This window comes from Microbispora rosea (assembly GCF_900156315.1).
Classification (GTDB): Bacteria; Actinomycetota; Actinomycetes; order Streptosporangiales; family Streptosporangiaceae; genus Microbispora; species Microbispora rosea.
Genome location: NZ_FTNI01000015.1, coordinates 1 through 54,687 on the forward strand (window position 1 = coordinate 1; position 54,687 = coordinate 54,687).

A 54,687-nucleotide genomic window follows, 5' to 3' on the forward strand; every position below is an offset into this window, starting at 1 on the left:
GCCGTCGGCACGCCCACGAGAGTCGTCAGCGTCAACCAGGCGTGCCCGGCCACGCCGTTCATCCCGGCCTACCAAGGCGTGAAGGTCGAGTGCGGCAAGCCCGGCGAGGACTACGCGGCCGGACGTACCGTGCCGGTCCGCGGAAACGCCCGAGCGGTCGTCCCGCCGGACGCCGTCACCGCGAGCGGCAGCGGCCTCGACCCGCACATCTCCGTCGCCTACGCCGAACTGCAGGCCCCCCGAGTCGCCAGGGAACGAGGGCTGGACGTACACAGGGTGCGGGCCCTGATCGCGGAGCACACCACCGGCAGGGCGCTCGGGTTCATGGGCGAGCCCGGCGTGAACGTGCTGGAGCTCAACCTGGCCCTCGACAGGAAGAGGTGAGCGGCCATGCCACGCGGGCGGCTGCGGATCTACCTCGGCGCGGCACCCGGGGTCGGCAAGACGTACGCCATGCTGTGCGAGGGGCACCGCCGCGGGGAACGCGGTACGGACGTCGTGGTCGGCCTAGTGGAGACCCACGGCCGCGCACGCACGGCGCAACTGCTGGAGGGGCTGGAGATCGTCCCCCGCCGAACCCTGACCTACCGGGGTGCGGCTTTCACCGAGATGGACGTCGACGCCGTCATCGCCCGGCGCCCGCGCGTCGCCCTGGTCGACGAGCTGGCGCACACCAACGTGCCCGGCTCACGCAACGCCAAGCGCTGGCAGGACATCGACGAACTCCTCGACGCCGGGATCGACGTGATCTCCACGGTCAACATCCAGCACCTGGAGTCGGTCAACGACGTCGTCCAGCACATCACCGGCATCCCCCAGCGGGAGACCGTGCCCGACGAGGTCGTACGGCGGGCCGACCAGGTCGAGCTGGTCGACATGACTCCGGAGGCGCTGAGGCGGCGGCTCGCGCACGGCAACGTGTACATGCCGGAGAAGGTGGACGCCGCGCTCGCCAACTACTTCCGGGTCGGCAACCTCACCGCGCTGCGCGAGCTGGCCCTGCTGTGGCTCGCCGACGAGGTGGACGAGCAGCTCGACCGCTACCGCGCCGAGCACGGCATCGCCGACACGTGGGAGGCGCGCGAGCGGGTCGTCGTCGCCCTGACCGGGGGACCGGAGGGCGACACCCTGGTCCGGCGGGCGGCCCGCATCGCCGCCCGCACCAAGGGCGCCGACCTGCTCGCCGTGCACGTCACCCGGGCCGACGGGCTCGCCGGAGGCGACCCGGCACTGCTGGCCCGCCAGCGTGCCCTCGTCGAGAGCATGGGCGGCACCTACCACCAGGTGGTGGGCGACGACGTGCCGCGGGCGCTCCTGGAGTTCGCCCGCGGCGTCAACGCCACCCAGCTCGTGCTCGGCGCCTCCCGGCGCGGCCGGTTCGCCCAGATCTTCAGCAGGGGGGTGGGCGTCGAGACGACCGCCAGGTCCGGCTCGATCGACGTCCACATGATCACGCATGAGCAGGCGAAGAAGGGGCGGGAGCGCCCGCAGCGGTCGCGGGCGGCGCTCACCCGGCAGCGCAGGCTGACGGGGTGGGCCGTCGCGCTCACCGGCCTGCCGCTGCTCACCGCCGTCCTGCTTCCCTTCCGGGGCACGCTGGCGCTGCCGAGCTTCATCCTGCTGTTCCTGACCACCGTCGTGGGCGTGGCGCTGATCGGCGGCATGTGGCCGGCGATCACGGCGGCGGTCGCCGGCTCCCTGCTGCTGAACTTCTTCTTCACCCCGCCGACGCACACCCTGACGATCGCCAATCCGGAGAACTTCTTCGCCCTGGTCGTCTTCGTGTTCGTCGCGGCGGCGGTCAGCATGATCGTGGACGTGGCGGCCCGCCGTACGAGGGAGGCGGCCCGCGCCGGGGCGGACGCGGAGATCCTGTCCGCGCTGGCCGGGCACGTGCTGCGCGGCGAGGCCGCCGTGCCCTCCCTGCTCGCGCGTACGCGGGAGACGTTCGGCCTGGTCTCGGTCACCCTGCTGGAACGGCGGCCCGAGGCGGGGCAGGGACCGGACGACCGGTCCGACCCCTCCTCCTGGCGGATCGTCGCCACCTCGGGGGGAGAGCCGTGCACCTGCCCGGACGCCGCCGGCATCGACGTGGACATCGACGGCGATCTCGTGCTCGCCGCGCGCGGCAGGCTGCTCGACGCGTCCGAGCGCCGCGTGATCGAGGCGTTCGCCGCGCAGGTCGCGGTGGCCCTGCGGCAGGAACGGCTGGAGGAGGAGGCCGGGCAGGCCAGGCCGCTCGCGGAGGCCGACAGGATGCGCACCGCGCTGCTCGCGGCGGTCAGCCACGATCTGCGCACCCCGCTGGCCGCCGCGAAGGCCGCAGTGGAGAGCCTGCGCGCCACCGACGTCGAGTGGTCCGCGGAGGACCGCGCCGAGCTGCTGGAGACCGCGGACGAGTCGCTGGCCAGGCTCGACCGCCTGGTGGCGAACCTTCTCGACATGAGCCGCCTGCAGGCCGGGGTACTCGGCGTGGCCGCCCAGCCGGTCGCCGTCGAGGAGGTCGTGCCCCGGGCGGTCGACGACATCGAGCCGCTCACCGCCGAGGTGAAGATCGACATCCCGCACGACCTCCCCGAGGTCGTCGCCGATCCGGCGCTGCTGGAGCGGGTGCTCGCCAACCTCGTCGCCAACGCCGTCCGCTACACCCCCGCCGGGGAGAGCGTGCTCGTCACCGCCAGCAGATACGGCAACCGGGCCGAGGTCCGGATAATCGACCGCGGGCCCGGTGTGCCGCGCGACGCCTACGACCGGATCTTCCTGCCCTTCCAGCGGCTGGGGGACCGGGACAACCACAGCGGGGTCGGACTGGGCCTGGCCCTGGCACGCGGACTGACCGAGGCGATGGGAGGAGAGTTGACGCCCGACGAGACGCCCGGGGGAGGGCTCACCATGATCCTGACCCTGCCCGTCGCCGTACACCTCCACGACCTGCGTGAGAGCCCGGCGGAACACGGCGGTTCCCGGGGGCTCGACGGTTCTCCGGATCTCGACGGTTCTCCGGATCTCGACGGTTCTCCGGATCTCGACGGTTCTCCGGATCTCGGCGGTGGAGCGCCGTGAGCCGGATCCTCGTCGTCGACGACGAGCCGCAGATCCTGCGCGCGCTGCGGATCAACCTGGCCGCGCGCGGATATGAGGTCGTCGTCGCGGTGGACGGCGGCTCCGCGCTGCGCGAGGCCGCGGACCGGCGTCCCGACCTGATCGTGCTGGACCTCGGGCTGCCCGACATGGACGGGGTCGAGGTCATCCACGGCGTACGCGGCTGGAGCAGCGTGCCGATCATCGTGCTGTCGGGGCGCACCGGCAACCAGGACAAGATCGACGCGCTGGACGCCGGCGCGGACGACTACGTCACCAAGCCCTTCGGGGTGGACGAGCTGCTGGCTCGCGTGCGCGCGGTGACCCGGCGCACCGGCTCCCGGGAGAGCGAGCCCGCCCGCGTACGGGTCGGGGAGCACGTGATCGACCTCGCCGAGAAGACCGTCTCCGGCGACGTACGGCTGACGCCGACCGAGTGGCACATCCTCGAACTCCTCGTGCGCAATCCCGGCAAGCTGATCAGCCAGCGGCAGCTGCTGAGCGAGGTGTGGGGTGCGCAGTACGTCAAGGAGACGCACTACCTGCGGCAGTACATGGCCCAGCTCCGGCGCAAGCTGGAGAAGGAGCCCGCCCACCCCACCCACCTGATCACCGAGCCGGGCATGGGCTACCGCTTCACTCCCTGACGGCCGCACTCCGACGTCGTGCCGCGGCGGCCCTTCGACCGCTCCGGCACGGCGCTCCGATACGACGCTTCGGGACGGCGCTTCGGAGGAGGACGCTCTGGGACGCGTCGGGACGGGCTGGGACGGCTCGGGACGGGTTCGGGGAAGGGAGCGTCGGGACGCCTCGCGGGGGCGGAACTGTCGGTCGGGTGCGGAAGAATCGCCTTCATCATGACCACCACCACCGCGCCGACGAATCCCGCGCCGACCATCCCCGCGCAGGCGGACGTGCCCGCACGTTCCCTGCCGGTCGAGCTCGTCGACGGCCCGGGGGGCGGGCTCTACCTGCTCCCCTTCGCGCCGCTCACCCCGGACGACTGCGAGGCCCTGTCCGTGCTCCTCGCCGCCCGTGCCGCCGCCGTACGCCGGAGGGAATCCGCATGATCGTCTGGTTGAACGGGACGTTCGGCGCGGGGAAGACCACCACGTCGGCGGAGCTCGTGCGGTTGATCCCGGAGGCTCATTTCTTCGACCCCGAGCAGGTGGGCATCATGCTCAGGCATGCCACGGGCCTGCCCAAGGTCGAGGACTTCCAGGACTGGGCGCTCTGGCGGACGCTCGTCGTGGAGACCGTCACGCGTCTGGCCGGGCAGCTCGGCGGCGTCCTCGTCCTGGCCCAGACCGTCCTGGTCGAGGACTACTGGCAGGAGATCCGCGCGGGCCTGGAGACGGCGGGCATCCCGCTGCACCACTTCGTGCTCCACGCCGACCGGGCCACGCTCGTCCGCAGGATCGAGGGGGACCCGCAGCTGCCCCCGTCATGGCGGCTGGACCATCTGACGGCCTACCAGGACGCACTCCCCTGGCTCAGCCGGGAGGCACGGATCGTCGACACGACGCACCTCCCCCCGACCGGGGTCGCGGCGCACATCGCCGCCGCCGTCACACCCGATCGGACCTGACCCGCCTGATTTTCAGCTCGATGAGATGAGCCCCTAGCGCCTGACGTAAGTGAGCCATGGTCAGTGTGGCGCGGATCACATCGGGCGCATGTCACGAACGGGCGGGCCGCTTCCATCTGCTGGTCGTCAACGGTCAGACGAGGAGGCGGAACGATGAGCGCACAGCACGAAGCCGGTATGGCGACCACCCACCGAGTGGTGATCCTGGGTGCGGGATACGCGGGCCTGTCCACGGTGATCCAGCTCGCGTCGAGGGTCGGGCCGGGCGAGAACATGCGGGTCACCCTGGTGAACGCGCAGGAGCGGTTCACCGAGCGGCTGCGGCTGCACATGACGGCGAGCGGGCAGCGGCTCGCCGAGCTGAGCATCCCCGAACTGCTGGAGGGCACGGGCGCGCACTTCGAGCGCGGGTGGGTGACGGCGGTGGACGTGAACGCGAAGACCGTGCGGATCGACGACGAACGCGTCCTGCCCTACGACACGCTGGTGTACGCGCTGGGCGGCGTGACCGACACGGCGGCGGTCCCGGGGGTCGAGGACCACGCGTACACCCTGAACAGCGCCCAGGACGCCGAGGTGCTGGCCGACCGGCTGTCGCGGCTCGGCAGGGGCACGGTGGTGGTCGTCGGCAGTGGGCTGACCGGCGTCGAATCGGCCGCGGAGATCGCCGAGCGGCACCCGGAGCTGAACGTCGTGCTGCTGGGCCGCGGCGAGCCAGGGGCGGCCATGAACCCGAAGGCCAGGGCATACGTCCGGGCCGCGCTCGACCGCCTGAAGGTGGAGGTGCGCAGCGGGGCCGAAGTGGTGAAGGTGCTGCCCGGCACGGTCGAGCTGGCCGGCGGGGAGAGCGTGGCGGCCGACGCGGTCCTGTGGACGAGCGGCACGCGGGTGTCGCCGCTGGCGTCCGCCGCCGGGCTGACCGTCGACGAGCACGGCCGGATCGTCACCGACGCCGCGCTGCGGTCGGTGTCCCACGCCGAGGTGTACGCCGTGGGTGACGCGGCGGCGATCCGCCAGGGGTACGGCGTCATGCACGGCACCTGCCAGAGCGGCATGCCGACCGGTGTGCACGCCGCGCTGTCGATCCTCCGGGAGCTGAAGGGCAAGCGGCCCAAGCCGTTCCGCTTCGGCTACTACCACACGCCGGTCAGTCTGGGCAGGCACGACGCGGTCGTGCAGTTCACCCACCCCGACGACAGCCCCCGGCGGCTGTACCTGACAGGCCGCGTCGCCGTCCGATACAAGGAGACGGTGACTGCCGCACCGTGGCCCACGTGGGGCCGCATGAAGAAGATGCCCGCCTCGGGCGTGTTCTGGCCCCGCGGGGGCCGCTTCACCCGCGTCCGGGAGGCGTGATGACCCAGCCCCCCGAGATGACCCGGCCCCCGTACCTGACCGAGACCGCCGACCTCGACCAGCAGGTGTTCGTCCAGCACCGGAACCTGCTGTTCTCGGTGGCCTACCGCTTCCTCGGAAGCGCGGCCGACGCCGAGGACGCGGTCCAGGACGCCTGGCTCAACTGGTCGGCGGCCGACCGTTCGCAGGTGGCCGACCCGAAGGCGTACCTGACGCGGATCGTGTCGAACGTGGCGCTGGAACGGCTGCGCTCCATGCAGCGCAAGCGTGAGGCCTATGTGGGGCCGTGGCTTCCGGAGCCCATCCTGACCAGCGGAGACACCGCCGAGACCGTCGCGGACGCCGAGTCGGTGTCGATGGCGATGCTCGTCGTGCTGGAGACGCTGAGCCCGCTCGAGCGTGCGGTGTTCGTGCTGAAGGAGGTCTTCGACTTCAGCCACGCCGAGATCGCGGAGGCGGTCGAGCGGTCCGAGGCCGCCGTGCGGCAGGCCGCGCACCGCGCCCGCGAGCACGTGCGGGCCCGGCGGCCGCGCTTCGCGACGGACCGGTCGCGGCAGCGTCAGGTCACCGAGCGGTTCTTCGCCGCCGCCACCGGCGGTGACGTGAACGCCCTGATGGAGCTGCTGTCCCCGGACGTCACCCTGTGGACCGACGGCGGCGGCAAGGTCCGCCAGGCCCTGCGCCCGGTCGTGGGCGCGGCGACGGTGGCCGCCTGGTTCGCGGCCGTCGGCACGGTCAGCTACCAGGGCGTCGAGCCCGCCGACATGAACGCCGAGCTCGTCGAGATCAACGGCGGTCCCGGCATCGTCTTCAGCGCTCCGGGTCGCGTGGTCGCCACCGTCACCTTCGATTTCGACACCGACGGCCGGATCACCACCATCCACAACGTGGCCAACCCGGACAAACTCCGAGCGGTCGCCGATGGCACCACCCGCAGCCTCGGGACGCGCTGAGCACCGGCCTCCGGCAGGCGCGGCGGCGACGGCCGCCGCGCCCGGCGACGAGGCCGTCAACGAACGCGGCTCAGCACACGCAGCAGGTGGAGCAGGGCTCGGCGTCCGGCAGCGTGATCCACAGGCAGCACGTGCGGCGGCGATATCCGTCGCCGTCGGGCGCGAGCAGTCCGGCCACCGGCGGCCCGATCTCGTCCAGCAGGCGGGCCGCCTCGGCGTACGACCCGAGCGTGAGCAGCGGGTGGGCGAACGCCTCCGCGGTGGAGCCCCACAGGGTGCGCTCGCCCACCTTGGTCAGGGTGCTGAGCGTCCTGACGAACGGATACTGGCTCTCCAGGAGCGCCTCCCCGATGGCCGCCGCGAGGCCGGGGACGACGACGGTGCCCTCGGCCCCGGCCAGCGGGTCGCCGGGGAGCACGGCCACGGTCACCCGCGACGCCGCGACCGTCACTCCGGCGGCGGACGGCCTGACCAGCGTGTCCTCCAGGCGCATCAGCGGCACCCGGCGGCCGAGCCCCCAGCCCAGGGCCATCGGCATCGTGTGCCAGTAGCCGTAGGTCTTCCACAGCAGCGCCGCCGCCACGTGACGCGGCGCGCTCCAGCGTCCGGCCGTCTCGTCCACCAGCGCGAGCAGACCCTCGTACGGCTCCCGCACCAGGTCGGCGGCGGGGACCCAGCCGGGGGAGTCGTCGGCGACCAGCCTGGGCAGGACCCCCAGCACGCCGCCCCGCTCCGCCGCGAGGCCTTCCAAGTGGCTGGAAAGGGCGTCGAGCAGCACTCCGCACTCCTTGATGTCAGTGGTGGTCTCTGGCGAGGAAGAGCAGCCGGGCCCGGTCGAGGGCCGTGACCCGTCCCTGGGCGAAGGCCAGTTCGTACGGATCGCCCGCGCGTGGATGGGGGGTGCCCCAGGCGTCCCGATACAGCCTGCTCACGACGCCGCTCCCGGCGGAGTCCGCATCATCGCGTAACCGGTTCCGTACGGCGGCGGGCGGCGGGAACGACCAGCGGAGTGCCGGTCTCCGGGTCGTCGATCACCCGGCAGGGCAGCCGGAAGACCTCCTCCACCAGGCCGGCCGTCATGACCTCTCCGGGCGGCCCGGCGGCCACGACCCGGCCGTCGCGCATCGCGATCAGATGGGTGGCGTAGCGGGCGGCGTGGTTGAGGTCGTGGAGCACCGCCACGAGCGTGCGTCCGCGCTCCTCGTGCAGCCGGGCGCACAGGTCGAGGACCTCGATCTGGTGGGCGATGTCCAGATAGGTCGTCGGTTCGTCCAGGAGCAGCAGCGGCGTCTCCTGCGCCAGTGCCATCGCGATCCACACGCGCTGGCGCTGGCCCCCGGACAGCTCGTCGACCAGGCGTCCGGCCAGGTCGGCGACCCCGGTGGCCTCCATGGACTCGCGCACCACCCGCTCGTCGTCGGCCGACCACTGGCGCAGCAGCCGCTGGTGGGGATAGCGCCCGCGGCCGACCAGCTCGGCGACCGTGATGCCGTCCGGTGCGACGGACGTCTGGGGCAGCAGGCCGAGGGTCCTGGCGACCTTCCTCGCGGGCAGGGAGGTGATGTCCCGCCCGTCGAGCAGCACGGTTCCGGCGGCCGGCCGGAGCGTGCGCGCCAGCGCCCGCAGCAGCGTGGACTTGCCGCAGGCGTTGGGCCCGATGATCACGGTGAAGGACCGGTCGGGGATGGCGACGTCGAGGCCCTCGGCGACGACCCTCTTGTCGTAGGAGAGGGTCAGCGCGCTGCCGCTGAGGCGCGGCCCGTCGTCGTGCGTTCCTGCCATGGCGTTCCTGTCCACGATCGTGTCGGTCAAATCCGTCCCGCCTTCCGCTGGGCGGCGAGCAGCCAGACGAGGTAGCCGCCGCCGAGCACTCCCGTCACCACTCCGACGGGCAGCTGGTGACCCGCGAACAGCCGCTGCGCGGCCAGGTCGGCGCCGGTCAGCAGCGCCGCGCCCGTGCACGTCGCGGCGAGCAGGTTCGGCCCGGGCGCCCCGGTCATCCGCCTGGCCAGGTGCGGGGCGGTGAGCGCGACGAACGACACGGGCCCGGCGGCCGCCGCCGCCAGGGACGTGAGCAGCACGGCGGCCCCCAGCAACACCAGGCGCATGCCCTGCACCCTCACCCCGAGGCCGCGCGCCAGGTCGTCGCCCATCTCCGTGATGGCCAGCGGGCGCGCGCAGCCGAGCAGCACCACCGGCGCCAGCACCGCCATCGCGGCGAGCAGCGGGAGGACGTCCTCCCAACCGCGCCCGTCCAGGCTCCCGGTGAGCCACAGCATGGCCCGTGCCGCCTCCATCAGCCGCCCCCGGGTCAGCAGGTAGCCGTTGACGCCGGTGAGGATGGCGGTGGCGCCGATGCCCACCAGCACGAGGCGGTGGCTGTGCAGGCCGCCGCGCCAGGCCAGCGCGTAGATGACCACTCCGGTGACGATCCCGCCGAGCACCGCGCCGCCCGCGAGCGCCGCGCTGCCGCCTCCCGTGACGACCACGAGGAGCGCCCCCGCCGACGAGCCCTGGGTGAACCCGAGCAGGTCGGGGCTGCCCAGCGGGTTGCGTACGAGCGACTGGAAGACCGCGCCGGCCAGTGCGAGGGCGGCGCCCACGAGCAGCGCGGTGACCACGCGGGGCAGCCGGAGCTCGTGCACGACGAAGTCCTCGGCCGGGCTGCCGCCGCCCAGGACGGTGCGGACGACGTCCGAGGGGCTCATCGGATAGTCGCCGCCGCCCACCGCGAGCACGCCGAAGACGAGCGCGAGCAGCAGGCAGCCGGCTCCGACGGCGACGGCCCTGAAGCGCAGGGGCATTCCGCCGGCGATCCTTCGGACGGGCATGGATCTCACGGCGGTCATGCGCGGACCTTCCTTCGCAGGAAGTACAGGAACAGCGGGCCGCCGAGCACCGCCGTGACGATGCCCGCCTGCAGCTCGCCCGGCCTGGCCACCAGCCGCCCGAGCACGTCGGCGCCGAGCAGCAGCACGGGTGCGAGCAGCGCGCAGCAGGGGAGCATCCAGCGCTGGCCGGGGCCGGTCAGCGCACGGACGAGGTGCGGCACCATGAGCCCGACGAAGACGATGGGCCCGCAGGCCGCCGTCGCCGCCCCGCACAGCAGCGTCACCGCCACGATGGCGCCCGCGCGGACCCGGGCGGGATGCGCGCCGAGCGAGCGCGCCGAGTCGTCGCCGAGCGCGAGCGCGTTGAGCGGCCTGGCCAGGGCCAGCGCCAGCAGCAGGCCCGCCGCGATGAACGGCGCCATCATGGCCGCGGTCGCGCCCTGCGCGCTCGCCAGCGAGCCGACCGTCCAGAAGCGCATGGTCTCCAGCGAGGCCGCGTCGAGCAGCATCGTCCCGTTCACGTACGAGTAGAGCGCGGCGTTGACGGCGGCTCCCGCGAGCGCCAGCCGGGCCGGGGTCGCCGCGCGCCCGCCGCCCACGGCGTACACCAGCACGGACACGGCCGCCGCGCCGGCCAGGGCGAACCAGACGTAGCCCTGGAACGTCGCCACCCCGAAGATCCCGGCGGCCGTGGCCACCGCCGCCGAGGCGCCCGCGTTGATCCCCAGCAGGCCGGGGTCGGCCAGGGGGTTGCGGGTCAGCGCCTGCATGACGCCGCCCGCGACTCCCAGCGCGACTCCGGCGAGCAGCCCGAGCAGGGTGCGCGGCAGCCGCATCTGGTGGACGACCGTGTAGGCGGCCGAGCCGGCGTCAACGAGCCCGTGCCAGACCTCGGCCGGGGAGAGCTGCCGGGCGCCGAGACCGAGGCTGAGCACGAGGACGGCGCCCAGGGCGATCGCCGAGCCCAGCAGCGCCGCGACGCGCCGGCCGTTTTCCGCGCGTTTTCGCGGCGGCCCCGCAGGCTCGCTGATCTGCGCGGACTCCATGACGACCACGACCGGCTCCGGTGGGGGGCGGGGGGCGATTTCCATCACCCCTCTGGACAAGAACTTAGGTAAGGGTAACCTAACTAACGATCAGCCCCCAAGACTCTGGGGCATGCGAGAGAAAGACGAACCGTGCGAAACCTGAACTCCCCCACGTCCCGTCGCGGCTTCTTCGCGGCGGGCGGAGCGGCCGTACTCACCCTGGCGCTGGCCGCCTGCGGGTCGAGCGATCCTGTGCCCTCCTCCGCAGGTCAGAGCGCGAAATCGTGGTCCTTCACGGACGACAGGAAGGAGGCGGTCACGGCCGCGGCCGTCCCGTCGCGGGTCGTGGCGTTCACCGGGACGGCGGCGGTGCTCGCCGACTACGGCCTGCAGCAGAAGGTCGCGGGCGTCTTCGGTGAGACCAAGCGCGCCGACGGCTCGCCCGACCCGCAGGCCGGCGACCTGGACGTGAACAAGGTCACGATCCTCGGCAACGTCTGGGGCGAGTTCAACATCGAGAAGTACGCCGCACTGCGTCCCGACCTTCTCGTCACGCACATGTACGACCCCGGGGCCCTGTGGTACGTCCCGGACGAGAGCAAGGACAAGATCGTCAAGCTGGCCCCGACCGTGGCCGTCAGCGTGGCCCGTGTGCCGATGACCGAGCCGATCGAGCGGTATGCCGCCCTCGCCGAGTCGCTCGGCGCGGACCTCGGCGCTCCGAAGGTCGCCGAGGCCAAGGCCAGGTTCGAGGCCGCCGCCGAGAGCGTGCGCAAGGCGGTCGCCGGCAACCCCGGCATCAAGGTCCTGGCCGCCTCGGGCAGCCCCGACGTGCTGTACGTCTCCAACCCGGAGGTCAACACCGACCTCATGTACTTCACCCAGCTGGGGGTCGACGTCGTCACGCCGGAAAAGCCCGGCGACGGCGGCTACTACGAGAACCTGAGCTGGGAGAACGCCGACAAGTACGACGCCGACCTGATCCTGCTCGACAACCGAAGCACCGCGCTGCAGCCCGAGGACCTGACGTCCAAGCCGTCCTGGGGCACGCTGCCCGCCGTCAAGGCCGACCAGGTCATCGGCTGGGATCCCGTGCCGCGCTTCTCGTACGCCGGAGCCGCGCCGATCCTGGAGAACCTTGCCTCGGCGATCCGGAACGCCAAGAAGCTCGGCTGACCCCACGTCGGAGAAATCACCCGGGGACACGTGTCGTGGCCGACACGACCTCGCCGTACTCCTTCCTGAGCTACCTGAAGGAGACCGGCAGGCTCTATCCCTTCTACATCCGCGAGAGCTTCTACCAGCTCCGCGCCGAATACGACGCGTACTGCCGGTGGGCCGCCGCGCGGCTGCGCGGCGTCCGCTTCGGCCACCGGGTGACCTCCGGTGACGTACGACGAGGCCGACGGACACTACGTCGTACGCGCGGTGACGGAGAACGGTGAGGAGACCGAGCACCGGGCCCCGCACCTCGTGCTCGGCACCGGCATCCCGCCGTACGTGCCGGAGGCCTGCCGCGACCTCGGCGGCGATCTCGTGCATAACACCGGCTATCTCGACGCCAAGGCCGCGGTTCTGGCTGGATCTCTACCGCAGGGTCGCTCGTGCCAACGGCGGCACCCCTGACGCCGACCGCCGCCTGCACGCCTGGGCGAGGGAGGCGGGCTGAGCGACATCCCTTGGCATCACCGTCACATCACTGTCACGGGGGGCGAATCAGCCGAGGCTGGGTCTTGTCGCCTTCGAGGGCCGCCCGCATGCTTGGGAAGCCCTCACCCCCCGACGGAAGGACGTGGCGTGCTCACGCTCAGAGGCAAGTTCGGTGTGGAGGACAGCGCCTACGCCAAGGCGTGGAAGACGTTCCAGCCCATCTCGAACACCGACGCGATCATCGCCGACAGGCTGACCACTCTGGACCTGGTCACGGAGGACGCGGGACGCCAGGGAGAGACCTACCTGATCATCGACGGGCGGGACATCGACCATACGGTCCCGAGCGTGGTGCTGGTCGACGGCGTCTGGGACGCGAAGGTCGTCGTCCGCATTCGCCTGCACGGCGGCCTCAAGTACCCGGAGATCCTGGAGAGCCTTGCGCACGAATGGGGCATCCACGCGGAGAAGGGCTGGACGTTCGCGTCCTACATCCGCAAGACCACGAAGCTCGAGGCCATGCGCAAGTACTACACCGAGCTCTTCCCTCCCGCGAAGAGCGCGGTCGACCTGCCGGACCACCGCCTGCTGGCCGAGGGCGTCCACGAACGGCATCGTGAGCTGATGTTCGCCCTGCGGAAGCTGGAGCCGAAGCTCGCGGACGCCCTGCTGGCGGCGTGGCAGGACGACATCGACAACTACGCCGAGAGCGCGAGGACGGGCAGGAAGGCCACCGCGTCCTGGAACGTGCCACAGGCCTCGACCGAGACCACGACCACTCAGACGACCGCTCAGGACACCGGGGACGACGACGCTCCGCTGACGGACGAGAACGACCGGAAGGCGTTCGACGACTGGCTCGGCGAGGGCGAGGGTGAGAGCGGGGGCGACGACACCGGCCGGCAGGACGGGGACGACGACGACAACACCTGAGTGGTGCCGAAGCCGGCCCCGTCACTGCCGGGAGGTTGTCAGCGGTCGGCCACGTTGGCGGCGACGATCTTCGGGGTGAACTCGAAGAGGTTGGGGTCACGCGGGTCGACGGTGGCCGACACCCAGTGGGTGTTGCCGTCACCGAACGTCTCGACCCGCGTGAACTTCGCCACGACCTGGCCGTTGTCGTACTTCATCGGCTTGTCGAGCTTGAAGTAGTGGCTGTCGCCGTGCACCAGCGCCGACTGGCCGGGGAACGCGAGGACCTGCCTGCGCAGCTCGGGCAGGATCTCGTTGTAGCCGTCGTACTGCGCGGGCTGCAGCTTCTGCTCGTTGTTGAAGTTGGGGTCGGCCTGCCAGGCGACCATCACGCCCTTCAGTCCCTGCTTCGCGGCCAGCGCGTAGGACTCCGACAGCCAGTGGATGTTGGCCTGCTCGCGCTCCTGGTGCTCGGCCGTCATGCGCGCGATCTCGCTGTCGGGACGGTTCTCGCCGTCGACGCCGGCGTGCGGCAGGTTGTCGTTGGAGCCCTGGACGTTGAGGCCGATGTACATCACGGGCCCGTACACCCAGCGGACGTTCTCCCGGTACTTCTCGTAACCGGGCTCGGAGCTCTCCCGCTGCACGGTCATCGTGTGCCGGCCGAGGGTCTGGTCGGTCGGGTAGAAGACCTGGCGCTCGTGGTCGAGCCGCTCCAGGGCGTCGAAGCCGCCGGTGCCCGCGCCGTACCGGCCCCAGCAGTCCGTCCAGTCGTTGTCGCCGGGGAGGACGACCACGGGGCGCTTCAGCGTGTTGAAGGAGGCGAGCGAGGTGCTGTACAGCGCGTCGTCGCAGGTGCCGTCGCCGCCCGCCTTGAGGTCGCCGTCGAAGATGGAGAACTCGATGTCCGACTTGTTCATGTCGGCCAGCAGGCGCGGGTACTCCACCCGGCCCTGCGGGCCGTACGGCATGTCGCCGAAGAGCCCGACGGTGTACGGCCGGCCCTTGGCGTTGTCGGGCCCGTCACCGTGCCGTTCGTTGGCGGCGTTCGCGCTGCCCGCGCCGACGGTCAGGGCCGCGGTCGCGGTCGCGGCGGCCGCGATGGCCGCACGTCGCATGATGCTCCACATGGCAGAAGCTCCGTTTCACGGGGGAAGATCGGCGGCAGACTACTGAGCCTGGAGTGCACTCCCGTGACATGACGCGTTGCTGCGCAATGGCCTTTCGGGAAACTTCCGCGTGATCGACGGCGGTGCGCCGGAGCCGTCCACGTCAGTACGCGTCAGTACGCCGTGGGACGGAGCGGGCCGGACGTCACGGCTTGCGGGCGACCGCGCCCACGTAGCCGCTGCGGCTCGGGTCGCCCGGGTACGTGTCGTCGCGGGGACGCCAGCTCTCGACCGGCACGACTCCGGGCTCCAGCAGCTCCATGCCGTCGAAGTGGGGGGCGAGCGCCGCCGGCCCGCGGTGCACGATGCCGTCCGCCGAGGTCTTGCTGTAGACGGAGCGGACCTCGTCGGCCTTGTCCTCGTCGATCGTCGCGGAGTAGGCGTGCGAGACGACCAGGTAGCCGCCGGAGGGCAGCGCGTCCCGCAGCGTCGCCGTGACGCCGCGGACGGAGTCCTCGTCGGTGAAGGAGTGCAGGAGGGCGAGCACCAGGATCGCGATCGGCTGGGTGAAGTCGAAGTGGTCCCTGATCTGGGGATCGTCCAGGATCTCCTTCGGCCGGCGCAGGCCGCCCTCCAGCACGATCGTCTCGGGGGGGTCGGCGAGGAGGGCGCGGGCGTGGACCAGCACGATCGGGTCGTTGTCCACGTAGGCCACGCGGGCGTCCGGGGCGATCGCGGCGCGGTCGGAGGGGAAGTTGTCCTTGCCCCCGAGGAAGTAGTCGTAGATACGGGCCATGCTCGGAACCGTCGGATCGATGCCCGGCGGTGCGCGCCCTCAACGCGGCCGTCGGCTTCGAGGTCGCCGGCACCGTCGTCAACCGCCGGTTCGAGGCGGCCACCGATCGCTACTCGCCCTACCGGAAGATGCCGGCGGCGCTGTGGCGGGAGAGCCCGGTCGCGGGCCTGGAACCGGGCCGGCGCCTGGCCACCATAGCCTCCCTGCTCCACGTTTCCTCTGGAGGGCCAGGGGACGAGGCGGGGCGGTCATTCGCGGCGGCGCTGATCGAGCAGTCGGGCCTCGCCCCCGAGGCGTGGCTGCGGCGCTATCTCGACGCGTACCTCGTGCCGCTGCTGCACGCCTTCTACGCCTACGACCTGGCGTTCATGCCGCACGGCGAGAACGTCATCCTGGTCCTGGACGGCGGCGCGGTGGAACGGGTGATCTTCAAGGACATCGCCGAGGAGATCGTGGTCATGGACCCGGACGCGGACCTGCCGCCCGAGGTCCGGCGGATCCGCGCCGAGGTTCCCGAGGACCACCGGCTGCCGTCGATCTTCAGCGACGTCTTCGACTGCTTCCTGCGCTTCCTCAACGCGGTGCTCGCCACGGACGGCGTGCTGGACGAGGACGTCTTCTGGCGGACCGTCGCCGAGTGCGCGACGGCCTACCAGCGGTCGGTCCCGCACCTCGCGGACCGGTTCCGGCGCCACGACCTGTTCGCGGAGACGTTCGCCCTGTCGTGCCTCAACCGCCTGCAACTGCGGAACAACCGGCAGATGGTGGACCTGACCGACCCGTCGGCCACGCTGCAGATGGCCGGCGAGCTGGTCGACCCCATCGCCCGCTTCGCTCCGGTTCGTCTTGAGGGCGGAGGCGCTACGCCGGGGCGTACGTGAGGCAGTCGGCCTCGTCCCGGGCGTAGCCGATGTCGATGCCGGGCGCCTGGCACTCCAGCGACACGTTGTGCCGGCAGTCGGATATCTTGCACGCGCCCACCCGGCCCACGGTCTCCTGGTCGCCTCCCGGGGTGGGTGCGGTGAAGAACGTGTCGCAGTGCGCGTGGGACACGTCCCCGACCGTGATGGCGGTGGCGTGGCACCTGCCGTCGCGGTTGTAGGCGCACGAGGTGGCCTCGCAACGGTTGACTACGGGCATCTCCATGAGCGGCTGTCCCCCCTGACGATCGTGGCTTTCGTCTTGGCTAATACCGCCTTCGACCAGGTCGGCAATCTCCGCCGCGATCCCAGACTCGGCCAAGCCACGCCAGGGGACACGATCTAGTGCAACAGCTCCTCGGCGACGGCGAGGAGCTTCAGGGCGGTCGGGTCGGCGGCCCCGCCGCCTCGCGGCACCCGGTCGGAGATCCGCTGCAGCAGCACGTGGACGTCGTCGCCGCCGGGCGCGGTCGGGAGCGTCGTCTCGGCTCTCCGCAGCCGCAGCAGGAGATCCAGGCCGTACGCCGCCTGGGCGGCGAGCATGGCGAGGAGGTCCACGTCGGCGAGGTCCCCGCGCCAGGTGGCGGACCTGTCGAGCACCTCCAGCACACCGATGCAGCTCTCCTGCCGGATGACCGGCGCCGCCATGATGCTGTGCGGGACATAGCCGGTGGACTCGGCGGCGTCGTGGGCGAACTGCGGCACCGCCGCCACCTCGTCGGCGATCATCGGCTGGCCGCTCGCCGCGACCCAGCCCGCGATGCCCGTGCCGGCCGGGAAGCGCGTGCCGACCAGGTGCTGCTCCCCCTCGCCCGACACGGCTTCGAAGACCAGGTCGCCGGTCTCCTGGTCCACGAGGAAGACCGACGCCGCGGCCGAGTCGAAGACGTGCCGGGCGACCTCGACGGTGGACTGCAGCAGTCTGCGCTCGGTGATTTCGCTGTCGGAGTGCCGTTCATGCACGGACATGCGCGCCTCCTTTGGATACGACGACGTTGCTGGCGGCCAGGTAGAGCACGGACTTGAGCTGGAAGGGGGTCATCCACCGGTGCCTGCTCAGGATGAGCGCGCAGATCCCGGTGATGTGCGGAGCGGCGAAGCTGTTCCCGGTGCTGCGGATCTCCCGGCCGCGACGCCAGGCCACCGGCACCCGGACGCCCCGGGCGAGGAACTCGGCCGGCGGCGCGGGGTTGTAGTAGTAGGTCATCGGGTCGGGTTCGTCATGGCTGGCCACCGAGATGACCGAGGAGAAGGTCCAGGGGAAGCTGACCACCGGCATGTTGTGGGCCGAGGCCACCAGCAGGCAGCGCCGGAAGTAGGCGCGGTCGGCCAGCTCGTGCAGCTCGGGCAGATAGCGGCTCCTGGTGGTGGACAGGCTGAGGTTGACGAGGTCGAACCCCTCCTCGACGGCCCAGCGCAGCCCGGCCAGGAGGGCGGCGCCGCTGCCGGATCGCCCGTCGGTCAGCACCCGCACCGAGGTCAGCGAGACGGCCGGGGCGATCGAGCGGATCACCCCCGCGCACGCGGTGCCGTGTCCCACGGGGTCCACCGGGTCGCAGTCGACGACCGTCAGGTCCTCGCCGTCGGCGACCACCAGCGACCGCTCCAGGCCGCCGACCCGCGGATGACCGCCGTCCACGCCGGTGTCGAGCACGCAGACGCGCACGCCCGCTCCGTCGGCGCGGCCCGCGACGCCGTCGCCGGTGCCGTCGACTCCCGTGCCGTCACCACCCGCGCCGTCACCACCCCAGGCCCACTCCCTGGTGACGTCCTCCAGGCGGCTCACGCCGAACTCCTCCGGAGCGAGCCGGGAGGTCGCCAGGCTCCAGGCCGGCACGCCGGGGAAGTGCTCACGCCGCTCCCGGCGCCATGGGGGCTGCGTCACGGTCGCCTCTCCTCCTCGATCCACCGGCGTACGCGCCGGGCGGGCAGCTCCGCTCCCTTGGCCGCGTAGTCGCCCAGCGCGCGGGCGGCGGCTCGGTCCGCCGCGCCGGTGCGCCCGGCCGCGCGGTGCGCCACCGCCAGGTCGGCCAGCACGTCCCCGCGCAGGCAGGGGTCGTCGGTGCGGGCCAGCAGATCCTCCGCCCTGGCCGCGAGGGCGTCCGCCGCGCCGTGGTCGCCGTCGAAGGACGCGACCCGGGCGCTCAGCGCGAGAAGGGTGAGCTCGCCGCGGGCCTGCAGCCGTCCGCCCGCGGCCCGCAGCCGGTCCAGCTCCCGCGCGGCCTCGGGATGGCGCCCCTGCCGGAGCAGCTCGCGTGCGGCGTAGAGCTCCAGCGTCCTGGCCGGCTCGGACTGGCCCGCCCGATGCAGGTCCGCCGCCGCCCTGCGGAACAGCGCCTCCGCCTCGGCGTGCCGGTCGACCAGCGACTCCACCAGTCCGCGCACCTGGAGGACCGCGGTCGCCGCCAGGTCGAGGTGGAGGTCGCGGGCGTACCGGTCGGCCTTGTCGAGGACGGCCCTGGCGGAGGTGACGTACCCGGCCAGCGCGAGCAGCCGCGCCTCGGTGACCAGGACGGGCAGGAGCATCGCCCGGTCAGCGCGGAACCTGGCTGACACGCCGACGCACAGGCTCAGCCCCTCCGCCAGCGGTGTGGGAGACCACTGCGCCAGCTCACAGAGCCCGCTGAGCAGGCGGTTCTCCTCATATCTGTCGCCGAGGGAGCGGGCCCGGGCCAGGGCGTCGCGCAGCGCCGCCTCGGCCGCCCCGAACCGGCCCTCGCCGATGCGCACCAGCGCCTCCAGATGGTGGAAACGGCACCAGCCGAGGTCGTCGCCGGGGTCGGCGGCCAGCAGGTCGCGGAACGGCTCGGCCGACGCGGCCCTGACGCCGAAGCGCGCCGCCAGGGTCTCGCGCTGGATGGCGCAGACGAGCCGGTTGCGCCGATCGTCCGGCAGCATCCGCTCGGCCACGTCCAGCGCGTCGTACGGCCGGTCGGCCTCGCCGCGGGCCAGCCCGGCGTCGCAGATGCGCACCGCCAGCACCCGGTGCTCGGCATGACCGGCCGGCAGCAGGTCGCGTCCCCGCTCCAGCAGGCCGATGGCGGCGGGCAGGTCCTTGCGGTGCAGCGCCTGGGTGCCCTCGCCCACCAGGGCACGGGCGGCCCGCTCGGTGAGCGCGGGCAGCAGCGGGTCGTCCGGCCGCACCTCGCGCTTGAGCAGGCAGGCGGTCTCCAGGTGATGGGCCAGGTCGCCGTGCGAGCTCTCCTCGCCGTCAGGGGACGAGGCGGTGGCACGGGACGAGACGGCGGCGCGGGGGTCCCCGGCGGGGTCGGCCCGCCCGGCGATCCGGTCGGCGAGGGCCAGATGCCAGGTGGCCCGCAGGTCCTTGCGGGTCATGGCATAGACCGTGTCGCGGGTCAGCGTCTGGGTGAAGCGGAACGATCCCGGCGCCTCCCCACGCCGGACCATGCGCGTGCGGAGCAGGCGCCCGAGCAGCTCGTCGACGTCGAGCCGGGCCTGCGGCTCCGCCATGCACAGGACGTCGAGCTGGTCGCGGGTGAAGACGTGCCCGATCGTCGCGGCGCGTTCGAGCACGTCGCGCTCCCCCTCGTCGAGCCGGTCGAGGCGCGCGCCGAGCAACGCCTGGATGGTGGGCGGCAGCGGCGCGTCCTCCCCCTCCTCGGCCAGCGTCTCCAGCAGCAGCTCGGCGAACAGCGGGTTGCCGTCGGAGCTCCGTGCGACCCGCCGGCACAGGGCCGGGCCGGCGGCCAGGTCGTGGGCGACGACCTCGGCGTCCGGCAGCCGATGCGCCGCCAGCTCGGCGACCAGCCGTTCCATCTGTGCGGCGTCGAGCGCCCCCAGCTCGAACGCGGCGGCGCGGTCCGTGTCGTCCCCCCAGGAGGGCCGCGCCTCCAGCAGCTCGGGCCTGGCCACCCGTACGACCAGGACGGGCACGTCGGCGAGCCACGCCGCGAGGTCGTCGATCAGGTCGAGCAGGGTCGGCTCGGCCCAGTGCAGGTCCTCCCAGACCGCCACCAGCGGGCCACGCCGGGCCAGCGACTCCAACAGTGCGCGCACCGCCCGAGAGATCTCCTCGACTCCCGCGTCCTCCCCGGTGCGGGGCGCGCGCGAGGCGTCTGCGGTCGCCAGGCCGCGCAGCGTGGAGCGGCTCGACTCCTCCAGCGCCGGCTGGACGTCCCGCCAGTCGTCGCCGAGGGACTCGACCATCTCCACGATGGGGCGATAGGTGATCCCCACGCCGTACGAGCGGCACCGGCCGGTGAGCACGGTGACCCCGGCGGGCAGCTCGTGGACGAAGTCGCGCACGAGCCGGGACTTGCCGATGCCCGGCACGCCGAGCACGGTCACCAGCCGGCACCGGCGGTCCCGCACCGCCTCGTGGTACGCCGCGCGCAGCCGCCCGATCTCCCCGGTGCGGCCGACGAGCGGTATCCGGTCGTCGTCGTGGCCGGTGTCCGGCTCCAGCGAGGTCACCCGCCAGGCCCGTACGGGGTTGCTCTTGCCCTTCAGCGTGAGCGGCGGCACGGGCTCGAGCCGCGCCTGGGCGCGGACCATGCGCGCGACCTCGTCCCCCACGAGGATCTCGCCGACGCCCGCGGCCGACTGCAGGCGGGCGGCAGTGTTGACGGTGTCGCCGATGACGCGCAGGTCCGCTCCGGGAGTGGCGATGACCACCGCCTCCCCGGCGCTCACGCCGCAGTGCACGTCGAGCCGGATGCCGTGCGTGGGGGCGAGGTCCTCGCTCAGCTCGCGCACCCGCTGCAGCGCGGCGTGCGCGGCGCGCACCGCCCGGAGCGCGTCGTCCTCGCGGCCGGCGGGGATGCCGAAGGCGGCCATGATCGCATCTCCGATGTACTTCTCCACCACCCCGCCGTGCTCCGCGATGCCGGAGGTGCACGCCTGGTAGTAGCGGTCGAGCACATCCCGGAGAAGCTCGGGATCGAGCCGTTCTGCGAGCTCCGTCGAGCCGACCAGGTCGATGAAGACGACGACGACGTTCCGGCGCGCAGGACGGGCCGCCCGCGTGCTCATACCAGTTTCAGCTCCTGTCCCTCGACCTCGCCTGCCGCCGCGTCCAGACGGGTCTTGATCGAGTTGAGCAGCTCGACCTCCGGCCTGCTCAGCTCGGCGAACACCTGCCGCTGCCGCTCGTTGAGCAGGTCCACCGGGTGGCCCGCCTCGCGCAGGGCCGTCAACGGGTCGAACGGCGCCGGCCCGCCCTGAACCTCGCGGCTGTTCATCGGCAACCTCCTGGTCGTGCGGGACCTGTCGGCCACAGGGGTACGCCGCCAACGGTAGGTACGGAGGGTTCAGGGGCAGTATGGCGACGCCATGCCGACGCCATACCGGCCCCGATCGGGCCTGGCCGGGCCGCGCATACCGGCCCCTCACCGCGCGCCGCTAGGGGACGCGGGCCGCCGGGCGGAGCGAGCCGGCTCCCGCCCTCAGCGGTTCCCACTCCGGGCGAGCTCGGCCGCGAACCGGTGGGCGAGCGGTGACATCGCGTACGTCAGGGAGTGGGCGGCCACCTCGGCGTCGGTCTCGATGGCGTCGGTCTCGATCCGGGGGATCGACAGGACACCGGCCTCCAGCAGGGACTCGATGACCCGCTCGCCCGGTCCTTCCGTGCCGTCCAGCGCCGTGACGAGCTCCTCGTGCCCGAAGACCGGGCCGTCGAGCGCGCCCAGGGCGAGGAACGCGGCGCGGTGCGGCCACGCCGGGTCGGCGTAGGACTCCTCGAACCGCCGGCGCAGCGACACGTCCCCCGCGACGAACTCGTCCAGCACGTTCTCGGTCCGTTCCAGCCGCTCCGCCAGCAGGCCGATCGGCAGGTGCCGCAGCCCGGCGAGGCGGCCCCCGAGCAGGCGCAGGACCAGGGGCGACAGCCCGCACCTGCGGAAGATCCGCAGGGCGGCGGGCAGGTCCCCGGCCACGCGGTCGCGGCCGATCAACCGGCTCAGGAACTCGACGCCCTCACTCGTGGACAGGTCCTCCAGACAGATCCTGGCCACCGACTCCAGCCCGCTGAGCCTGCTCCGGCTCGTCACCAGCACCCTGCTCGACGTGGTGCCGGGGAGCAGCATGCGGACGCTCGACTCGTCCGGTGAGTCGTCGAGGACCAGCAGGACCTTCCGGTCGGCGAGCCACGACCGCCAGACGGAGGCCAGCACGTCGTCCTCGCGCACACCGGCGACCTCCAGTCCGACGCCCTCCAGGATCTCCCTCTCGACGTCCGCGGCCGGCCGGGGGACACCGTGGCGCCGTAAGGCGATCACCAGGGCGCCGTCCGGATAGCGGGGGGCCAGCATGTGCGCGACGTGCACGGCGAGGGCGGTCTTCCCGGTGCCGGGCCCGCCCGCGATCACCGTGACGGCCGCGGGCTCGTCCAGGACGCGCCGCACCTCCTCCTCCCGGCCCACGAAGTCGTCGACGTCACGGGGCAGCCGGTTCGCGAGGGCGCGTACGGGCCGGGGGCGGGCGACGCCGGCCAGGCCGGGAAGACGCGCGGGCGGGGGCCCGTCGCCGCGGAGGATGGCCTGGTAGAGCTGCCTGATCACCGGGCTGGGATCGATGCCCATCTCGGCGGCGAGGTGCCGGCGCAGGCCCTCGAAGTGGGCCAGGGCCTCCGCCGCCCGCCCGCACCGCGACAGCGCGGTCATCCTGGCCGCGGCGATGCGCTCGCGGGCGGGGAACCGCGCGGCGACGACGTCGAGGGAGCCCAGGGCCTCGACGCAGCGGCCCAGCTCGATCTCCAGCTCGACCCAGTCCTCGTAGACCGACAGGTAGAGCTCGGTGAATCGGCCCACCTCGGCGGCCACGAGCGGGACATGGCAGAACTCCTCAAGCGGCTGTTCCCGCCACAGGAGGACGGCGTCGCCCAGCAGCGCGGCGGCGGTGGTCAGGTCCCCGCTCCGGACGGCGGCCCGCCCCGACCTGCCCAGTTCCAGGAAGCGCAGCAGGTCGAGCTCCTCGCGATCGGCGCTGATGCGGTAGCCCCAGCCCTGGAAGCTGATGCGGTCGCCCACGATCTTGCGGAGCGCGGACATGTAGACCTGGAGGTTCTTGCGGGCCGTACGCGGCGGGGTCTCGCCCCACAACGCGTCGATCAGCTGGTCCGACGGGATGACCGCGTTCGCGTGGCACAGGAGGATCGCCAGGAGGAGCCGCTGTTTCGGAGCGCCGATGACGGCCCTTCGGCCCGCGACGCGGACCTCCAGCGAGCCGAGTACAGAACAGTGCAGTCGCGGCGAGCTCACGTCACCCATGGCGCTTTCCTTGGTCCGGGCCGGTGTGGCGACCTCGGTCATCGGCCGGAGCCGAGTGTCCGGGCGCCGAGCAGGAGGAAGTCGACGAGTTCGGGCGGCGATGGAGGTCCGGCGATCCCCAGGGCCGTCAGGTGGAGCGTCCTGATCGCGAGCGCGACGGCCGTGGAGACCGGGCGCCCGCCGGCTTTCGCCTCGAACCAGCGCCAGTCGCCGTCGGTGTTGACCTCGAGGAACACCACCTCGCCCGCGCTGAGCAGCAGGTCGAAGGCGCCGTAGGTCAGCCCCCACAGGCTCGCGAGCCCGCGTACGGCGTCGGCGACCGCGGGCGGGGCGGCGACCGGCGTGACCGTCACCTCGGCCGCCTCCCGCCACGGCGAGTCGGGGGCGCGTTTGCCGACGGCGTAGGCGTGCACGGCCCCGGCGACGTGGTAGACCCGCAGCTCGGCGTCGTGCTCGACGTGTTCCTGCACGATGACCGGATAGTCGAGGGCGGGCCGGCGCAGGACCTCCGCACGTGCCGCGATCTCGGGGAGCACCCCGGTCAGGAGGCCGGGGGAGGTCTCGACGAAGTGCTCCCCGACGACCTTGACCACGACCCTGCGGCCCGGCATCGCGGCGGCGGCCCCGGCCGGGTCGGTGGTGACGATCGTCCGGGGGACGCGGATGCCGGCCGCCGCCGCGCCGGCCAGTTGCTCCAGGCGGCCGGGACGGTTGCCGGGCAGGCTCGCCGGCGCGAGCGAGCAGAGCTGGCGGACGACCGCGTGCCAGGACTCGGCCCGCAGGAGGGTCTGCGCGGCGCTCGCCGACGCGGGCATGGCCCGGGGGGAGAAGTGCCGCGCCCAGACGACGGTCGGAGCGATCCGGCGGCCGTCCAGATCGAGCACGGCACACGGCCTCCCTCCGGCCACCCCGCCGCTCGCGGCCGGTGCGCCGTCCGTCGTGGGCCTGTCCACCGCCGGCCTGTCCTCCGTGGGCCTGTCCGCTCTGGCGGGAGCGGCCAGCGTGGCGGACAGCCGCAGTGCGGCCACGCTCTCGGCGTCGACGCGTACGCTCGGCACACCGAGGTGATGCAGGGTGTCCTGGAGGACGGCGAACTCGGCGCAGCCCGCACGGTCGGCCAGCACGACGCAGGGCGCGGCGTCCGTGGCCGGTCCGGGCTCCGAGAGCCGCCACGACACCGAGCCGAGCGATCCGCGCAGATCGACGGTGACGTGAGGGCCGCACGACGGGCCGAGTCCGGCCTGGCCCGGGGCTCCGGCGGCGCTCAGCAAGGCGTGACCGCAGCCGTGCGCGATCCCGATCCGTCGCCGTACGCCGGTGCCGCTTCCACCGGCCTCTTTTTCGTGATCACGCCCATATCCCACCAGTCAAATGGTGGTCCCGGTTTGCTGTCAATAGAACCCTATTATGATTGATTGCTGAATTTATCGAGATATGTTGGAGTTTCATCCATGCAGGTCACCGGGGATACGGGTCCGGAAAGCGGTGACTACCGGAAGCTCTGCCCGTCGTTCTGTCCCGACCTTTAATTTGTGGTCGTCAGCAATTCATGAATAGGGGCGTCTGCCGCTGATCGCGAATCGCCGCCCCGGCGACCACGACGGTCCGGATGGGCCGTTCCGGTGCGGCGCCTAAACTGGGATGCACTCGTGCGGAATCCGCTCCCCTTCTCGGCCGTCGCGCGGACCTGCGGACAGGCCGGGCGGCGGGCAGGGCGGCAGGCCGGGTGGCGAGGTGAGGAGGACGGGGTGAGCCGGCGCGTACACGGCGATCGGGAAGAGGCGGATCTGCCGATCGACCCCGATGTGGACCTCCGTCACGAACCGGATATGTTCCGTCCGTCGGCGCCCCCGGCCCGTGCGCGGACCTGGGACATCCTCGCCGTGATCGCGATCGGCGGCGGAGCCGGCGCGGTGGCCCGATATCTGGTCGGCCAGGCCTTCCCCGCGCCGCCCGCCGGATTCCCCTGGGGGACGTTCCTCGTCAACGTCAGCGGCTGCTTCGCGCTCGGGCTCCTGATGGTCTTCGTCCTCGACGTCTGGCCGCCGCGCCGCTACGTCCGTCCGTTCCTCGGGGTCGGCGTCCTCGGCGGATTCACGACGTTCTCCACCTTCAGCGTGGAGATCGTGGACAGGTCGTCGCTCGGCGCGTGGCCGGTGGCCGGGGCGTACGCCGCGGCCAGCCTGGTCGCCGGTCTGGTCGCGGTCTGGTGCGGCATCGTCCTCGCCCGGGCCCTGGCGGGCCTCCCAGTACGGCGCGGGAGGAGGGGCGAATGAGACTGCACGGCCCCGCGCAGCGGCTGACGATCTTGATAGGCGAGAGCGACCAGTATCGGCACCGGCCGCTGTACACCGAGATCGTGCACCGCGCGCGGCGGATGGGCCTGGCGGGGGCCAGCGTGTTCCGGGGAATCGAGGGCTTCGGCGCCTCCTCGCGCATCCACACCAGCAGGCTGCTGTCGCTCAGCGAGGACCTGCCCATCGCCGTCGTCATCGTGGACGTCCCGGAGAGGATCAGCGCGTTCGTGGCGGAGCTGGACGAACTGGTGACCGAAGGCCTGGTGATCGTCGATCCCGTGGAGGTCTATCGCTACGTGGGGCGCGAGCCGGGGCGGGCCGAGTCGTGACCGTGCTGCTCGTCTTCCTCGGCGGCATCGTCGGCGCTCCCGCCCGTTATCTCGCCGACCGCCTGGTGCAGCGCCTGCACGACAGCGTGTTCCCCTGGGGCACGCTGTCGGTCAACCTGTCCGGGTCGTTCGTGCTCGGGCTGCTGCTCGGCGCCCACGATCACCTCGGGCTGCCCGCCGCGATCGTCACCCTGCTCGGCACCGGCTTCTGCGGCGCGTTCACGACGTTCAGCACGTTCGGCTTCGAGACCGTACGGCTGCTGGAGGAGGGCTCGGTCCTGGAGGCCGGGCTCAACGCGCTCGGCAGCCTGGTCCTCGGCGTCCTCGCCGCGGCCGCCGGATTCGCGCTGGCCGCCCTCCTCGCCTGAGACACGTGATACCCGGCGGGCAGGAAGGCTCGCCGGGTGTTCCCGTGAGTGAGTGGTGCCCGGTCAGTGGTGCCCGTGGCCGCCGTGCTTCTGGGTCCAGGGACCGGTGATCGCGAAGACGTAGCCCGGGGTCTGGATGTTGGCGAACAGGATGCGCCCGTCCTCGCTGAACGTCGGGCCGGTGAACTCGCTGTCGTTGAGCTCGTTGCGGGCCATCGGGTAGGGCGCGCCCTTGTCGGTCACGCCGACCAGGTGCGACAGGCCCTCGCCGTCCTCGGCGAGGATGACGCCGCCGTACGGCGAGACGGTGATGTTGTCCGGCCCGTCGTAGTTCGTGTCCTGCTCCGGGTCGGGGTTGACGCCGAAGATCGTCTTCAGCGTGACGGTCTCCGACTCGGGGTCGTAGAACCAGACCTGGCCGTCGTGCTCGTTGACGCTGCCGTCGTCGTGCCGGGCGTAGCTGGCGACGAAGTACGCGCCGCCGTCGCCCCACCAGGCGCCCTCCAGCTTGCGGCTGCGGGTGACCTGGTCGTCGGCGAACTGCTTGCGCACCGAGGTGGTCTTGGCGTCCCGGTCCGGCACGTCGACCCACTCGACCTTGTAGCGGGTGCCCGGCTGGGTCGCCTCGGACAGGTCGGCGATGTGCCTGCTGCCCTTGCGGCACCGCATGGCCTGCAGCTTCCCGGCGGTGTCGCCGCCGGGGCCGAGGGCCAGCGCACGCAGGGCCCCCTTGCGGCCGTGGAAGCCGTGGGGCGGAGTCCAGCGGAAGTACAGGCCGTTCGGGCCGCTCGCGTCCTCGGTCAGGTAGATCTCGGAGTTGCGCGGATTGACCGCGATGGCCTCGTGCGAGTAGCGGCCGAGGAACTTCAGCGGCACCGGGTTCGTGTTGGCTTCGCGGTCGAACGGGTCCACCTCGAAGACGTACCCGTGGTCCTTCTGGAAGGCTCCGCCGGCCCGCTGCTCGGTCTCCTCGCAGGTCAGCCAGGTGTCCCACGGCGTGATGCCGCCCGCGCAGTTGTTGTGCGTGCCGGCCACGCTGACGTACTCGCGGACCCGGTTGCCGTCCCTGTCGACCTCGATGGTCGTCGTGCCGCCCTTCGCGCCCGGATCGTAGGTCAGCCCGGGCAGGGTGGGCACGCCGTACGGCTCGTCGCCGCCGATCTCGTGGTTGTTCACCAGCACCCAGCCGTCACGGCCGCGGAAGCAGCCGGTGCCGTCGGCGTCGCTGGGGGTCGGCTCACCCGACTCCAGCACCGTCGTGCCGGCCTGAGCGACGATCTTGTAGGAGAAGCCCGCGGGCAGGGCGAGCAGACCGGCGGGGTCGGCGACGACCGGGCCATACCCGGTCGTCTTGCCGGCACCCGCCTGGGCGGCCTGGGCGGCGGCGGGACCGGCGATGGCCTCGATGCTGCCCGCGATGACGATGCCGAGGCCGCCTGCGGCGGCCGAGCGCATGAGATCGCGGCGGGAGAGGGAGGAACTCACAGGCGTACCTTTCGGTGCATACGGCAGGCCAGGTGATCCCATTTCCTCGTCGTGAACCCCTCCTTCCGCGCACCGGACGTGGGGGTGAACACGCGACAACGATCTCAGGACGGCAGACCCCGTCTGCGGGTCACTTCGCCAGGAAGGCGAGGAGCGCGTCGGTGACCTCCTGGGCGTGGGTCCACAGCAGACCGTGCGGGGCGCCCTCGATCTCGACGTACTCGGCCTGGGGAAGCGCCCGGTGGAACGGGCGGCCGGTGGAGTCGATGGGCAGGATGCGGTCGGCGGTGCCGTGCACGATGAGCGTGGGAACGTCGATCTTGGGGATGTCGGCCCGGAAGTCCGTGAGCCAGGTGGGGACGACCGCGGACGAGGCGTACCACGAGGCGCCCGCGGCGGTGTTCCAACTGGCCCGGACGACCTCCTCGCTCAGGCGCGTGCCGAGGTTCTCGTCGGTGTTGTAGAAGGCGTTGTAGAAGTCGGTGAAGTAGGCGTAGCGGTCCTTGGTCACGGCCTCGATGATGCCCTCGAACACGCTGCCGTCGACGCCCTCCGGGTTGTCCTCCGTCTTGAGCAGGAACGGTTCGAGGGAGGCCAGGAACGCCGCCTTGGCCACCCGCGCCGAGCCGTACGTGCCGAGGTAGCGGCCGACCTCGCCGGTGCCCATGGAGAAGCCGACGAGGATCGCGTCGCGCAGGTCGAGGGTCTCCAGCAGCGTGTTCAGGTCGGCGGCGAAGGTGTCGTAGTCGTAGCCGACGGTGGGCTGGCTCGACTGTCCGAAGCCGCGGCGGTCGTAGGTGATGACCCGGTAGCCGGCGTCGAGCAGGGCGGGGATCTGCTTCTCCCACGAGTGGCCGTCCAGCGGGTAGCCGTGGATGAGCACGATGGGCTGCCCGCTGCCGTGGTCCTCGTAGTAGAGGTTGATGTCGGTGCTGTTCTCCTGGCCGACGGTGATGTACGCCATGACGCGCTCCTTCTGATCTCCAGTGCGTGACCCCGGCCTTGCAACCGGTTTCCTCGAACGCCCCAGAGACTAGGGCACAATTAGGTTGTGCACAAGGTAATCGTCTCCGATGGGCTCGCAGAGGAGCGGACGAGTAATATCACGGATGTCCGGGTCGCGCCGCGGCCCACGGCGAAGGGCGGTGGCCGGTTTGCGAAAGATCGGCTGGGGGGCGTTCGCGCTCTTCCTGGCCGCGTTCGCGGTCTTCGAGAGCGTCAAGTACGGCGTGCCGACCACCGTCGCCGCACTCGTGTTCTTCGCGCTGATCGACCTCGCGCGGCTCGCCGGAGTTCGGCCGCCCGGCGTGCTCTACCAGGCCGTCCACCGCGTGTGGATCCCGCTCGTGGTGCTGGTCGCCTACTCGTTCGGCCCGATCGCGTGGCCGCCGCTGTTCACCGCCGCCCTTGGCTGGCTGACCCGTATCGCCCTTGAGCGGACGCTCGGGCGCCCGGCACCGCGGGATCTGCCGGCTGAGCGGTGAGGGCGGCCCTCAGCCTCGCCGGTCGGCGTGGGTGGTGACGTTCGCGGTCAGGCGGCGCAGTGTGGTGAGGGTGCGGGCGAACTCCTCGGGTTCGAGCGCCATCGCGTCACCGACGGAGGCGAAGATGCCGTCGCTGCGCCCTCGCAGTTCGGCGCCCTTCTCGGTCAGCGTGATCTGCACCGTGCGCTCGTCGTCGACGCGGCGCTCCCGGCGCAGCAGGCCGTTCGCCTCAAGGCGCTTGAGTAGCGGCGTCATCGTGCCGTAGTCGAGGTGCAGCGCACCGCCGAGCTCCTTGACCGTGACGCCCTCCTCGGGGCCGTCCCACAGCACCAGCAGGACCAGGAACTGCGGGTACGTGAGACCCATCTCGTCGAGAAGCGGTCGATAGAGGGCGGTGACGGCGCGGGAGGCGGCGTAGAGCGCGAAGCACATCTTGTCGTCGAGGACGCGGGGAAACCGCTCGCTCGTGGTGCCGGTCATCTTCCCACTCTAGAAGCCTCGGCCACCATCTGCACGTGAACGGTCCAATCGTGCACGAGGTTTTTTCGGGTGGCGTGACCCGGCGCCGGCCGGGTCACGCCGGCTCCGTCAGCGGCACCGGCGCAGCATAGTGGGCTTGCCGCAGCTCATGGTCCCCGGGCGGGCGCCGGCCTGCGCGTTCAGGCCGAGACCGAGGTCCAGGCCGAGGGCGACGTCGAGGCCGAGACCCACGTTGAGGCCCGCATCGAGGTCGGCCTTCGCGCCGAGGTCCACGGCGGCGGTCGCGGGCGTGGCGGCCTTCGGCGCGTCACACCCGCAGCCCGCGTAGGCGGGGGCGGCGGCGAGCAGGCCCGCGCAGGTCAGGACGGCCAGGGACATAAGACGAATAGGGCGGTGCATTAGATTCCTCATCTCAGATATGACTCACCGTGCTCGATCATCACTCTTCGTATCCGTACGCAGGTTGCGACAAACTCAGGGCGCGCCCGGCGAGGCCCCAAAAGCTCGGCGAAAACCGACGGCGAGGCGGCCATTGCCCACCGTGACGTTCGGACGTACCGTCATGGCGTGGCCGTCATCCACAGGGAACGCGTGGCGTGGGAGAGCGCCAGGGTGTTCGTCGCGGCTGCGACGGCCGACGCCTACTGGTGGCTCGGTGAGACGCTCGCACGACGTCTCGGGCAGACGTACGAACAGGACCTGACCCGCACCCGTCTGCGTCTCCAGCGAGAGGAGGCCCGGCCGGTGCAGGACCCCCGCGCCCCAGGTGGGGACGCGTTGTCCGCCGAGGTCGGCGCCTGGCGCGCCCGGATCGAGAACGCCCTGACGGAGCGTCCTGAGCTCGCGGCGGTCCTGCGAGAGGTGATCGAGGAGACCGGCCGTCGCCTGGGACGGCGACGCCCTGCCGGCCCGGCGCTCCGCGAATGACCGAGTCCGCCTTGTCCACAGGCTGTGGACAAGGCGGCCCGACCGGGCCCGGCGCGGGGGCTCGTGCCGGGGCTCGTGCCAGGGTTCGTACGGGCGCCCGCGCAGGCCTCAGAGGAGGTAACGCAGCCAGAGGTAGGGCACACACAGGGCCACCGTGACGACGGTGACCACCAGGCCATATTTGGTGAACTGCCAGAAACTGATCCGCGTGCCGTTGCGTTCGGCGATGCCGAGGATGACGACGTTGGCGGAGGCCCCTACGGCGGTGGCGTTGCCGCCGAGGTCCGCGCCGAGCGCGAGCGCCCACCACAGCACGTTGTGGTCGCCGGGCACGTGCTGCGCGAGGTCGGCCACGATCGGGCTCATCGTGGCGACATACGGGATGTTGTCCACGATCGCCGACAGCCCGGCCGACGCCCAGAGCAGGACCATGGTGGTCACGCCGGGCCGCCCGGCCGTCGCCTCCGCCGCGGCCTGCGACACCTGGGCGATGACACCGGTCTCGACGAGCGCGCCGACCATCACGAACAGCCCGGCGAAGAACACCAGCGTGGGCCACTCCACCTCGCGCAGCGCGTCGTCGGCGGTGATCTTGGTGACCAGCACGAGCAGCCCCGCCCCGAGCAGCGCCACGACCGACGGCTCGTAGTGCAGCACCGGATGCAGCACGAACGCCGCGATGACCACGCCGAGCACGGACAGGCTCTGCACGAGCATGACCTTGTCCTCGATCGCCGCCCGCTCGTCCAGTTGCATGATCTCGGCCGCCCGCTCGGGGTCGTACCGGAACGCCTTGCGGAACAGCAGCCGGCACAGTCCGATGAAGACCGCCGTCAGCACGATCACCAGCGGAGTGAGGTGGACGAGGAAGTCGTTGAAGGTCAGCCCGGCGCGGGAGGCGATGATGATGTTCGGGGGGTCGCCGACGAGGGTCGCGGTGCCGCCGATGTTGGACGCCATCGCCTCGGCGATCAGAAACGGCGCGACCGGCAGCGCGAGGCGTTCGCAGACGAGGAACGTGACGGGCGCGATCAGCAGCACGGTCGTGACGTTGTCCAGCAGCGCCGACGCGGCGGCCGTGATCACCAGGAGCAGCACCATGAGCCGGAACGGCCGTCCCCTGGCCCGTTTGGCCGCCCAGATGGCGAGGTATTCGAACACGCCGGTCTGCCGCAGCACCCCGACGATGATCATCATGCCCAGCAGCAGGAAGACGACGTTCCAGTCCACGCCGGACTCCTGCGAGAAGAACGCGGATCCGGCCGCGGTCGCGTGGACCAGCAGCATGATCGCGGCGCCGCCCAGGGCGGCCTTGACCCGGTGGACCTTCTCGCTGGCGATGAGGACGTACGTGGTGGCGAAGACGATCACCGCCACCCATGCGGTCACCGTCATGTGAGCCGTTCGAGCAGCGCGGAGAGCGTGACCGCGCCCAGCAGGCGGTCGCCGTCGAGCACCGCGACCAGAGGGCTGCGGGTGCGCGCCATCAGCGCGGCGACCTCCAGGAGCGTGGCGTCGGGATCGGTCACCGGGAGCTCGCGCGGCCGTTCCGGCATCGCCTGGCGCACCGTTCGCTCACCCAGCGCGCGGACGAACGCGTCGGCGTGCGCCTCGTCGACCACCCTTGCCAGCGCGGGGTCGTCCTGGCAGTAGCGGGGCACGGCCAGGCGCAGCACCTGCGTCCCCGGCAGGATCGACACCGGCGCCCCGCGCTCGTCCAGCACGATCAGCCCGGGGAGCGCGCGCTCGGCCATGAGGCGAGCGGCGTCGGCTACGGGGGAGTCGAGGTCCACCGTGGGGTAGGGCACTACGAGATCCCGGGCACGCATGCTTCCACCTGCCTGCCACGTGCGGCTGTGCTCATGTGTGCCTTCCGGTCGCCGGTGGCGGTCCCCCGGGCATGGGAGACCCCTTCGCCGACCAGACTTCCCGGCACACCCCACATAAGGCTATCGGCCGGACAGATCGTACAGAAGCCCCGAAGAGGCGCGGCGGACGAATACCCCCTCCCCGTACGGCAGGCGTCCGAGCGACCCGGCCGGGAGCGGGACCAGGCCCTCGGGCGCCTCCGCCGGCCGGGCCGAGAAGGCGAGACGGCGTCCGACGCGTCCCCGGGGCGAGACGTAGTCGTCCGCGCCGGCGAAGCTCACCTCCCCCATCGGGGCGAGCCGCGCCAGCGCCGCCTGCACTCCCTCGCCCGGCCGTACGACCGTGGCGGGCAGCCGGTCGGTCTCGTCGTCGGAGTGGACGAGCACCGCGCCGTCGAGCAGGGCGACCAGGCAGACCGTGACCTCCTCGAACCCGGCGCGTACGGCCTCGGACGCCAGATCGGCGGAGCCGGGGACGTCCCATCCGTGCAGGGAGAAGACCGGTGACCCGGAGACGACCGCGGCGGCGCCGACGGCCGCGGGGAGGCCCGGCGGGCGCGAGGCGAGCGCCCGTCGCACGGCCTCGACGCCCGCCCGCGCGTACGGCACGGTCCGCTCGGGCAGCCGGTCGAGCGGGAACCAGGCCAGCTCGGCGCACTTGTGCGGCTCGGCGTTGACCGGTATGCCGGTGATCGAGCGCGGCACGAGGAACATCCCGATGCGTGCCGTCCCGCCAGCGTTGCGGTGATGCATGACGTGGACCACCTCGCAGCCGTCCACCTCGATGCCGAGCTCCTCGCGGGCCTCGCGGACGGCGGTGTCCACCACCGACTCCCCCTCCTCCAGGTGCCCGGACGGCATGATCTGCCACTCCCCGTCGGCATAGCCGGTGCCCTGGCGGCGGCCGAGCAGCACCTTCGCGCCGCCCGTGGAAACCCCGCTGTGCACAGGCGCACCGCCGTCTATGAGCAGCAGGTGCACGTCGACGACCGGCCGATAGCGGCCGGGGGCGTACGTCGCGGCGTCGAGCAGCGCGGGCAGGGTCGCGGCGTTCGCGGAGATGAACTCCCCCAGCTCGGGCGGGACCATGTTCAGCGCGCGCACCTCCTCCGGGCGTACCCGCCGCACCTCGTGCAGGCCGATATCCGGTTCGAGGAACTCCGGGCCGCTGCGGCGCGACAGGTCGAGCGACACCAGCCGGCAGGCGAAGACCGTGCTCAGGCGGCCGGGCTCGACGAGGGTGAACACCTGCAGCGCCGGTCCCGCCGTCGCTCCGAGCTCCTCGTCGAGCTCGCGGCGCAGCGCCGCCTCGGGACTTGTGTCGGTGGGCTCCACCCCGCCGCCCGGCGTGATCCAGTACGGCTCCCGCCCCGCCCGCACGCGGCGGAACAGGACGACGTCGTCGCCGTCGAACAGGATGGCCCGGACGCTGTGCCGTACGGAGGTCATGTGCGGCATCCTCTCGCGGACGGTCCGCCGTCCGCTGCGGAAGGAGGCCGAAATACGGTGAGGAGAGCTCTCCCCGCAGGGAGAGGTCACGTGAGAAGGGAATGCAGGGGCATGACCGAAATGACCTACCGGCGGCTGGGCGACTCGGGACTCGTGGTCTCGGCTCTCGGCCTCGGCGGCAACAACTTCGGCCGCAGGATCGACCTCGACGCCACGCGCGCCGTGGTCGACGCGGCGCTCGACGCCGGCGTCACGCTGATCGACACCGCGGACATCTACGGCGAGTCGGAGGCGCTGCTCGGCGAGGTGCTGAAGGGGCGGCGCGACCAGGTCGTCATCGCGACCAAGTTCGGCGGGGACGTGAACGGCGCCAACGGGCCCGACTGGGGCGCGCGGGCCTCGCGGCGGTACGTGCGCCTGGCGGTCGAGCGGTCCCTGCGCCGCCTCAAGACCGACTGGATCGACCTCTACCAGCTGCACTTCCCGGACCCGTCCACGCCGATCGAGGAGACCCTGTCGGTCCTCACAGACCTGGTGCGGGAGGGCAAGGTCCGCTACGTGGGCTCGTCCAACTTCGCGTCCTGGCAGGTCACCGACTCGGACTGGATCGCCCGCACCGGCGGCTTCGAGCGTTTCGTGAGCGCGCAGAACGAGTACAGCCTGCTCGACCGGGGCGTGGAGCGGGAGCTCGTCCCGGCGCTGCTGCACCACGGCGTCGGCCTGCTGCCGTACTTCCCGCTGGCCAACGGCCTGCTCACCGGCAAGTACCGGCGCGGGGAGGAGCCGCCGGCGGGCACCCGCCTCGCGGGCCGGCCGCAGTATCTGACCGACGCGCGGTTCGAGGTGGTGGAGCGGCTGCGGGAGTTCGCCGAGCGGCAGGGCGTGACCCTGCTGGACGTCGCGATCGGCGGCCTGCTCGCGCAGCCGGCCGTCTCCTCCGTGATCGCGGGGGCGACCCGGCCCGAGCAGATCAAGGCCAACGTCGCGGCGGCGGCGTGGCGACCGGACGAGGCGGCGCTGAAGGAGCTGAACGAGATCGCGAGCTGAGCATATGCACTTGCGGCTATATAGCTGAGCGGGTATGTTCGAGGGCGTGTCAGTGACCTTCGACGTACTCGCCGAGCCCGCCAGGCGGCGCATCCTCGACCTGCTGCTCGAACGTCCCCGCCTGGTCGGGGAGCTCACCGAGCGGCTCGGCCTGACCCAGCCCGGCACTTCCAAGCACCTCAAGGTGCTGCGGGAGGCCGGGCTGGTCCGTGTGCGCAGGGACGCCCAGCGCCGGTGGTACGAACTGTGCCCCGAGCCCCTCGCCGAGATCGACGCCTGGCTCGCGCCCTATCGGCGGCTGTGGTCGGACAGCTTCGACGCGCTGGAACGACACCTGGACGCGACTTCCGGCAACTCAGAGGAGACATCGTGAACGCGACGCTCGGCATGTTCGGCGAGCAGGCGGCCCTGCGCATGGAGCGCAGGCTGGCCCACCCTCCGGAGAAGGTCTGGCGGGCGGTCACCGAACCCGACCGGCTCGGCCAGTGGTTCCCGTTCACGGTCGTCGAGATGGACCTGCGGGTCGGCGGAAAGATCACGTTCGACGGCGGCGGCACGACGACGGACGCCGAGATCACCGAGCTCGACCCGCCCCGCCTGTTCGCCTTCGTCCAGCACGCGCCGCGGGAGATGCCGCGCGAGGGCGACAACGTCCTGCGCTTCGAGTTGCTGCCCGAGGAGGGCGGCTGCCTGCTCGTGTTCACCCAGGTCTTCCACGACCGGCCCGCCGCGGCGAGCTACGCGTCCGGCTGGCAGGTCTGCCTCGACGCCATGGACGCGATCGTCGGCGGCCGGCCCGCCGAGTGGCCCGAGGGGAACTTCGCCCACCTCCATGAGGCGTACGTGGAGGCGTTCGGACTGGCGGAGGGCTCGGCCGAGCGGCCGGGTGAGCGACTGGGTGAGCAGGCGGGCGGCGGATGGCGGGTGCGCTTCGAGCGGCAGCTCACCCGGCCGGTCGAGGAGGTCTGGGCGGCCGCCGGCGCGCCTGCCGCGACACCGGGGGCGCCGGTGCCCGGCGGCCTCGGTGAGGGGATCGTCACGGCCGTCGGGAAGCCCGCCGCGGAGCTTCCCGCGTACGTGGAGTCCGGCGAGCAGGGCAGGCACGTGCGCTGGGAACTGTCGCACGGCACCGGGCACGGCGCCCGGCTGGTCGTCACCGAGACCGGCCTGCCCGACCCCGACGGACCTCTGCGGGCATGGCGGGACCGGATAGAGGCGCTGGCGCGGCGGCTGCTCGCCTGAGCCAGGCGGGCGGGGCCGTCACCCGTCGAGCATCTCCAGAAGGCGGCGCAGGTGAGGCGGCACGTTGCGGAGCCGTACGGCGTCGTCCGCCGCAGGGCACGGAGTCAGCAGAGCTCGCAGCCCAGCCAGGTCGATGAACCGCAGGGCGCCCATGTCGACGGTGATCTCGCCGCGTTCGCTCTTCGCCTCGGCGAGCGCTTTCGCCACTGCGGCGCTGTTCGAGAGGTCGACCTCCCCGTCGAGGATCACCGACGAGTCCGCGGGAGACCACCTGATGCTGAGGTAGGTGTCCGTGTAGAGGACGCCGCAGTGGCCGCCGGCCGAATTCACGAAGCGCACCGGCGGGGCGAACCGGTGTATGGCGGGATATCCGCAGGTCGTGGGCACATGTTCTCGGAGCAGGACACGGTGAACGGCGTCACGGTCCCACCTCCTCGCTGGAAATGGAGATAATCACTGAGCGTTGCCGTCCGACAGCGCATCTGTCAATGGTTAGCCCAGTTAATATTCAACGAAGGTCAAAGACCCGACGCTTCTGGCCGGCGCTTGCGACCCACGCCACCGACCGACCAGACCGTGTCCTTCTGCGGTCGCAGCTCGCCGGGCTCCGGCCGCCATTCGGGCACCTGGACCAGGCCGGGCTCCACCATTTCCAGGTCGCCGAACAGCGGCAGGATCTCGGCCCGGGTGGGCAACCGCAGGCGGCCGTCGTCCTTGACCGCCCATTCGCCGGCGAACAGCAGGGCGAGCTTGTCGGTCACCTCCGGCCGGAGGTCGGAGATCGCGTGGCTGATGACCACATAACTGCCGGGCGCGATCGCCTCGCGCAGGCGTGCGGTGATGGCCATCGTGAGGTCGTCGTCGTTGATCGCCGCCAGAACCGAGACGAGCAGGACGCCCACGGGCTCGTCGAGGTCGACGAGCTCACGCAGCCGCGGATGCGTGAGGATCGCGTCGGGGTCGCGTACGTCGCCGTGGACCACCACGACGCGCTCGTTCTCCTCCACCAGCGCCTGGCCGTGGTTGACCACGACGGGGTCGTTGTCCACGTAGACAACGCGGGCGTCGGGGGCGCACTCCCGTGCGATCTCGTGCACGTTGCCCTGCGTCGGCAGGCCGCAGCCGATGTCGATGAACTGGCGGATCCCGGCAGCGGCCAGGAACCGTACGGTCCTGCGCAGGAACTTTCGCCCCTCGCGGCACATCAGGGGGAGCTCCGGCGCGATGAGCAGCGCCGCCTCCGCGGCCTCGCGGTCCGCGGCGAAATTGTCCTTCCCACCGAGCCAGTAGTCGTAGACCCGGGCCTCGTTGGGAACGGACGGGTCGAAACCCACAGGCTCGACCGGGGGGAAACCCGGCATGATCCTCCGTTCAGCCCTGATGACCGATATTACCGGTGCAACAGGTGCCTCAATGAGGATTCGGGGGCGTTCGGGACTGCGGCGCGGACGTCGCGATGCGGCCCGAGCCTTCTCGGGCGGCGGATCAGCAGTAGGCGGCGGCCTCTGCCGTGAAGCCGGCCCACACGGCCTTGCCCACGGGACGTAGCCGCGCCCAGCCCCACATGCGGCTGACTCCGGCGACCACCTGCAGGCCGCGCCCGGTCTCCGCGACGTAGTCGGGCTCGCGCAGCACCGGCGGGTCGTTGCTGGGGTCGGTGACCATGCACAGCAGCGCGCGGGACGAGCGGAACATCAACAGGCGCACCGGCAGGGGGTGGATGGCCTGGTGCCGCAGGCCGTGGCGCAGCGCGTTGGTGACCAGTTCGCAGACCGCGAGCGCGGCGTCGTCGGCGACGTCCTCCATGGACCAGGTCCGCAGCACCCCGGCGGTGAAGTGCCGCGCGGTGCGCGCGGCGAGACTCTCACGGTGGAACTCGTGCACGGCCACCTGGGGGACGCTGCACGGTTCTTCGCCGCAGGTCCACGGCCAGCGCTTGCCTTCCGGAAAGACCTGCTCAAGTGTGCCCAGCCAGGGGTCCCGGGCAACGCTATCGGCTTCTGCGAGGGAAGCGCGGTCTGTCCGATAACCAGTCATTGAGAGCCTTATGAGGTTGATGTCGACCATGTGGCGGGGATGACTCAGTAAGTCATACTGCTCCCATTGATGCTCCTGTGCAAGTACAGATGCACGTGCAAACGCACGAATGTCGTTGATTGGGCTGGGATTCCGAAACGAGGCGCCCGTGTCCGTGATCTACAACGGAATGCCCTCATCTCATCTGGGGCAGCAGGCCTGGCGCAAGAGCCGGCACAGCAATCCGAGCGGCAACTGCGTCGAGATCGCCGCGCTGCCCGACGGGCGGGTGGCCCTGCGCAACTCCCGGCACCCGGCCGGGCCGGCGCTGATCGTGCCTCTTCAGGACATGGCCGCATTCCTCCGCTCCGCGAAGGAGGGCGAATTCGACGACCTTCTCGGCGAAGTGGAGAAGTGATCGCGCCACTTGCGCGCCCCGAAGCGGCGGGTATCGTTAACGTGACGTAAACGTCGGTGCACCTCAAAGGACCCCATATGACTGCGGCCCCTACGGAGGGTGTGCCTCTCCCGCTCGACCTGGCGGCACGGTCACGTCGCAGCCCGACCGTCCTGCGCATCCTGCTCGGCACCCAGCTGCGACGGCTCCGCGAAAGCAGGCACATCCGCCTGGAGGAGGCCGGCCAGTCCATCCGCGCCTCCCACTCGAAGATCAGCCGGATGGAGCTCGGCCGCGTCGGATTCCGCCGCCGTGACGTCGCCGATCTCCTCACCCTGTACGGCGTCACCGACGAGAGCGAGCGGGAGGCGCTGCTCTCGCTCGTCGCCCAGGCCAACGCGCACGGCTGGTGGCACAAGTACGACGACGTCCTGCCCTCCTGGTTCGAGGCGTACGTCGGCCTGGAGCAGGCCGCGAGCGCGATCCGCTGTTATGAGGTGCAGTTCGTGCCCGGGCTGCTGCAGGCCCCCGAGTACGCGGAAGCGGTCGTGCGGCTCGGCCATCCCGACGCGTCGGACGAGGAGGTCGAGCGCCGCGTCCGGCTGCGGATGGACCGCCAGGAGGTGCTGGTCCGGCCGGATCCGCCCGTTCTGTGGGCGGTGATCGACGAGGCCGTGCTGCGACGTCCGGTGGGCGGGGCCGAGGTGATGCGGGCCCAGATCGAGTACCTGCTCGAGATGATCACCCTGCCGCGTGTAACGCTCCAAATCATTCCGTTCAGCGCCGGCGGGCACGCCGCCGCCGGCGGGCCGTTCAGCATCCTGCGCTTCGCGGGGGTCGGCCTGCCCGACGTCGTCTACCTCGAACAGCTCACCAGCGCCATCTACCTGGAGAAGCGGGAGGACATCGACCGCTATCTCGCAGTCATGGAGCGACTGTGCATCCAGGCCAGACCGGCCTCGGAGACCAAGCGGATGCTGCGGCAGCTCATGACGGAACTGTGACGATGCGCTAGCGTCACGTGCGCACCTCGCTGCCGCACGCCCGCAGGAGACGATGGCGCAAGCCGTACCCGAAAATACGTGTCAGGTGCGCGTGGGCGGTAAATGGAGTACTACCACACCGTGGGGCAAGCAGGAGGGCGGTGAGAACCTTGGCGGGTAGCCTGCTCAGCCTGGAATTCGACCGAAGTTCGGTAACCAGGGTGCGGCATCTCGTCATGGTGTCGGCGCAGGAGGCCGGACTCGAGGGCGTGGCCCTGGAGGACTTCGTGCTCGCGGTGCACGAGGCGGTCACCAACGCCGTCCGGTATGGCTCGCCGCCGCGCGGGATCGCCATGTGGCGTGAGGCGGGAATGTTGGTGGCTGAGATCACCGACAAAGGTCCCGGCATACCCGACGATGTACTGGAGCGCGAGCAGACGGTGACGCGGTTCGACTTCGGGGGACGCGGACTGTGGCTCATGAACCGCCTGGCCGACCTCGTCGTTCGTACGGGGGCCGAGGGAACGACGATCCGCCTCTGCATGACGGTTTCTTGATCGACTTCTGACTTCCGCTGAGAGCGGAGCACGGGCCGCCTGACCGAAACCAGGCCTCCCCATCTCGCCGAACCTCGTCTGCGCACATGGTTAGCGCCGTTATGAGCTGGGCACTTCTGATCTCGCCGCCCTGCCGCCAGGGTCGGACGGCAGACAGGTAGGGCGGGCCGTAATCATTATTTTGGTGCACCGGAATTTCGGGCAATCCGGGTCGGGCGCCGAAGCCTTGCTAGGCTGCAGGGAACCGTAGAACCGGGCGTTGTCTCACCCGGCAGGTGAGACCGTCGAGAAGTGGGGTCACACCGTGAAGAAGCTGCTTGTTCTCGCTCTGGTCGCCGTCGGCGGGCTTCTGGTCTGGCGCAAGGTGCAGGCCGACCGCGCCGAGCTCGACCTGTGGACCGAGGCCACCGGCAGCGAGAACTGACCACCAGGGATGGTGCTTGATCGTGGCAAGGGTACGGGAATGAGCCCCGTGAAGCTGGCCTGTCTTGACTTGGCCGGGACCACGATCGGTGACATCGACATGGTGGAACGGGCGTTCGCCGAGGCGATCGCCACGCAGGGCATCGTCCCCGGGACCAGTGCCTATGCCCGTGCCATGGTGCATGTGCACAGGTCTCGGGGATGTCCCAAAATCGAGGTCTTCCGGGGCATCTTCCCCGGCAACGAGGCCCAGGCGCAGGCGGCGAACCTGACCTTCGAGCGCTCCTACGAGGGAGCCATCGAACGGGCCGGGCTCGTGCCGCTGCCGGGGGCCGTCGAGGCCATCGCGAAGCTGCGCGACGCGGGCCTGAAAATCGCTCTGATCACCGGATTCAGCCGGGCGACCCTGGGACGGGTGCTGAGCAGCCTCACCTGGGTCGACATGCTGGATCTCGCGCTGTGTCCCGAAGATGCCGGACGCGGCCGTCCCTACCCCGACATGGTGCTCACCGCCGTCCTGCGTTCCGGTGTCGACGACGTACGGCAGGTCGCCGTGGCGGGCGACTCCGAGAGCGACATGCTGTGCGGCCGGCGCGCGGGCGCCTCGATCGTCGCCGGAGTGCTCACCGGCGTCCACAGCAAGGATCGGCTGCTCGGTGGCGGCGCGACGCACATCATCGAATCCGTCGCCGACTTCCCCGGGCTCGTCCTCGGCAACGAGGTCGACGCCTCGCCCGTGGCCACCTCGGCCACCTGATCGCCGTTCGTCTTCCTACGGGTCCTCCCGGCACGGGAAGCCGCGCGGGCGGCACGGCGGTATCGAGTGGCGCTCGGGTGCGGGCTGTTGCTACGGTGTACGCACCGGCGGCCTGTGGATCTGCCCATATGCGCAGTTCGCACCCGTCAGGGGGCCTTAGCTCAGCTGGCAGAGCGCCTGCTTTGCAAGCAGGAAGTCAGGGGTTCGAATCCCCTAGGCTCCACCTGGTAAAATACCCCGTCTCCATGATCGGAAGCGGGGTGTGGGTGACCAACTGGGTGACTAAGCCTAGGGTTGAGCCATGCTCATGCCCCTCTATCCGCTGAAGACCGCGCGATTGCTACTTAGGCCGTACACCTTCGACGACTTCGACGCATTCCACGACATCCAGTCACGGGACGACGTGACGCGCTACCTTCGCTCTGATAACCGCGATCGTGAAGAGGCGCGCCAGGAGCTGACCAAACTGATCGGGTTGGAGGCGCTCCGCGAGGAAGGTGACAAGCTGGTCCTCGCGGTCGAACTGCCGGCGACCGGCACCCTGATCGGTGATGTCGGGCTCTTCTGGACGAGTCGTGAACACCGGCAGGGCGAGATCGGCTACATCTTCCATCCCGACCACAGCGGCAAGGGGTACGCGACGGAGGCGGCGACGGAGATGCTGCGGCTGGGGTTTGAGGTCCTCGGCCTGCACCGCATCGCCGGAAGTATCGACGCGCGCAACGACGCGTCGGCCCGGGTCCTCCAACGCCTTGGCATGCGGCGTGAGGCCCACTTCGTCCAGAACGAGATGATTAAGGGAGAATGGACCGACGAAGTCGTCTACGCGATGCTCAACGACGAATGGCGGGCCCGGGAGAAGGCCTAACTAAGCCTCTTGTTCACCTCGGGAGATTTCATCCATCGCCGTCGCACCCTCCTGCATCACGGGGCGAATCTGGCGGCGATAGACCGTCTCAGTGACCACGGTCCTCGCGCGAGGCTGTCGAGCTGCTTGGCCACCTGGTGCTGTCGCCTGTCGCGCGTGCTTATCCCGCTCTGAGAAATTGCTCAAAGGCTTCCCGTGCCAGCGCGGACACACTCTTGCCCTCTTGCTCGGCGCGGGCCCTCGCGCGTTCACGCAACTCCTCGGGGAGTCTGAAGGAGACCCTTGGGGAATGGGTGCTATCGCCTGTGAGCGATGGACGTCCGGGGCGATTGGTCGGCACGGGTACGCGGCCTTCGTCGATCGCGCGGTGGACGTCGCCGATTGCGTCCCGTACGTACTCGTCCGTGATCAGGTTGCCTTTGGCGTCGTAGATCTCTTCGGAGTCGCTGTCGATATCGGAGTCGTGGTCCAGGGCCAGTTCGATGTCTTCGGGTGGCCAGGCTGCCTCGTGCTCAGTCATGGCGTCCTTCTCCGTAGCGCGGTCGGCATCACGTGGATGATCACTAGAGCTTTGTCGGTGAGGATGCCGATCACCTCCAGCTCTATGCCCCGATCGTCGGGGCCGATCCAGACCCATCGATCCTCCAATGTCGGGTCTCTAGCCGGCACGATCACTGGGGGCCCAGATCGGACAACATGCATGGCATGCGCCTGCCCGATGCGGTGCCTCCTCGCTGACCGGTAGAAGCGCAACTTCTTCATTCCCATATTATGTCGGACACAACCCTTGTAGGTAGGGGGTTCCGGTCTACAGCGAGCCGACCAGCGAAACGGCGGTTGCCTCCTGGGCGTCGGCGGCTATGAAGAGGTCGGGGTGGATCAGAGGGCGCCCGTGCCCACCGACAGGTCGCGAGCCCGATCTCCGGGCCATTAGCGGGCCATTAAGGGCGGTCAACAGGGGGTACTCGCGGTCACCCGTGGACTGCCTCTCGCCGAGGTCGGAGCCGTTGTCCCTGGTGATCAGGCCGATTTGCAAGCAGGAAGTCAGGGGGTTCGAATCCCGTAGGCTCCACCCACTCGAAAGCCCAGGCCAGGGTTCCTTTTCCCCGCCTGGGCTTTGATCACTAGCCAGTCTTTACGCTCTTTTGCGCCCGTTGTATGTGCCCGATCCGCTCACGAGTTGTCCTACCTAGGCTGGGAGCAGGGTAAGTGCGGGCACGTGTACGGGGCGGATCACTGAGAAGTCGCGGATGTCGATGGTCATCACTTCGGTGACTCGCATCCGCTCCGCCACGGCTACTACTGAGGCGTCGGCGGCACCCAATGGAAGATCGTGGTAGCGCTCGATGAGGACTGCGATTCTTGAGAGGTCGGGCTCACTGAGATCGACCAGCTGAAACCAGCCGGACTCAAGTAGCCGAAGGAAGGCTGCCTCTGCTTTGGCGCCACCGAGCTTGCCGAGCATATAGCAGCTCTCGCCAGCAACGAAGCTGGGGACGAGCAGTGGCCGGTTGGCTTCCCGAAGACGGATGAACTCTCGTATGCAGCGTTCGTGGTTCTTGTCGTCCTGAAAAGTAGCGGCCACAATCGGGCCCGTATCAACGACGATCACGCCTCGCGTCCGTAGCCCTCAACGAGAATTTCTTCCACCTGCTCGGATGCGTCGCTCCTGCCGGCGCGGAAGGCGCCGAAGAGCGTGGGCAGACCATCAGGGCCAAGATCCGGGTTCTCTGTGCGTGAGTGGACCAGTTGGAGGAGTCGCGCGCGCTCCTCACGCACCTGATCCGGCCGGAGTTGGTCGATCAGTCGGTGAAGATCCTCGTACTCTTCCAGCGGCGCCGTCATGTCTCCGAGTCTACGTGTCGCATGTGATCGTTTCCGCAGGTGCGGCTAATGCCTGAACCGAGCTTCCCCGGGCAGGGCGCGAACGTACGACCGACCCGCTGCTCTCGGTGACTCTGTGGGGGGCGGACATGCATGGCCACGTCGCGAGCGTGATCGCCGGGTCAGTAGCGGGCCATTAGGGGCGGTCAACAGGGGGTACTCACGGTCACTCGTGGACTGCTTCTCGCCCAGGTCGAGGCCGTGCCCCTGGTGATCAGGCCGATTTGCAAGCAGGAAGTCAGGGGTTCAACTCCCTAGGCTTCGTCAGCCAAAACGCCGCTTCTTCGCTCACGGGAAGCGGCGTTCGTGCCATCAGCTCTTGCCGCATCGTGCTCCGCCTCAACTTGCGCGCTCAGCGCATCGGCGACCTTCCGGATCATCATCACGCGTGGCGTGCTGGTAGATGAGCGCTGCTCGGTCGCTGTCGTGCCACATTCGGGCCTCGAGGTCGGCCAGGCTCGCGCCCGACTGCGCGGCGAGTGTGTTGCCGGTGTGCCGAAGGTCGTGGAAGTGCAGGCCCTTGACGCCCATCTCCTTGAGCGCTTCCGCCCACTTGGCCTCTCGCCGGAAGTTGCCGCCGCGCAGGTAACCGCCTCGCTCGCCGAGAAAGACGAACGCCTCGTCGGCCTGGCCGACGAACTCGGCACGGTGCTCGGTGAGCGCGGGGACGATCGCCGAGGGGATGCTGACGGTGCGATTGCCGGCCTGCGACTTGGGCGGTGCCAGCACCATTTTCTCCGCCATCCAGGTCGATGAGCTGTTCCCGCAGGCGGTTCGTACGTGCGTTGATGTCGATGTCCGAGCGCCGCAGCGCGATGCCCGGTTGAGCGAGTTGCCGTACCTACGGTGGTACCGATCCGGAGCGCCGTTTCTGATGGTCAGCCAAATTTGCTGGATGCTCTTCATCCTGGTCGGCGGCCGGGCCCGCGGGTGACTCGGAGCCGGTTCACCGCCTCGATGACGGGCGCCGCGCCGTCCTCTGCCGAGACCCGGACCGACAGGGCCTGGGCGCGCTGCCGGTAGGCCGGGTCGGTTACCGCGCTGGTGAGCGCGGCGGCCAGCCGTGCGGGCGTCAGGCGGCGGAACGGGATCGCGGCCGGAGCCACGCCGAGTGCCGTCAGCCTGGACGCCCAGAACGGCTGGTCGTTCATCACCGGCACGGCCACGGCGGGCACGCCCGCCCGGACCCCGGCCCCGGTGGTGCCGCTGCCGCAGTGGTGGGCGACGGCGGCCATACGAGGAAAAAGCCAATCGTGCGGTACGTCGCCGACCGCCAGTACGTCGTCGGAGATGTGTCCCCGCAGGCCCGTCTGCAGCACGCCTCGCAACCCGGCCCGCCGCAGCGCCTGCACGGCCAGATCCGTGTACTGCTCGGCCCGCGTGCCCGCCAGGCTGCCGAAGCCGACGAAGACCGGGGTGGGCCCCGACGCGAGGAAGTCGCGCAGCACCGGATCCGGCCGCCAGTCCCGCGGCTGGAGCGGCCACCAGTAACCCGTGATCTCCAGCCCGGGCCGCCAGTCGGCCGGGCGCGGCAGCACCAGCGGGCTGACCCCGTGGAAGACCGGCCAGTGTGTGCTCTCCCGGCGCCGGTAGAGGTCGCGCGGGGTCATCGGGGGCAGCCCAAGCCGGGCCCGCATCTTCGCGCTCATCCCGGCGATCAGCGGGCCGGCGGCGGGCACCTCGAACGCGAGCCGGGCCGCCCTGCGGTTCCCCCACCGCCCGAGCGACCCCTGGAACAGGCTCATGACCGGCGGGAATTCACCCGTGGGGTCTATCGGCTGCAGGTGCACGCCCATGCTCGGCACGCCCATCGCCTCGGCGACGTGAGAGCCCTGCGCGCCCGCCACGCCCAGCAGGAGCAGGTCCGCCTCCTGCTGCTCGGCGATCCGAGTCAGCCCGTCCATGAGCTGCTCGCTGTACTCCTTGAACGCGCCGATGGAGATGCGGCCGGTCAGTGCGGAGAGCGGATCTCCGGGAAGCGGCAGATGCTCCAGGCCCGCGTCAGTCACTGATTCCGCGTACGGCTCGTGGGCGGCGATGGCCACCTCATGCCCGGCCTCGCGTAAGCGCACCCCCAACCCCGCGTACGGTGCCACGTCCCCCCGCGTACCGACTCCTATGATCAGAACCCGCATCCACGTCACCACCTGTCTCGGTTTGTCATGCAGTCGCATGGTAAAACGGGGCAGTAAGCTTTTACCATGCACTCGCATGAGAAAGTGGTGGGCCGTGCCGAAGATCGTCGACCATGACGACCGGCGACGGCACATCGCCGAGGCCGTGCACCGCATCATCCACGACAGGGGCATGGAGAGCGTCAGCCTGAGGGAGGTCGCCGCCGAGGCCGGAATGTCCATGGGCGCGGTGCAGTACTACGTCACGACGAAGAACCAGATGCTGCTGCTGGCACTGGAACACATCGGGATGTGGATCGGCAATCGGGTGGCAGCCGTGGCCGCGCGCCGGTCCACGCCGCTCGACCTGCTGCGAGACACCGTGCTGGAGCTGTTGCCGCTGGACGACGAGCGCGGCTACCTGAACCGCGTCGGACTGGCGTTCCAGGCGAGCTCGGTGGTGGACGACCACCAGGCGGTGGCGATGCGAATGGGGTACTCGCACCTGCTGTCCTTCTTCGCCGAGCAGATCAGGGCCGCCCAGGCCGCCGGGCAACTCGCCGCCCACCTGGATGCCGCCAAGGAGGCGAGCATCCTGTACGCCTTCGCCCAGGGCATCGTGAACGCCACCCTGGTCGGGCACTACACGCCCAATGAGGTCGCGGCGTTGCTCGACTACCACCTGGCGCGGCTCCGCGCGGGGTGACGGGCCGTAGCGGGAATCCTCGGCCGGCCCACGCCGTAGCCGACCAATGGGCTGCGTACCTGCCGAGGCCGGCCGCCCCGTCGCCTGATGCACGTACGGCTTGACCTTCAACCCCTCGAACTCGCCCGGCGCCGGCGGCACATCCTTACCGCCTTCTGCGCGGCTTGAGCGAGGAGTCGGCGTCTACTGCCGCGGTCACCGGCCAGTCCGCTACGAGAACTGTCCAGGGGAGAGACGCCTCGCCCGAGCGGGGAGGCGATCGCGTGGTTCAGCCCATGAAGGGCTTGAAGATGGAGACCACCTTTGTGACAGCACGGTCGGCGTCCCCGTCCGCGATCGCCTCGACCAGCTCGTGATGGTGGCGGTGTGCCGCGTCCTCGTCTTCGCTCTTCTCGTCGCGCATGTGGGCGGCGAAGATGTCGAGCATGCTGGAGTACAGCTTGACGTAGAGAGGGTTGTGCGTCGCTGCCACGATCGCGTGGTGCAGGGCGAGGTCCGCGCCCGCTCGCAGGTCGGGATCGTCGGTCGACCAGCTCTCTTCCCGAGAGTCGCGCAGCTCCCGCAGCAGTTCGACGTCGGCATCCGAGCGGTTCAGCGCGGCCAGTGCCGCCGCAGCGCTGTCAAGGGCAAGGCGTAGTTCCAGGTAGTGGCGACGGGTGCCACCGGCGAGCTGACGTTCAAGAGTGCCTGTCAGCTCGGAGCTGGAGATGACGAAGGTGCCGCGGCCCTGCTCACGGCGCAGCAGGCCTGCGTGCACCAGCGACTGCACCGCCTCGCGCACCGTGTTCCGGCCGATCCCGAACTCCGACACCAGTGCGGCCTCGGTCGGTATCCGTTCACCGACCGGCCAGCGTCCAGAGGCCACCTCCTCGCGGAAGCGCTCGGCAGCCTGATCGATGAGTCCCACTCGACGCATCGGCTGTCGCGTGCCAGACTCTTCGTGAGTCATCCCATAATCCCATCATCTGCTGACCTTCTACCGGAGTATAACGTGACATCGCTCTCCTCACCGGTCGTTCCGTTACGCCGTGGGCGCCTGACCTTGTTGGCCGGGTTCGCCATCGCCCTGACAGCGGTCAACCTGCGAACCGCCGTGACCGGGTTCACTCCGCTCCTGGAGATCATCGGATCCGATCTCGGCTTCGGGGTGACGCTGTCCGGTCTGCTCGGCACCGTGCCGGCGGCGTCCTTCGGCATCTTCGGATTTCTCGCCCCAGCGGTGACGAAGAAGTTCGGACTCGAGCGCACGGCCACTGTGGCGCTGGGCCTGACGGCTCTGTCGCTCCTGATGCGTGCCTTCTCCCCAACGCCCTCGTTGCTGGTCCTTTCGACCGTGCTGGCGCTGGCCGGAATCGGGGCCGCGAACGTCGTGATCGTTCCGTTGGTGAAGGCCTGGTTCGCGGATCGACTGGCCATGGGGACCTCGCTTTACCTGATCCTCCTGCAGGCGGGCCAGTTCATCGCCCCGCTCCTCGCGGTCCCGGTCGCGGAAGCGGCGACGTGGCGGCTCTCGGTAGGCATCTGGGCGGGACCGGCTGCTGTGGCCGCTGTGGTCTGGCTCGTCCTGGCAGTCAGGCTGCCCGCCGATCATCACGCGCCCGCGGCCGTGACGGCGACCGATGCGAGGCCGAGGATCAGCCGATCATCGACCGCCTGGGGCCTGGTGATCCTCTTCGCGATGATGTCGCTGTCCAACTACGCGATCATCACCTGGGTCCCGGCGGTGCTCACCGACGCAGGAGGCAGCGCGACTCTGGGCGGCTCCATGGTCGCGCTCTACTCGGTATGGGGCATGCTCGCGGCTCTGGTGGTTCCACAGCTGGCCACGCGCATGACGAACCCGTTCGTCGTGGTCGTCGGATGCGCGATCTTCCTGGTGGCGGGATACCTGGGCCTGCTCCTGTCGCCGCTCGACGGCACGCTGATCTGGGTGTGTGCGCTGGGAATCGGGGTGAGCACCTTCCCGCTCTGCATGACCCTCATCAACCGTCGAACCAAGAGCCCGCAGACGGCCTCTGCCGTGTCGGGATTCGTGCAAGGCATCGGCTATGGGCTGGCGTGCTTGGGCCCGATCGGTCTGGGCCTTCTGCGCGAGGCGACCGGATCATGGTCGATCCCGCTCCTGGTGCTCGCCGCGAGCGCCATCCCCGGGATGATCGCCGGCTGGTTCGCTTGCCGTCCTCGCTTCGTGGAGGACTCTGCGCCACAGCCGACGAAGCGCGAGGCTGACCAGCTGCCGCGATAAGGGTCATGCATCGTGCGAGTTGCACGATTTCATCGTCGGGCATCGCCTGATAACGCTCGGCAGAGATAAGACACGACGGCTGGGCTCCACGCATTCACAGGCCACCTCCCATGATCCGGAGGTGGCCTTTGCGGTCTCGTACGGCAACGAGCCACGGCAACCGCTATGAATCCGATCGCAGTGGGGGAAAGACGGCCGGGCCGAAGCCCGAAGTCTATTCGGGGTGCGACGACAGATCGCGCTCAGGCAGACTGCGCGGATGAGCGCGCCCACGCCTGCATCGCCGCAGGAGCAAGCCCTTCGCCATGTCGAGGCCCGGTCGTCAGGGGATCCGCTCGACCCTCGGTCGCGTGTGACCCTCAACTTCCACCCCGACCGCTCGGCCGGCGGCCGGCAGATCCTGCTCCGGCTGGCCGACGACGGCGTCTACCTGTCGCAGTTCGTCACCGGAACAAGCAACGGGGGACTCACGGCTCACCCCGGCGGCGACCGGTGGCGCTGGGAAAGCAGGATCTTCGGTGGAGCGTACGACCACGCACCTGCAGAGGAGCGCCCCGTCTACGGCGCGCTGAACTTCCGACGCAGGTCCATCGGCGCCGCGCCACGGTTCGGCTCCGCCCACTTCAGGCTGACGGCCGAGGCTCTTCGCCGAGCCACGTTCTGCTACCCGGACAGCTTTTTCGAGCCTTCGGCGTTCGGTGTCGCGTCCCGCATGGCGCTGATCGAGCTGGCCGAGGCTGACGACCCGGACCTCCTGGACGACTACATCGAGGCTCAGGTGCACGGGCCGGTCAGGCTCGACCGGGACGTGGAGGCCCTGGTCCTCGATCCCAGCTATCGCGGCACGGCTGTGGAGGCCGCGGCCCGCCGGCTTCCATGCCCGGTGGAATGGCATTCCGGATTCCGCCTCACGATCGAGCATCTGCGCCGCCACCCGAACTACCGGGGGCAGGAGTACGTAGCGCTCGGCGCCGAGATCGCGGTCGACGGCCTGCTCGATCCGCGGATCATCGGAGACGCTGCCCGCACCGGGCGTTACGACGTGCAGGCACTGAAGAAGGTCTGGCACTGCGTGGCGCGCTTCGGCTCGTCTCTGCCCCCGGCTGGTGAGATTCCAGACCCCCACCGGCCCGCGGGGCGAGGGGCGGCCGGCGTGGCCTGCGGTGCCGGGTGATGGGCACCGCAGGCCACAGGTGCGGGCTAGCTGTTCCAGGTCCACTTCTGGTTGGTGCCGCCGTGGCAGGCATACAGCTGGATCTTGGTGCCGTTGCCGGTGCCCTGCCCGGTGGCGTCCAGGCACAGCCCGGACTGGACGCCCTGGATGGAGCCGTCGGAGTTGACGCGCCACTTCTGGTTGTCGCCGCCCCAGCAGCTGTAGATCTGCACCTTGGCGCCGTTGCCGGTGCCGGCCGCGTCCAGGCACTTGTTGCCGTACACGCGGATCTCGCCCGCTGAGGTGGAGGACCAGGTCTGGTTGGTCTGGCCGTTGCAGTCCCACAGCTGCACCTGGGTGCCGTCGGCGGTGCTCGCGCCGGGCACGTCCAGGCAGCGGCCGGAGGCCACGCCCTTGACCGACCCGCTACCGCCACCGGGGGTCGGAGTCGCGGTCGGGCTGGGGGTCGGGCTGCCGCCGGGTGACGGGGAGGGGCTGCCGTCGCCGAGCGTGAGGTTCTTCTGCTGGACCTGCCACTGGGTGTTGCACAGGCCGCAGTTGGAGCCGACGAAGTTGGCGCCGGCCGTCGTGTCACCCTTCAGCCGCCACTTGAGGTACAGCACCGCCACACGGCCGAACTCGCCGCCGTTGGTCTGCGTGTAGGTGCCACCGTGCCCGACGTTCAGGTTGCCCATGAACGCGGGCAGCCCCGCCGGCAACTTGCCCCAGTCGTCCATGGCGTTGGGGTAGGCGATGTCACTGGGACCGCCGATGAAGTAGGCGATCGGCTTCGTCAGCCGGCGGAGCTGGTAGTCGTCGGAGTCGTTCAGCAATCCGCTGCTGAAGATGGTGGTCGTGGTGACACGTGAGTCGTTCGAAACGGCGTAGGCCTCCAGCCCGCCGCAGGACCAGCCTCCTACGGCGATCTTGCCGGTGTCGATCCTGCCGTTGTATTTGCTGCCCTGGCGGCTGTTCTCCGCGACTGCCCAGTCGATGGACTGGGTGAGCATCTGGGACGTCGTCGATCCGGAGCCGTTCGGGCTGCCGCTGGCGATGACCAGGAACCCATGTGAGGCGATCTCGCGGAGGAAGGGCAGCTGCCCCGTCCCGTCGGCGGAGCAGCCTCCGTTCCCCCATACGAAGATGGGGAGTTTTTCGGACGGAAGGGTGTTGGGCCGGTAGATGGTGTGGTTGGGCAGGCTGGTGGAGGTCTCGTAATCAGCCGGGTAAGGGCCCGAGCCGCCGACCGCCGCGGCGGCCGGCTGCGTGGTCAGCGCCACTATGCCGGCGCAGACCGGGGCGACCGCGGCCACCACTAATGCGCTGATGATCGAGCGTTTTCTCATTTCGCCCTCCGACGGTGTCACGACGGCGCTTCGCGCCCGAATCTGGAGATTGATGTGGCGAACAATCGACTGCGCGTTGCGCCCGTGTCAGGCGAAACGAGCCGATGAGAGCAGCGTGCAGTTACTATCACTGCGGTAACAAAAAGTGTCAAGCAACGGCATTCGGTCGGTCGGCCGGCACGCGTACGGACCGGTGACGCTCCTGCCTCATCCGGATCCGGGCGTGGGCCGCCCGGCCATCGGGAGGGCGCAACCGGTCCTGCCAGGCGCCGGGCGGACGGACCGGCGCCGAGGACTTCGCGGCAGGTCACGATGCCCGGCCGGACTGACGCTCCGGCGGGATCTCGCCGGTGGCGGGTCAGTCGAGAAGCCACGCGCGGCAGCGGGCACGAAACGCGTCCCGGCGTACGGGCGGCCGCTCGGGCGCGTGAAAGTTTCTTCAGCCGCCCCCGCCGACGAAGGTCGCAACGGGGTCCTCCGATGCCTGGAAGTGGGTGATCCATGACGCGGCGTCCGGCCAGTACGGCGTCGCGACCTCGACGAGCCGCGCCTCGGCGAGCGAGCCCAGCGCGGAATGGATCTCCAGCATGAGTTCCCTGGCGGCCTGGCGGGGCCATGGCACCGGCAGGAGGTGCTCGGGGAGGTTCGGGTCGATGTCCGGGAACTTCCGCCAGGAGTCCATGACGGAGGTCCGCACCACCAGCGCCCGGGTCGCGTCGATCTCCCCGTTGCGGACGGCCACTCGCAGGTCCGAGTACTGCGCGAGGAAAGCCTCGTAGGCCGAGGCGAGGCCGGCCAGGTCGTAGGCGGCGGCCGGACCGTGCGGGCCGGTCTCCTCGGCGAATCGCGTGTTCATCACCGACCATCGAGCGCCGTCGACGTCGTCGAGGATGTCACGCAGCGCCTGGGTCACCGGGCCTGAGTCGGATCCAGGCCGGATCCACACGCTGTCGTACAACCGCGCGAAACCCAGCGCCCCCAGAGCCTTGCGGACCGCGTGTCGTGGGGCCTGACCGGACTGGGCCTGGCCCGACTGGGGGATCGAGAAGGAAACCGTCACCCAGTCGCCGGTCCATCGCGGCGGGCGTGCGCCGAAGCTCAGGAAGTGATCCATCCGTACGCGATGCCTGGCGATCGCCTGAGGCGTGAGGTGGTAGACGGGCGGCCGTCCTGATCCCCGTACGGCGATCAGCCCTCGCTTGGTCAGCCGGGACAGCGCGGCCCGCGCGCTGGGCTCGCTGATGCCGAACTCCCTGAGCATCGCGACCACCGCCATCGAGGGAAGGCTCGCGTCGGCGGAGTCGAGGTACTCACCGAGCAAGGTCGTCAGCAGGTGCTGCGGGTTGGGGCCGGCCTGGGCCCGTGGGGCTCCGTCATCGTCGCGAGGTACGTGGACACTCACGTCATCAGCTTGCCTCACGACGACGCCCCTGCCGCACGGGTACGCGATCGCGCGGCGGCTCTGTCACCCCCCTGAGGGCGATCGCCGAGCCGCCGGGGCGTCATGCCCTATAAGGGCGCGTTCCCTGATCCAGGGCAGGCCGCCTCCGCCGTGCAGGTGGAGGGGGCGCGGTGTGTTCCAGGGGCGGATGTGGTCCAGGGGAACCCCCGCGGGCGCCGTCCGAAACATAAAACTACCGGTCCGATTGTTTCAGACACTTCACCGGGAAAATATTGACGCTCAGGTGAACGGAGGCCTAGTGTCCTGGAGCAATGATCCACATGACACTCCGAAAGTTTCGTACTCAATGGTGATGTCAGAAGGCTCTGTAAACGAAAGACCAGGTCGGCATGGCGGTGCTGAACCTGTCGGGCACGTGCGAACCGAAGCCTGAAGCGGCACGGCGCCGTCGCCGCCCTACACGCGTAGGAGGCGTCCGCAGAGCGCAGCGCATCCTCCCGGTGCCGGACCGCACATCACGTCCCTGACCACACCGAGCGAAAAGAGGTCGCCGTGAAGTTACGCAACGTCTCAGCGGTCGTGTTCGCCGCTACCGCGGCCCTCAGCATGGCAGCGTGCTCAGGCTCGTCGTCCGGGACTTCCTCCGGCGGGTCCGACGGCAAGTCGTTCGAGTTCTGGTCGTTCACCGGGATCGACGCGAAGGGGTCCGCCGCCGAGTACAAGGCGAAGAGGCCGGACATCCAGATCAAGCTGACCGAGGTGGGGAACGCGCAGGAGACGGCGCAGGCGCTCACGACGGCGCTGGCCGGCGGCAAGGTGCCCGATCTGGTGCTGATCCAGGGCGACGACCTGCCCAAGTTCGTCCAGCAGCCGCAGAACTTCGTCGACCTGCGCACGATGGGCGCCGACAAGATCAAGGGCGACTACCTCGACTGGGTGATCAGCCAGCCCACGGCCAAGGACGGTTCGATCATCGGCATCCCGACCGACGTCGGCGGCATGGCCATCGCCTACCGCGCCGACCTGTTCAAGAAGGCCGGGCTGCCGACGGACCGCGAGGAGGTCAGCAAGCTCTGGCCGACCTGGGACGCCTTCATCGAGACCGGCAAGAAGTACACGGCGGCCACCGGCAAGGCGTTCGTCGACAACGCCGGCGGGAGCATCTACTCGCAGGTGGTCAACCAGGGGCAGGAGAAGTACTACGACCCCGCGGGCAATCTGGTGTACGAACGGAGCCCCCAGGTCAAGTCCGCCTTCGACCTGGCGCTCAAGGCCGTGGCCGCCGGGATCACCGCCAAGCAGAGCACCTTCACCGAGGGCTGGAGCGCCGCGATGAAGAAGGGGGACTTCGCCGTCATCGCCGCACCGGTCTGGATGCTCGGCTCCATCCGCGACAACGCCCCCGACACC

Annotated in this window: 61 protein-coding genes, 1 tRNA gene and 1 pseudogene (1 of these 63 only partly in view); 30 read left to right on the forward strand and 33 right to left on the reverse strand. The window is 70.5% G+C overall.

The window, feature by feature from the left end; all coding sequences use genetic code 11:
* From BXA11_RS20935 to BXA11_RS20965, 7 genes are all read left to right on the forward strand, one after another.
* On the forward strand, positions 1–384 hold a 384-nt coding region (locus BXA11_RS20935), incomplete at its 5' end, for a potassium-transporting ATPase subunit C (RefSeq protein ID WP_143734421.1).
* Between the two features lie 6 nt (positions 385–390).
* Positions 391–3,063, forward strand: a complete 2,673-nt coding sequence (locus BXA11_RS20940) for a sensor histidine kinase (RefSeq protein WP_083744436.1) — start codon at positions 391–393, stop codon at positions 3,061–3,063.
* Positions 3,060–3,728, forward strand: coding sequence for a response regulator (locus BXA11_RS20945; protein WP_076437006.1), 669 nt, complete (start codon positions 3,060–3,062; stop codon positions 3,726–3,728). The genes BXA11_RS20940 and BXA11_RS20945 overlap by 4 nt, the downstream gene beginning before the upstream one ends.
* Positions 3,729–3,938: 210 nt before the next feature.
* Positions 3,939–4,151 (forward strand): hypothetical protein, encoded by a 213-nt coding sequence (locus BXA11_RS20950; RefSeq protein WP_076437008.1) that lies wholly within the window; start codon positions 3,939–3,941, stop codon positions 4,149–4,151.
* The gene (locus tag BXA11_RS20955) at positions 4,148–4,669 is read left to right on the forward strand and encodes a P-loop nucleotide/nucleoside kinase family protein (protein ID WP_076437010.1); all 522 of its coding nucleotides are present in this window, start codon (positions 4,148–4,150) and stop codon (positions 4,667–4,669) included. The genes BXA11_RS20950 and BXA11_RS20955 overlap by 4 nt, the downstream gene beginning before the upstream one ends.
* A 153-nt stretch (positions 4,670–4,822) precedes the next feature.
* On the forward strand, positions 4,823–6,025 hold the full coding sequence (locus BXA11_RS20960) for an NAD(P)/FAD-dependent oxidoreductase (protein ID WP_076437012.1): 1,203 nt from the start codon (positions 4,823–4,825) through the stop codon (positions 6,023–6,025).
* Positions 6,025–6,978: an RNA polymerase sigma-70 factor gene (locus BXA11_RS20965; protein ID WP_239105083.1), complete on the forward strand. Its 954-nt coding sequence runs from the start codon at positions 6,025–6,027 to the stop codon at positions 6,976–6,978. The genes BXA11_RS20960 and BXA11_RS20965 overlap by 1 nt, the downstream gene beginning before the upstream one ends.
* Positions 6,979–7,048: 70 nt before the next feature.
* Here the strand turns inward: BXA11_RS20965 and BXA11_RS43240 are convergent, their stop codons facing one another.
* Genes BXA11_RS43240 through BXA11_RS20990 form a run of 5 tightly spaced genes read right to left on the reverse strand, consistent with a single transcriptional unit; the run spans position 7,049 to position 10,900 of the window.
* A complete protein-coding gene (locus BXA11_RS43240) occupies positions 7,049–7,756 on the reverse strand; it encodes a (2Fe-2S)-binding protein (RefSeq protein WP_076437014.1) in 708 nt (235 codons plus the stop codon).
* A 16-nt stretch (positions 7,757–7,772) separates the two neighbouring features.
* Positions 7,773–7,910, reverse strand: a complete 138-nt coding sequence (locus BXA11_RS42255) for a penicillin acylase family protein (RefSeq protein WP_204053764.1) — start codon at positions 7,908–7,910, stop codon at positions 7,773–7,775.
* Between the two features lie 25 nt (positions 7,911–7,935).
* The gene (locus tag BXA11_RS20980) at positions 7,936–8,760 is read right to left on the reverse strand and encodes an ABC transporter ATP-binding protein (protein WP_076437332.1); all 825 of its coding nucleotides are present in this window, start codon (positions 8,758–8,760) and stop codon (positions 7,936–7,938) included.
* 26 nt (positions 8,761–8,786) lie between these two features.
* Complete coding sequence (locus BXA11_RS20985) at positions 8,787–9,827, reverse strand: FecCD family ABC transporter permease (RefSeq protein WP_239105082.1); 1,041 nt, start codon at positions 9,825–9,827, stop codon at positions 8,787–8,789.
* A complete protein-coding gene (locus BXA11_RS20990) occupies positions 9,824–10,900 on the reverse strand; it encodes a FecCD family ABC transporter permease (RefSeq protein ID WP_083744437.1) in 1,077 nt (358 codons plus the stop codon). The genes BXA11_RS20985 and BXA11_RS20990 overlap by 4 nt, the downstream gene beginning before the upstream one ends.
* Before the next feature lie 87 nt (positions 10,901–10,987).
* Here BXA11_RS20990 and BXA11_RS20995 point away from each other — a divergent pair, with 87 nt between their 5' ends.
* The 3 genes and pseudogenes from BXA11_RS20995 to BXA11_RS21005 all read left to right on the forward strand — a co-directional run bounded on the left by BXA11_RS20995 (position 10,988) and on the right by BXA11_RS21005 (position 13,420).
* Positions 10,988–12,013, forward strand: coding sequence for an ABC transporter substrate-binding protein (locus tag BXA11_RS20995; RefSeq protein WP_076437016.1), 1,026 nt, complete (start codon positions 10,988–10,990; stop codon positions 12,011–12,013).
* Positions 12,014–12,048: 35 nt separating this feature from the next.
* Positions 12,049–12,403: pseudogene (locus BXA11_RS21000) on the forward strand (SidA/IucD/PvdA family monooxygenase); the annotation flags it as partial.
* Between the two features lie 231 nt (positions 12,404–12,634).
* On the forward strand, positions 12,635–13,420 hold the full coding sequence (locus tag BXA11_RS21005; RefSeq protein WP_076437018.1) for a hypothetical protein: 786 nt from the start codon (positions 12,635–12,637) through the stop codon (positions 13,418–13,420).
* 38 nt (positions 13,421–13,458) lie between these two features.
* Here the strand turns inward: BXA11_RS21005 and BXA11_RS21010 are convergent, their stop codons facing one another.
* Positions 13,459–14,517, reverse strand: coding sequence for a hypothetical protein (locus tag BXA11_RS21010; protein WP_076437335.1), 1,059 nt, complete (start codon positions 14,515–14,517; stop codon positions 13,459–13,461).
* 196 nt (positions 14,518–14,713) lie between these two features.
* Positions 14,714–15,304: an SAM-dependent methyltransferase gene (locus BXA11_RS21015; RefSeq protein WP_076437020.1), complete on the reverse strand. Its 591-nt coding sequence runs from the start codon at positions 15,302–15,304 to the stop codon at positions 14,714–14,716.
* Positions 15,305–15,333: 29 nt separating this feature from the next.
* On the opposite strand from BXA11_RS21015, the gene BXA11_RS21020 reads away from it, so the two are divergent.
* Positions 15,334–16,185: an IucA/IucC family protein gene (locus tag BXA11_RS21020; RefSeq protein WP_308441063.1), complete on the forward strand. Its 852-nt coding sequence runs from the start codon at positions 15,334–15,336 to the stop codon at positions 16,183–16,185.
* Here the strand turns inward: BXA11_RS21020 and BXA11_RS21025 are convergent.
* The 7 genes from BXA11_RS21025 to BXA11_RS21055 all read right to left on the reverse strand — a co-directional run bounded on the left by BXA11_RS21025 (position 16,166) and on the right by BXA11_RS21055 (position 24,814).
* Positions 16,166–16,450 (reverse strand): DUF1540 domain-containing protein, encoded by a 285-nt coding sequence (locus BXA11_RS21025; protein ID WP_076437022.1) that lies wholly within the window; start codon positions 16,448–16,450, stop codon positions 16,166–16,168. The genes BXA11_RS21020 and BXA11_RS21025 overlap by 20 nt on opposite strands.
* A gap of 116 nt (positions 16,451–16,566) precedes the next feature.
* Positions 16,567–17,193 carry a GAF domain-containing protein gene (locus BXA11_RS21030; RefSeq protein ID WP_076437024.1) on the reverse strand — a complete coding sequence of 209 codons (627 nt, stop codon included), beginning with the start codon at positions 17,191–17,193 and terminating at the stop codon, positions 16,567–16,569.
* Positions 17,180–18,109 (reverse strand): S8 family serine peptidase, encoded by a 930-nt coding sequence (locus BXA11_RS21035; RefSeq protein ID WP_076437026.1) that lies wholly within the window; start codon positions 18,107–18,109, stop codon positions 17,180–17,182. Before BXA11_RS21035 ends, BXA11_RS21030 begins: the two co-directional genes overlap by 14 nt.
* Positions 18,106–21,216 (reverse strand): AAA family ATPase, encoded by a 3,111-nt coding sequence (locus BXA11_RS21040; protein ID WP_076437028.1) that lies wholly within the window; start codon positions 21,214–21,216, stop codon positions 18,106–18,108. The genes BXA11_RS21035 and BXA11_RS21040 overlap by 4 nt, the downstream gene beginning before the upstream one ends.
* Positions 21,213–21,425 (reverse strand): aroma-sacti cluster domain-containing protein, encoded by a 213-nt coding sequence (locus BXA11_RS21045; RefSeq protein WP_036409041.1) that lies wholly within the window; start codon positions 21,423–21,425, stop codon positions 21,213–21,215. Before BXA11_RS21045 ends, BXA11_RS21040 begins: the two co-directional genes overlap by 4 nt.
* 204 nt (positions 21,426–21,629) lie before the next feature.
* Entirely contained in the window at positions 21,630–23,450 is a 1,821-nt protein-coding gene (locus BXA11_RS21050; protein ID WP_076437030.1) for an AfsR/SARP family transcriptional regulator, read from the reverse strand.
* A gap of 38 nt (positions 23,451–23,488) precedes the next feature.
* Entirely contained in the window at positions 23,489–24,814 is a 1,326-nt protein-coding gene (locus BXA11_RS21055) for an ATP-grasp domain-containing protein (protein ID WP_143734422.1), read from the reverse strand.
* 384 nt (positions 24,815–25,198) lie between these two features.
* Between BXA11_RS21055 and crcB (BXA11_RS21060) the strand changes: the two genes are divergently transcribed.
* Genes crcB (BXA11_RS21060) through crcB (BXA11_RS21070) form a run of 3 tightly spaced genes read left to right on the forward strand, consistent with a single transcriptional unit; the run spans position 25,199 to position 26,444 of the window.
* Positions 25,199–25,726, forward strand: a complete 528-nt coding sequence (gene crcB / locus BXA11_RS21060; protein ID WP_204053763.1) for a fluoride efflux transporter CrcB — start codon at positions 25,199–25,201, stop codon at positions 25,724–25,726.
* Positions 25,723–26,076, forward strand: coding sequence for a DUF190 domain-containing protein (locus BXA11_RS21065; RefSeq protein ID WP_030511946.1), 354 nt, complete (start codon positions 25,723–25,725; stop codon positions 26,074–26,076). The genes crcB (BXA11_RS21060) and BXA11_RS21065 overlap by 4 nt, the downstream gene beginning before the upstream one ends.
* Positions 26,073–26,444 carry a fluoride efflux transporter CrcB gene (gene crcB, locus BXA11_RS21070; protein WP_030511947.1) on the forward strand — a complete coding sequence of 124 codons (372 nt, stop codon included), beginning with the start codon at positions 26,073–26,075 and terminating at the stop codon, positions 26,442–26,444. The genes BXA11_RS21065 and crcB (BXA11_RS21070) overlap by 4 nt, the downstream gene beginning before the upstream one ends.
* A 63-nt stretch (positions 26,445–26,507) precedes the next feature.
* Here crcB (BXA11_RS21070) and BXA11_RS21075 read toward each other — a convergent pair whose 3' ends face one another.
* Together BXA11_RS21075 and BXA11_RS21080 are read right to left on the reverse strand one after the other, a co-directional pair.
* On the reverse strand, positions 26,508–27,929 hold the full coding sequence (locus tag BXA11_RS21075; RefSeq protein WP_239105081.1) for an alkaline phosphatase PhoX: 1,422 nt from the start codon (positions 27,927–27,929) through the stop codon (positions 26,508–26,510).
* A 130-nt stretch (positions 27,930–28,059) separates the two neighbouring features.
* A complete protein-coding gene (locus tag BXA11_RS21080; RefSeq protein ID WP_076437036.1) occupies positions 28,060–28,893 on the reverse strand; it encodes an alpha/beta fold hydrolase in 834 nt (277 codons plus the stop codon).
* 181 nt (positions 28,894–29,074) lie between these two features.
* Between BXA11_RS21080 and BXA11_RS21085 the strand changes: the two genes are divergently transcribed.
* Entirely contained in the window at positions 29,075–29,413 is a 339-nt protein-coding gene (locus BXA11_RS21085; protein ID WP_143734423.1) for a DUF4260 domain-containing protein, read from the forward strand.
* Positions 29,414–29,422: 9 nt separating this feature from the next.
* On the opposite strand, the gene BXA11_RS21090 is transcribed toward BXA11_RS21085, so the two are convergent.
* Entirely contained in the window at positions 29,423–29,893 is a 471-nt protein-coding gene (locus BXA11_RS21090) for a MarR family winged helix-turn-helix transcriptional regulator (protein ID WP_030511951.1), read from the reverse strand.
* A 108-nt stretch (positions 29,894–30,001) separates the two neighbouring features.
* Complete coding sequence (locus tag BXA11_RS21095; protein ID WP_076437038.1) at positions 30,002–30,271, reverse strand: hypothetical protein; 270 nt, start codon at positions 30,269–30,271, stop codon at positions 30,002–30,004.
* A 189-nt stretch (positions 30,272–30,460) separates the two neighbouring features.
* Between BXA11_RS21095 and BXA11_RS21100 the strand changes: the two genes are divergently transcribed.
* Complete coding sequence (locus tag BXA11_RS21100; protein ID WP_076437040.1) at positions 30,461–30,820, forward strand: hypothetical protein; 360 nt, start codon at positions 30,461–30,463, stop codon at positions 30,818–30,820.
* A gap of 108 nt (positions 30,821–30,928) precedes the next feature.
* On the opposite strand, the gene BXA11_RS21105 is transcribed toward BXA11_RS21100, so the two are convergent.
* The 3 genes from BXA11_RS21105 to BXA11_RS43970 all read right to left on the reverse strand — a co-directional run bounded on the left by BXA11_RS21105 (position 30,929) and on the right by BXA11_RS43970 (position 34,137).
* Entirely contained in the window at positions 30,929–32,215 is a 1,287-nt protein-coding gene (locus BXA11_RS21105) for an ArsB/NhaD family transporter (RefSeq protein WP_076437042.1), read from the reverse strand.
* The gene (locus tag BXA11_RS21110; RefSeq protein ID WP_076437044.1) at positions 32,212–32,649 is read right to left on the reverse strand and encodes a CBS domain-containing protein; all 438 of its coding nucleotides are present in this window, start codon (positions 32,647–32,649) and stop codon (positions 32,212–32,214) included. Before BXA11_RS21110 ends, BXA11_RS21105 begins: the two co-directional genes overlap by 4 nt.
* 120 nt (positions 32,650–32,769) lie before the next feature.
* Positions 32,770–34,137, reverse strand: a complete 1,368-nt coding sequence (locus BXA11_RS43970; protein ID WP_076437046.1) for an NUDIX hydrolase — start codon at positions 34,135–34,137, stop codon at positions 32,770–32,772.
* Between the two features lie 111 nt (positions 34,138–34,248).
* Here BXA11_RS43970 and BXA11_RS21120 point away from each other — a divergent pair, with 111 nt between their 5' ends.
* Genes BXA11_RS21120 through BXA11_RS21130 form a run of 3 tightly spaced genes read left to right on the forward strand, consistent with a single transcriptional unit; the run spans position 34,249 to position 36,426 of the window.
* Complete coding sequence (locus BXA11_RS21120; RefSeq protein ID WP_197042930.1) at positions 34,249–35,184, forward strand: aldo/keto reductase; 936 nt, start codon at positions 34,249–34,251, stop codon at positions 35,182–35,184.
* 46 nt (positions 35,185–35,230) lie between these two features.
* Positions 35,231–35,557: an ArsR/SmtB family transcription factor gene (locus BXA11_RS21125; protein ID WP_076437341.1), complete on the forward strand. Its 327-nt coding sequence runs from the start codon at positions 35,231–35,233 to the stop codon at positions 35,555–35,557.
* Positions 35,554–36,426 carry an SRPBCC family protein gene (locus BXA11_RS21130; protein ID WP_076437048.1) on the forward strand — a complete coding sequence of 291 codons (873 nt, stop codon included), beginning with the start codon at positions 35,554–35,556 and terminating at the stop codon, positions 36,424–36,426. Before BXA11_RS21125 ends, BXA11_RS21130 begins: the two co-directional genes overlap by 4 nt.
* 18 nt (positions 36,427–36,444) lie before the next feature.
* Here BXA11_RS21130 and BXA11_RS21135 read toward each other — a convergent pair whose 3' ends face one another.
* The 3 genes from BXA11_RS21135 to BXA11_RS21145 all read right to left on the reverse strand — a co-directional run bounded on the left by BXA11_RS21135 (position 36,445) and on the right by BXA11_RS21145 (position 38,316).
* Positions 36,445–36,756, reverse strand: coding sequence for an STAS domain-containing protein (locus BXA11_RS21135; RefSeq protein WP_159454817.1), 312 nt, complete (start codon positions 36,754–36,756; stop codon positions 36,445–36,447).
* A 188-nt stretch (positions 36,757–36,944) separates the two neighbouring features.
* Positions 36,945–37,787, reverse strand: coding sequence for an SAM-dependent methyltransferase (locus tag BXA11_RS21140; RefSeq protein ID WP_076437052.1), 843 nt, complete (start codon positions 37,785–37,787; stop codon positions 36,945–36,947).
* Between the two features lie 124 nt (positions 37,788–37,911).
* Positions 37,912–38,316 carry an ATP-binding protein gene (locus BXA11_RS21145; protein WP_051762686.1) on the reverse strand — a complete coding sequence of 135 codons (405 nt, stop codon included), beginning with the start codon at positions 38,314–38,316 and terminating at the stop codon, positions 37,912–37,914.
* A gap of 295 nt (positions 38,317–38,611) precedes the next feature.
* Here BXA11_RS21145 and BXA11_RS21150 point away from each other — a divergent pair, with 295 nt between their 5' ends.
* From BXA11_RS21150 to BXA11_RS21175, 7 genes are all read left to right on the forward strand, one after another.
* Positions 38,612–38,860: a DUF397 domain-containing protein gene (locus tag BXA11_RS21150; RefSeq protein ID WP_143734424.1), complete on the forward strand. Its 249-nt coding sequence runs from the start codon at positions 38,612–38,614 to the stop codon at positions 38,858–38,860.
* A gap of 77 nt (positions 38,861–38,937) precedes the next feature.
* The gene (locus tag BXA11_RS21155) at positions 38,938–39,843 is read left to right on the forward strand and encodes a helix-turn-helix domain-containing protein (protein ID WP_076437056.1); all 906 of its coding nucleotides are present in this window, start codon (positions 38,938–38,940) and stop codon (positions 39,841–39,843) included.
* A 149-nt stretch (positions 39,844–39,992) separates the two neighbouring features.
* Positions 39,993–40,379, forward strand: coding sequence for an ATP-binding protein (locus BXA11_RS21160; protein ID WP_143734425.1), 387 nt, complete (start codon positions 39,993–39,995; stop codon positions 40,377–40,379).
* A 304-nt stretch (positions 40,380–40,683) separates the two neighbouring features.
* Positions 40,684–40,803 (forward strand): DLW-39 family protein, encoded by a 120-nt coding sequence (locus BXA11_RS43975; RefSeq protein WP_208802288.1) that lies wholly within the window; start codon positions 40,684–40,686, stop codon positions 40,801–40,803.
* Positions 40,804–40,842: 39 nt separating this feature from the next.
* Entirely contained in the window at positions 40,843–41,559 is a 717-nt protein-coding gene (locus BXA11_RS21165; RefSeq protein ID WP_076437061.1) for an HAD family hydrolase, read from the forward strand.
* 150 nt (positions 41,560–41,709) lie between these two features.
* Positions 41,710–41,782, forward strand: a tRNA-Ala gene (locus BXA11_RS21170).
* Between the two features lie 78 nt (positions 41,783–41,860).
* Positions 41,861–42,427 carry a GNAT family N-acetyltransferase gene (locus BXA11_RS21175; RefSeq protein ID WP_076437063.1) on the forward strand — a complete coding sequence of 189 codons (567 nt, stop codon included), beginning with the start codon at positions 41,861–41,863 and terminating at the stop codon, positions 42,425–42,427.
* A 160-nt stretch (positions 42,428–42,587) separates the two neighbouring features.
* Here the strand turns inward: BXA11_RS21175 and BXA11_RS21180 are convergent, their stop codons facing one another.
* The 6 genes from BXA11_RS21180 to BXA11_RS21210 all read right to left on the reverse strand — a co-directional run bounded on the left by BXA11_RS21180 (position 42,588) and on the right by BXA11_RS21210 (position 46,620).
* Positions 42,588–42,947, reverse strand: coding sequence for an Arc family DNA-binding protein (locus BXA11_RS21180; protein ID WP_076437066.1), 360 nt, complete (start codon positions 42,945–42,947; stop codon positions 42,588–42,590).
* Positions 42,944–43,189, reverse strand: coding sequence for a hypothetical protein (locus BXA11_RS43245; protein WP_159454818.1), 246 nt, complete (start codon positions 43,187–43,189; stop codon positions 42,944–42,946). The genes BXA11_RS21180 and BXA11_RS43245 overlap by 4 nt, the downstream gene beginning before the upstream one ends.
* A gap of 427 nt (positions 43,190–43,616) precedes the next feature.
* Complete coding sequence (locus tag BXA11_RS21195; RefSeq protein WP_076437072.1) at positions 43,617–44,039, reverse strand: type II toxin-antitoxin system VapC family toxin; 423 nt, start codon at positions 44,037–44,039, stop codon at positions 43,617–43,619.
* Positions 44,036–44,272, reverse strand: a complete 237-nt coding sequence (locus tag BXA11_RS21200; protein WP_076437074.1) for a hypothetical protein — start codon at positions 44,270–44,272, stop codon at positions 44,036–44,038. The genes BXA11_RS21195 and BXA11_RS21200 overlap by 4 nt, the downstream gene beginning before the upstream one ends.
* A gap of 378 nt (positions 44,273–44,650) precedes the next feature.
* Positions 44,651–45,043, reverse strand: a complete 393-nt coding sequence (locus tag BXA11_RS21205) for a tyrosine-type recombinase/integrase (protein WP_076437076.1) — start codon at positions 45,041–45,043, stop codon at positions 44,651–44,653.
* A gap of 170 nt (positions 45,044–45,213) precedes the next feature.
* Positions 45,214–46,620 carry a glycosyltransferase gene (locus BXA11_RS21210; protein ID WP_342202689.1) on the reverse strand — a complete coding sequence of 469 codons (1,407 nt, stop codon included), beginning with the start codon at positions 46,618–46,620 and terminating at the stop codon, positions 45,214–45,216.
* Here BXA11_RS21210 and BXA11_RS42275 point away from each other — a divergent pair.
* Positions 46,523–47,131, forward strand: a complete 609-nt coding sequence (locus BXA11_RS42275; protein ID WP_159454819.1) for a TetR/AcrR family transcriptional regulator — start codon at positions 46,523–46,525, stop codon at positions 47,129–47,131. The genes BXA11_RS21210 and BXA11_RS42275 overlap by 98 nt on opposite strands.
* Before the next feature lie 268 nt (positions 47,132–47,399).
* Here the strand turns inward: BXA11_RS42275 and BXA11_RS21220 are convergent, their stop codons facing one another.
* Positions 47,400–48,038 (reverse strand): FadR/GntR family transcriptional regulator, encoded by a 639-nt coding sequence (locus BXA11_RS21220; protein ID WP_275409719.1) that lies wholly within the window; start codon positions 48,036–48,038, stop codon positions 47,400–47,402.
* A gap of 84 nt (positions 48,039–48,122) precedes the next feature.
* Here BXA11_RS21220 and BXA11_RS21225 point away from each other — a divergent pair, with 84 nt between their 5' ends.
* Positions 48,123–49,376 (forward strand): MFS transporter, encoded by a 1,254-nt coding sequence (locus tag BXA11_RS21225; protein ID WP_076437082.1) that lies wholly within the window; start codon positions 48,123–48,125, stop codon positions 49,374–49,376.
* Between the two features lie 352 nt (positions 49,377–49,728).
* Positions 49,729–50,550: a DUF3626 domain-containing protein gene (locus BXA11_RS21230; protein WP_239105079.1), complete on the forward strand. Its 822-nt coding sequence runs from the start codon at positions 49,729–49,731 to the stop codon at positions 50,548–50,550.
* Positions 50,551–50,576: 26 nt separating this feature from the next.
* Here BXA11_RS21230 and BXA11_RS44690 read toward each other — a convergent pair whose 3' ends face one another.
* Positions 50,577–51,875 (reverse strand): RICIN domain-containing protein, encoded by a 1,299-nt coding sequence (locus tag BXA11_RS44690; RefSeq protein WP_076437084.1) that lies wholly within the window; start codon positions 51,873–51,875, stop codon positions 50,577–50,579.
* Positions 51,876–52,314: 439 nt separating this feature from the next.
* Positions 52,315–53,277 carry a PaaX family transcriptional regulator gene (locus BXA11_RS21240; RefSeq protein WP_076437087.1) on the reverse strand — a complete coding sequence of 321 codons (963 nt, stop codon included), beginning with the start codon at positions 53,275–53,277 and terminating at the stop codon, positions 52,315–52,317.
* 552 nt (positions 53,278–53,829) lie between these two features.
* On the opposite strand from BXA11_RS21240, the gene BXA11_RS21245 reads away from it, so the two are divergent.
* Positions 53,830–54,687 carry the 5' portion of an ABC transporter substrate-binding protein gene (locus tag BXA11_RS21245; RefSeq protein ID WP_076437089.1) on the forward strand. The gene runs 420 nt beyond the window's last position, so 858 of the gene's 1,278 nt are visible here — the first part of the coding sequence; it begins with the start codon at positions 53,830–53,832; the stop codon falls past the right edge of the window.

What these genes read in the sequence shown, in the direction of transcription:
- BXA11_RS20940 (WP_083744436.1), top strand. Translation starts at nt 391, where the DNA reads ATGCCACGCGGGCGGCTGCGGATCTACCTCGGCGCGGCACCCGGGGTC.
- BXA11_RS20950 (WP_076437008.1), top strand. Translation starts at nt 3,939, where the DNA reads ATGACCACCACCACCGCGCCGACGAATCCCGCGCCGACCATCCCCGCG.
- BXA11_RS20955 (WP_076437010.1), top strand. Translation starts at nt 4,148, where the DNA reads ATGATCGTCTGGTTGAACGGGACGTTCGGCGCGGGGAAGACCACCACG.
- BXA11_RS20960 (WP_076437012.1), top strand. Translation starts at nt 4,823, where the DNA reads ATGAGCGCACAGCACGAAGCCGGTATGGCGACCACCCACCGAGTGGTG.
- BXA11_RS20965 (WP_239105083.1), top strand. Translation starts at nt 6,025, where the DNA reads ATGACCCAGCCCCCCGAGATGACCCGGCCCCCGTACCTGACCGAGACC.
- BXA11_RS20980 (WP_076437332.1), bottom strand. Translation starts at nt 8,760, where the DNA reads ATGGCAGGAACGCACGACGACGGGCCGCGCCTCAGCGGCAGCGCGCTG.
- BXA11_RS20985 (WP_239105082.1), bottom strand. Translation starts at nt 9,827, where the DNA reads ATGACCGCCGTGAGATCCATGCCCGTCCGAAGGATCGCCGGCGGAATG.
- BXA11_RS20990 (WP_083744437.1), bottom strand. Translation starts at nt 10,900, where the DNA reads ATGGAAATCGCCCCCCGCCCCCCACCGGAGCCGGTCGTGGTCGTCATG.
- BXA11_RS21010 (WP_076437335.1), bottom strand. Translation starts at nt 14,517, where the DNA reads ATGCGACGTGCGGCCATCGCGGCCGCCGCGACCGCGACCGCGGCCCTG.
- BXA11_RS21015 (WP_076437020.1), bottom strand. Translation starts at nt 15,304, where the DNA reads ATGGCCCGTATCTACGACTACTTCCTCGGGGGCAAGGACAACTTCCCC.
- BXA11_RS21025 (WP_076437022.1), bottom strand. Translation starts at nt 16,450, where the DNA reads ATGGAGATGCCCGTAGTCAACCGTTGCGAGGCCACCTCGTGCGCCTAC.
- BXA11_RS21030 (WP_076437024.1), bottom strand. Translation starts at nt 17,193, where the DNA reads ATGTCCGTGCATGAACGGCACTCCGACAGCGAAATCACCGAGCGCAGA.
- BXA11_RS21040 (WP_076437028.1), bottom strand. Translation starts at nt 21,216, where the DNA reads ATGAGCACGCGGGCGGCCCGTCCTGCGCGCCGGAACGTCGTCGTCGTC.
- BXA11_RS21045 (WP_036409041.1), bottom strand. Translation starts at nt 21,425, where the DNA reads ATGAACAGCCGCGAGGTTCAGGGCGGGCCGGCGCCGTTCGACCCGTTG.
- BXA11_RS21050 (WP_076437030.1), bottom strand. Translation starts at nt 23,450, where the DNA reads ATGGGTGACGTGAGCTCGCCGCGACTGCACTGTTCTGTACTCGGCTCG.
- BXA11_RS21065 (WP_030511946.1), top strand. Translation starts at nt 25,723, where the DNA reads ATGAGACTGCACGGCCCCGCGCAGCGGCTGACGATCTTGATAGGCGAG.
- BXA11_RS21080 (WP_076437036.1), bottom strand. Translation starts at nt 28,893, where the DNA reads ATGGCGTACATCACCGTCGGCCAGGAGAACAGCACCGACATCAACCTC.
- BXA11_RS21090 (WP_030511951.1), bottom strand. Translation starts at nt 29,893, where the DNA reads ATGACCGGCACCACGAGCGAGCGGTTTCCCCGCGTCCTCGACGACAAG.
- BXA11_RS21095 (WP_076437038.1), bottom strand. Translation starts at nt 30,271, where the DNA reads ATGTCCCTGGCCGTCCTGACCTGCGCGGGCCTGCTCGCCGCCGCCCCC.
- BXA11_RS21105 (WP_076437042.1), bottom strand. Translation starts at nt 32,215, where the DNA reads ATGACGGTGACCGCATGGGTGGCGGTGATCGTCTTCGCCACCACGTAC.
- BXA11_RS21110 (WP_076437044.1), bottom strand. Translation starts at nt 32,649, where the DNA reads ATGCGTGCCCGGGATCTCGTAGTGCCCTACCCCACGGTGGACCTCGAC.
- BXA11_RS43970 (WP_076437046.1), bottom strand. Translation starts at nt 34,137, where the DNA reads ATGACCTCCGTACGGCACAGCGTCCGGGCCATCCTGTTCGACGGCGAC.
- BXA11_RS21120 (WP_197042930.1), top strand. Translation starts at nt 34,249, where the DNA reads ATGACCGAAATGACCTACCGGCGGCTGGGCGACTCGGGACTCGTGGTC.
- BXA11_RS21140 (WP_076437052.1), bottom strand. Translation starts at nt 37,787, where the DNA reads ATGCCGGGTTTCCCCCCGGTCGAGCCTGTGGGTTTCGACCCGTCCGTT.
- BXA11_RS21155 (WP_076437056.1), top strand. Translation starts at nt 38,938, where the DNA reads ATGACTGCGGCCCCTACGGAGGGTGTGCCTCTCCCGCTCGACCTGGCG.
- BXA11_RS21165 (WP_076437061.1), top strand. Translation starts at nt 40,843, where the DNA reads ATGAGCCCCGTGAAGCTGGCCTGTCTTGACTTGGCCGGGACCACGATC.
- BXA11_RS21175 (WP_076437063.1), top strand. Translation starts at nt 41,861, where the DNA reads ATGCTCATGCCCCTCTATCCGCTGAAGACCGCGCGATTGCTACTTAGG.
- BXA11_RS21180 (WP_076437066.1), bottom strand. Translation starts at nt 42,947, where the DNA reads ATGACTGAGCACGAGGCAGCCTGGCCACCCGAAGACATCGAACTGGCC.
- BXA11_RS43245 (WP_159454818.1), bottom strand. Translation starts at nt 43,189, where the DNA reads ATGAAGAAGTTGCGCTTCTACCGGTCAGCGAGGAGGCACCGCATCGGG.
- BXA11_RS21200 (WP_076437074.1), bottom strand. Translation starts at nt 44,272, where the DNA reads ATGACGGCGCCGCTGGAAGAGTACGAGGATCTTCACCGACTGATCGAC.
- BXA11_RS21205 (WP_076437076.1), bottom strand. Translation starts at nt 45,043, where the DNA reads ATGGTGCTGGCACCGCCCAAGTCGCAGGCCGGCAATCGCACCGTCAGC.
- BXA11_RS42275 (WP_159454819.1), top strand. Translation starts at nt 46,523, where the DNA reads ATGAGAAAGTGGTGGGCCGTGCCGAAGATCGTCGACCATGACGACCGG.
- BXA11_RS21210 (WP_342202689.1), bottom strand. Translation starts at nt 46,620, where the DNA reads ATGCCCCTGTCGTGGATGATGCGGTGCACGGCCTCGGCGATGTGCCGT.
- BXA11_RS44690 (WP_076437084.1), bottom strand. Translation starts at nt 51,875, where the DNA reads ATGAGAAAACGCTCGATCATCAGCGCATTAGTGGTGGCCGCGGTCGCC.